The sequence below is a fragment of the Intrasporangium mesophilum genome, from assembly GCF_054783095.1.
This window is the reverse complement of the sequence record NZ_BAAGRF010000005.1, coordinates 167,841-223,260: the sequence shown is the minus strand read 5'-3', so window position 1 is coordinate 223,260 and position 55,420 is coordinate 167,841. Positions and strand designations below refer to the sequence as shown.

Sequence of the window (55,420 nt, the reverse complement as noted above, 5' to 3'; positions counted from 1 at the left end):
TCACTGATGGCAGAGGCCGCCCCGCCGTGGTCGGTGCGCGATTTGAGCATGCCATCGCGCCGGTGTCGGCCCCAACAACTAGTTTGCTGCCGTGACCGTCCCCAAGCCGAACCAGCGTTCAGGGCCCATGGCCGGCTACGTTCGGAAGGGCCGCGTCTACATGTCCCCGCCTGTGACCGGCAGCCTGCAGATCCAGGATTGGTTTTAAGGACGACCTTCCCGACCTCCTGTGGCCTGCGCTTGTATTTGCGGAGCAGGGGGACGACAGCGTCCGCCGCTTCGTGTGTTGGCAGAAGGCGGTCCAGGACGGTCTCGCAGTGCACGGCGAGACCGCCTTCATTGCGGAGTCGCTGGATGGACGCCTGTCCGGGCGCGTGTCACGTGGAACACATCAAGTCCTGAGGGCGGCTGGCTGCGCCGCACGGCGGTTCGAGGCGGGCACCGGTTGCTGTGTCGGACAGGACGCGGCCGGGGTGGACACCCGAAGAGCGCAGGGACAAGGCAGGATTGAGGCGTGGACACGCGCGACGACCGCTCCCCCGGCGCTGGTCGCCGCGCGCCCCGGTCCGGTCCACCTGGCGACGACGTGCCCGAAGGGGGCCGGCCGGCCGACTACCGGCCCTCGGCCGGGACGACCGCGGCCAACGCCACCCGCTCGATCGGCCGCGGGATCGGGCGCGCCGCAACCGGCACTGCCAGGCTGACAGCCCGCTCGGGGAGGTATGCCGCAGCCAAGGCCCACGCGTACACCCACTCGGGCGGCGCCGGCGAGAGCGGCCTGGCCCGCGTGACCGAGCTGCACGCGACGAACACCGTCGGCGACACGGTCATGGCCCTGGCCCTGGCGGGAACGCTCTTCTTCAACCCGCAGACGGCGCAGGCCCGCAGCCAGGTCGCGATGTTCCTGCTGCTGACGATGGTCCCGTTCGCGCTCGTCGCTCCGCTCATCGGACCCCTGCTCGACCGCTTCTCGCACGGGCGCCGATGGGCGATCGGCACGACGATGGCGGTCCGCGCCTTCCTCTGCTGGGTCCTGGCCGAGGCGATCGGCAACCACAGCGGCTGGGTCTTCCCGGCCGCGCTCGGATGCCTGGTCGCCTCGCGCGCGTACACGATCTCCCGCGCGGCCGCCGTGCCGCGGGTGGTTCCCGCCGGCACGACTCTCGTGCGGGCGAACTCCCGGAACTCCATGGCCGGCGTCGTCGGCGCGGTCATCGGCGGCGCGCTGGGCGGCCTGGCCATGGTCGCCGGCCCCGAGTGGGCGCTACGGGTCGCCTTCGTCGCGTTCGTGGTCGGCACCGTCCAGGCCATCCGCCTCCCCGAGCAGGTCGACTCCTCGGAAGGGGAGCTGCATCCGGAGGACACGACGCCGATCCCGGTCCCTCCCCGACGCGCGGCGCCAGGCGCCGCGAACGGGGCCCCGGCCAGCTCCTTACGCGGCACCCAACGACGGTGGACCGACGGCCCGGCCCGGCGGCATACCGGCCCCGGGCGGCACGGCTCCGACGACGGCGAGGCGATCACGATCGACTCGCTGGGAGTCATCGGGCGCTTCAGGAGGCGCAAGCAGGCGATCCCGTGGCCGGTCAAGCACGCCCTGTGGTCGACGGGCGGCACCCGGGTCCTCACCGGGTTCATCATCACCTTCATGGCGTTCCTGGCCCGTGAGCACCCGCTCGACGGCATGCGCGCCGAGCTGGTCCTGGGCCTCGTCGCGGCGGCCATCGGTGTCGGCAACGGCCTCGGCAGCCTCGTGGGCAACATCGTCAAGGACGACCGCCCCGAGCGGATCGCGATGCTCTCGGTGCTCGCCGCCACGCTCTGCTGCGTGGCGACGGCCATCTGGTACGGCATCGTCACGCTGGTCCTGCTGGGCCTGGTCCTCGGCCTGTCGTCCCAGCTGGCCAAGCTCTGCTTCGATGCTCTGGTGCAGCGCGAGGTCCCCGAGAACGTCCGCACGTCCGTCTTCGCGTGGTCCGAGACGATGCTGCAGATCCTCTGGGTCGCCGGCGGCGCACTCGGGATCATGCTGCCGCTCAACCCGTACCTCGGCTTCTCGGTCTGCGCGGCCGCCCTCGTCTGGACGGTGCTCATGGCCGCCCGGCAGCGCCGCGTCGCCGGCCCTCCGTCCACGAGCCCACGGGTGAGGCGCGCCTGATGACGACACTCTCCCCACGCCCGCTGGCGGTGCCGGCCGGGCCGGACGTCCTCCACGTGCTGCCCGAGCTCGAGGCCGCGCTCGCCGGGTCGTCGCCAGTGCTGCCGTATGCCGCTGGGGGGCCTCCCCCGGTCGTGGCACCCCACGAGCCCGACGAGCTGCCCGAACGGCTCGCCGTGGTCGTCGGCACGTCGGGGTCCACCGGCCGGCCCAAGCAGGCGATGCTCACCGCGGACGCACTGGAGCGCTCCGCCTCGGCGACCCACCATGTGCTCGGGGGCAGCGGGGTGTGGCTGCTGGCGATGCCCGCCCACCACATCGCCGGCCTGCAGGTCCTGCTGCGCTCGATCGCCGCGGGCACGACCCCAGGCGTCGTCGACCTGGCAGGCGGTTTCACGGCGACCGGTTTCGCCCGCGCCGCACGCACCCTCACGACCACCCCGTCCGCGCGGCGCCGGTACACCGCGCTCGTGCCGACCCAGCTCGCGCGCCTGCTCGACGACGCCGAGGGGCTGGCCGCGCTGCGGTCGTTCGACGGGGTGCTCGTCGGTGGCGCCTCGACGCCCGCCTCGATGGTCGAGCGGGCCCGCCGGCTGGACGTGGCGCTGACCCTGACCTACGGCATGAGCGAGACCGCCGGCGGCTGCGTCTACGACGGCACCCCGCTGGGCGTGAGCCGGGTCCACATCGACAACGACCGGCACGTCGTGCTGGGCGGAGACACCGTCGCCCACGGCTACCTGGCCGAGCCGGAGCTCACCGCGGATGCCTTCGTCACCGACCCGGACGGGGTGAGGTGGTTCCGCACCGACGACCTCGGGCACTTCGACGACGACGGCCTGCTCGTCATCGACGGCCGCGCCGACGACGTCATCAACACCGGCGGCCTGAAGATCACGCCGGGCGTCGTCGAGGACGCCATCTCCCGGCACCTGCACGACGTCGTCGACGTCGTCGTCCTGGGGCTCCCCGACCCCGAGTGGGGCGAAGTGGTCTGCGCGGCGGTCACCCTCGTCGACCCGGTTGGGCTCCTCACGGCGCGCGACCTGCGGTCCCGGCTGCGCGGCATACTGCCCGACGCCGCCCTGCCCCGGCAGGTCCTCGTCCTGCCCGCGATCCCCCAGCGCGGCCCCGGCAAACCCGACCGGGCCGCGATCCGTACTGCGTTTCAGGAGCAGGCGTCTCACGGTGGCAAGATGGGGGTGTAGCTCACCCCTGCCCCGATTGGAGAAACCGCTGTGCTGCGCGTCGTGCTCGTCGCTGTGGTGGTCTTCGCGACGATCTACGCCCTGGTGGACTGCGTGCAGACCGACAGGCGGCTCGTGCGGATCATGCCCAAGGCGGTGTGGCTCATCGCCGTGCTCGTCCCGATCGCCGGGCCGGTCTTCTGGCTCCTCGCCGGCCGCGCCGACGCGCGCGGCGGCCGGGCTCAACGCGGTCCACGAGGGCCACGAGGGCCACGCGGGCCGAGCCGGCCGCCCGGTCCGATGGGCCCCGACGACGACCCGGACTTCCTCCGCAAGCTCTGAGCGCGGCCCGCGCCGAGCACGGTCGCGGCCCTCTCGCCCACGCGCGACGCCCACCGCTCGCACCGACCCCCGACCCGCCCGTTCCTGCACCCGGACCCGAAGGACCCACGACACCCATGGCCACGCTGTCCCAGTGGATCGAGGGCGCCCGGCCCCGCACGCTGCCCGCCGCCGTCTCGCCGATCGTCGTCGGGACGGGTGCGGCCTACCAGACGGGCCACGTCGTCTGGGCGTATGCCGTCCTTGCCCTCGTCGTGGCCCTGGCCCTCCAGGTGGGGGTGAACTACGCGAACGACTACTCGGACGGCGTCCGCGGCACCGACGAGGTCCGGGTCGGGCCGGTCCGCCTCGTGGGCCAGCGTCTCGCCCAGCCGCGCTCCGTCAAGCTGGCGGCGTTCGCCTGCTTCGGCTTCGCCGGACTCGTCGGCCTCGCTCTCGTCGCCCTCTCCGGCCTCTGGGTGATGCTGATCATCGGCGCTGCCGCCATCGTCGCCGCGTGGTACTACACCGGCGGCAAGCACCCGTACGGCTACCTCGGGCTCGGTGAGCTGTTCGTCTTCGTGTTCTTCGGCCTCGTCGCGACGGTCGGCACCATGGCGACGATGACCCCGCCCACGGCCGCCTGCTGGTGGGGCGCAGTGGGCGTGGGCTCTCTCGCGTCGGCGATCCTCGTCGCGAACAACCTCCGCGACATCCCGACGGACCGCGAGCACGGCAAGCGGACCCTCGCAGTCCGCATGGGGGACAAGGGAACTCGCTCCTCCTACGTCGTGCTCGTGGCCGTGGCCTTCGCCATGACCATCCTCGCCTCGTCGACGTCGAGGTGGGCGTTGCTCGCCCTGCTCGCCTCCCCGCTGCTCATCGCCCCGATGCGCGCGGTGGTCGGTGGTGCCACCGGGCGTGGCCTCGTCCCGGCCCTGGCCGGCACGGGCCGGTTCCAGCTCGCCTGGTCGGTGCTGCTCGGCGTCGGCCTCGCCCTCGGCCACCCCTGACCCTTCTCGCAAGCGGGTGACAAGAGCGCCCCGCAGTGCCACCGTGGTCGGGAGCGAACGCGGGGTGGGGCATGGCAGAAAACATCGACGTCGTCGTCATCGGCGCCGGTCAGGCGGGCCTGGCGACCAGCCACGAGCTGGCCGCCCGAGGGGTCGAGCATGTCGTCCTCGAGGCGGAGACGCCCGGATCGTCATGGCGGCACCGCTGGGACAGCTTCACCGTCGTCGGCCCCAACCACCTCATCCAGCTGCCCGGGGCGGCCTATGACGGGGACGACCCCGACGGGTTCATGTCGCGCGAGCAGATCGCGGGCCATCTGGAGGCGTATGCCGGCCGCATCCCCGCGCCGGTCCGCATGGGTTGTGCCGTTCGCCGGCTCAGCGCGCGGGACGGTCGCGGCTACCGGCTCGACACCGACGATGGCGTCATCCACAGCCGGGTCGTCGTCGTGGCCACCGGGGCCTACCAGCGACCGCACCTCCCGGCGGCGGCCGCTACGCTCCCGCCCGGGCTGCCGCGCCTGGATGTGACGGAGTACCGCAACCCCGCTGGGGTGCCCGAGGGCTCGGTGCTGGTCGTCGGCAGCGGCCAGAGCGCCTGCCAGATCGCCGAAGAGCTGAGGCTCGCCGGCCGCGACGTCGTCATGGCCTGCGGCCGGGCGCCATGGTTCCCCCGCCGTCCCGGCGGCCGTGACATGTTCGACTGGCTCCTCGACGGCCGCTTCTTCGACCAGCCTCCGGAGAAGCTGCCGACGCCTGCGGCGCGGTTCGGGGCCAACCCGCAGGTGACGGGCGCCGGCGGCGGCCACGACCTCAACTACCGCACGCTGCACTCCCTCGGAGTTCGGCTCGGGGGCCATCTGGCGGGCGCCGACGACGGGACGGTGCGGCTGGCCCCGGACTTCGCCGAGTCCCTGGCGGCCGGCGACGCGGCATACGCGATGCTGCGCGAGATCGTGTTCGGTGTCGCCGACTCCACGGGCGTCGAGCGGCCCGACCTGCCGGACCCGGCGCCCCTCGAGCCCGAGCCGGTGGAGAGCGTCCCCGCGCGAGAGCTCGGTGCCGTCGTCGTCGCGGCCGGCTTCCGCTCGCGCTACACGGAGTGGGTGGACATCGCGGGCGTCGTCGACGACCTGGGCTTCCCCGTGCACGTCAACGGCGAGAGCGTCGTGGCCCCGGACCTGCACTTCGTCGGCGTGCACTTCCTGCGGAAGCGGCGCTCCTCGCTGCTCTTCGGGGTCGGTGAGGACGCGTCGGCGACCGCCGAGCTCATCGCCGGCCGGCTCTGACCCTCGGGCCGCGGGCGGGAGCGCCTCAGGCCTGTGAGCCGTTGCGGCCCTCGACCTCGGCGTCCTCGGCGGCCTCGTCGCTGTCCTCGTCGACGACGTGCTCCTGCTTGGCCCGCAGGCGAGCCTCGTGCCGCTCGACCAGGCCGGCGGTGATCTCGTCGCGCATGCCCCGAAGCAGCACATAGGAGAGCGCGGCGGAGGCGAGTGCAGCCGCGCCGAGCAGCAGCACCGGGTTGTTGCGGAGCCCGACCAGCCAAAAGAGGACCAGGAAGCCGAAGAAGATCAGCAGGCGGAGCAGGGTGTAGCGGACCACGTCAGTTCATTCCGGAGTAGTTGTGCATGCCCACGAAGGTCGACACGAGGTTGACGAGCGTGAAGTTGATGATGACGCAGCCGTATCCGGCCAGGGCGATGTACATCGACCGGCGGTGGTCGACGCCGGCAGTGGCGCGCCCGTGCATGTAGGCGGCGTAGACGACCCAGATGACGAAGGTCCAGACCTCCTTGGGGTCCCACTGCCAGTACGCACCCCAGGCCTGCTTGGCCCAGATGGCACCCGCGATGAGGGTGAACGTCCAGAGGACGAAGGCCACCATGTTGAGGCTGTATGCCGTGCGCTCGAGCGAGGCGGACGACGGCAGCGACTCGATGAAGCTCGGCTTGGCCGGCGGCTTCTCCTCGCGCCGCAGCCGCACCAGATAGAGCGCGCCGACGGCGAAGGCGAGAGTGAAGAAGGCGACCGCGAGGAACGCGACCGACACGTGGATGCCGAGCCAGTACGACTTCAGCGCCGGCATCAGCTCGCCGGCCTCGGTGTAGAGCACAGCGAGCGAGAGCCCGAGCACGAGCAGGATCGGTGTCACGATGAAGACGCCGAGCCACTGCCAGTGGTTGCGCTTGGCCAGCAGGCAGTACGCCGTCCCGACCGCCGCCGCGGCCGCCGTCGCGAACTCGAACATGTTGCCCCACGGTGGTCGCTCCACCGCCAGGCCCCGCATGAGGACCGATGCATCGAGCAGCGCCGTCGCGAGGTAGGTCAGCATCAGCGCGATGTTGCCGCGCTGGCGGCTCTGGAGGCTCTCCTCGTAACCCGGGCCCGCGGCATACAGCCCCGACGGCCGACTCGGAACGCCGTCCGCCGATCCGGCGGCCACGCTCGCGGCCGCACCGCCGACGAGCACCTCCTCGCGCTCGGCGGCGCGCGACGCGGCGACCTTCGGGGCACGAGCCGCCAGATGCCACGTGAAGGCCAGCATGGCGAGCGTGTAGACGATCATCGAGGAGTACAGCGCGGCGTTCGCGTTGGCGGCGAGGTTCACAGGCGGTCGTTCCGTTCTGCAGGGCGGTCGTGCACGGCGGTGCCGATCGAGGCGACGATGGCGGCGAGCCCGGGGTCGGAGTCCTTCGACAGGCCACCGATGGTCACCACGGTAGCCGGTCGGCCGTCGGGGTCGACAGCGCCGTCAACAGGCTCGACCCGCACGAACACGCGGCGCCGCTTGATGGTCAGGCCGAGGATGAGCCCGAGCGTGGCCAGGATCGCGCTGACCAGGCTGACCAGAGCGCCGGGGTCGGTGCGGACCGACAGCCCGGCAAACCGCTTGACCTCGTCGAACGTGATCGAGCCCCGCCCGCCGGGCAGGTCGTACTTCTGGCCGGGCTTGAGGCGGATCAGCACGGGCGACCCGTCCGCCTTGGTCACCTGCTTCATCTCCTCGGTGTTGAGGGTGTAGACCGACTGCGGCGCCCCGCCCGGGAAGAGGTTGCCCTCCCACACCGACAGCGCGAGCTCAGGGTTCTGTGCGTCGGGGAACATCGAGGTCGGGCCGTTGGCGAAGGTCGGCTCTGCCGTGGGCAGGAAGAACCCCGTGAAGCCGAGCTGCTTGGGCGAGGCCGAGGGCACCTTGACCACGCCCACCGAGCGGTAGTTGGCGTCCTGTGGCAGGAACGGGGTCGCCTCGCGGTAGAGCACCGTGCCCTTGGCGTCGCGGACCGTGATGACGGGCGTGTAGCCGTTGCCGAGCAGGAAGATGTCGGCGCCGTCGACGCTGATCGGGTGGTTGACCGACACAGTCTCCTTCGTGGCCGGCGCCCCCGGCTCGCGCTGGAGCGTCGTGAGGGCGTCGAACTGCCTCGGAGTGCCGAACGACCGGCCAGGCGTCTCGTTGAACTGCACGTCGAGCTTGTCGAGTGACAGCACGAAGGGCGGGAGGTGCTCGGAGTCGACCCACGGGCCGGGCGCGATGGTGTTGTAGGTCCCGGCCGAGGAGGCGAACTTGTCGCCCTCGGCGAGGATGACGTCTCCCCGCCAGCCGAAGAGGTGGCCCACGGCCATGCCGACGATGATGCCGGTCAGCGCGAGATGGAAGACGAGGTTGCCGGTCTCGCGGAGAAAGCCCGACTCCGCCGACACACTCGTGGCGTCGTGCGAGTGCAGCCGGAACCGCTTGCCGCGCAGGACTCCTCGCGCAACAGCAAGCGCCTCGTCTGGCGGGAGCGAGGTGGTCACCTCCGCGTGCTCGGCGAGCCGGTGCAGTCGGGCCGGGGCGCGCGGCGGCCGGGCTCGCAGCGCCGCGATGTGCACCTTCGTGCGAGGCACGATGCAGCCCACGAGCGAGACGAAGAGCAGCAGGTAGACGGCTGAGAACCAGACCGAGGAGTAGACGTCGAAGAACCCGAGCCGGTCGAGCCACGGCGAGGTCTCGGGGTGCTGTGCGATGTAGTCGGCGACGCGGCCGGCGTCGATGTTGCGCTGCGGGAAGATCGAGCCGGGCACCGCCGCGATCGCAAGGAGCAGCAGCAGGAACAGCGCCGTGCGCATGCTCGTCAGCTGGCGCCACCCCCACCGGAGCATGCCCACCGGCCCGAGCTGGGGCAGCTCGGGCTCGGGTCGTGGTCCCGCCTGCAACACCTGGGTGTCGGCCGCCATCAGATCGCCACCCGGAACGTCGAGACGAAGGTCGTCTGCATCCAGACGATGACCTGCTCCCAGAGGCCGGTGACCATGAGGACGCCGACGCCGAGCAGGATGAGACCGCCCACGAGCTGGATCGGACGCCGGTGACGCCGCAGCCAGGCGCTGGCGCGGCCGGCCCGCTCGTAGACGGCGGCCATCGCCAGGAAGGGCAGGCCGAGCCCGAGGCAGTAGCAGGCGGCAAGGAGCAGACCTCGGTTGACGGTGCCGGACTCGGCCGACAGCGGCACCGCCATCGCGAGGATCGCGCCGAGCGTCGGACCCATGCACGGCGCCCAGCCGAGCCCGAAGACCGCTCCGAGGAGCGGCGCACCCGCCAGACCCGCACGCGGGCGCCAGCTCAGCTGGGCGGCATACGAGCTGCCGAGGCCGAGGAACATCAGAGCGGCCACGATGACGACCACGCCGCCGATGCGCAGCAGCGCGGCCTGGTGCTCGCGCAGTGCCACCCCGAGCGACGACAGCGTCGCCGCGCCGAGCAGGAAGACGACCGAGAAGCCGAGGACGAACAGCAGCGCGCCGAGAACCAGCCGGCTCCGGGAGCGCTCCTGCAGGGACACGTCGGACAGCCCGGTGACGTACGCGAGGAAGCCCGGCACCAGGGGCAGCACGCACGGCGATGCGAACGACACGAAGCCGGCCGCGAGCGCGACGACCGCGGCGACGACGATCGACCCGGTGGCCAGCGAGGTGTCCACGACCGACCTCAGGCCTTCTCGGCGAGCACGTCGTCGACGAGTGCGAGCAGCGTCGTCGTGCTGACCGGCCCGGAGACCCGCGCGGCGATCCGGCCCTCGCGGTCCAGCACGAGCGTGGTCGGGGTGGCCGACGCCTTGCCCTGCAGCGCGAGGATCGGGACCCCGCCGTCGTAGGCCAGGGACGGGTAGGTCACCTTGTTCGCCTTGAGGAAGGCCAGGCCAGTTTCGGGGCCCTCGAGCTTGTCGAGGCCGATGAACTCGACCTTCTTGCCCTTGCTCTGCACCGTGTCCCAGGCCTTCTGCAGCGCCGGGGTCTCCTCGATGCAGGGCGGGCACCACGAGCCCCAGACGTTGACGACGAGGACCGAGCCGGCCCGGTCTGCGATCCGCCACGGCTCGCCCTCGAGCGTCGTGCCCTCGAGGACGACCGGGTCGCCACGCTCTTCCGGCGGCAGCTGCTCGATCGAGCCGTCGCCCGCGACGTAGCCCTTGCGGTCGCCGGAGCGGGCCTGGTCGGCCACGGAGTTGGGGTCCGAAGCGCAGGCGGACGTGAGGGTGACGAGCCCGCCGACAATGGCGATGGCACCCCACCGCAGCGCGGTGCGTCGGTCGAACTGCTCCATCAGGCGCCCACACTCTTGCTCGCACGCGCGAGCAGGGCGGCAGCCGGCTCGGAGTACGCGATCGAGGAGAGCTCGGCGCCCTCGTAGGTCAGGGAGGTCAGCGACGCGAGCGTGCACTCCCGCTTTCGCGGGTCGTGCCACAGGCGCCGACCCATGAGCTTGTTGCGGACCGTCCAGACGGGCAGCTGGTGGCTGACGATGACGGCCTCGTGGCCGCATGCCGCCTCGCGGGCGTCGTCGATCGCCGCGAGCATCCGGGTTGCGATGTCCTCATACGGCTCGCCCCACGACGGCTTGGTGATGTTGCCGAACTGGTGCCAGTTGCGGGGGTGGAGCAGGTCCTTGGTGCTCACGGTGCGGCCCTCGAAGTGGTTGCTCGCCTCGATGACCCGCTCGTCGGTGTGGATCGGCAGACCATGGCTCACGGCGATCGGAGCCGCTGTCTCCTGGGCGCGCTCGAGTGGCGAGGCGACCACATGCGTGATGTCGTTGGCCTCGAGATGGACGGCGACGACGTCGGCCATCTCCCGCCCCAGGTCGGACAGGTGGTAGCCGTCGAGACGGCCGTAGAGCACGCCACCGGGGTTGAGGACCTCGCCGTGGCGCATGAGGTGCACGACGGTCACGGCGTCGTCGGATGCGGCCGCGCCGGTCGTGCTCTCAGTCATGCGCCACAGTGTCTCAAACGCGAGGCCAACAGCCGAATCCGCACCCCGTGCGGCCGAGCCTGTGTGCAGCTCTCGGGGTGCTGACGACGAGCACCGCACACTGCCCCGGCTCGGGGCTACCTCCGCGATCGCTCGGCAAGGCGCCTGGTCAGCTGGTCGAGCGTGAACGACGGCCTGTGGTCGGCGCCACCGCTCTCGAGGAGAGAGGTCAGCCTGCCCTTGGCGTCAAGGCGGTAGATGAAAAGGGGTTCAACGATGCTGCCCGTCTCCGGGGTGGTCTTCGTCTCGCCAGCAATGACCAGCAGTGGACTCTTGGCCACGGCGTCGCGGTTGGGTGCGAGCTCCTCGCTGACGGTCACAGGCAGGGCGCCCGTGTCGCCTCCAGCGAAGAGAGTGTTCAGGGTCTGCCCGACCTTCGCATGGCCGAATATGGAACGCACCACTGTGGTCGACGCCGGCGTGACGACCGCGGGGAACCCGTTCGCGACCCCGGAGAGCTTGACCGCCTTCTGGTACGAGGTGATCGCTCCCACGAGCACCACCGCAGCGATGACGCGTCCTCTCCTCACGACATTTCCTCCCGGCGCTCCACCCGCCCTCTGTGTACGTGGAGACGGGTGACCGGCGCCGGTATGTCGCAAAGGCCATGAAACGGGTGGCCCGCCGTGCGATGAGACGGGACGCTGCGGCATACGGGGACGGACCTACACTGCGGCATGTGTCGCTCTCGCTCTGGCTGACCCTGGTCGCGGCCGGGGCGCTCATCTCGTTCACGCCCGGTGCGGGCGCCATCAACACGATGGCCAACTCCCTGGGCTCCGGGTGGACCCGGTCGATCTGGGGGATCCTCGGGCAGCAGCTCGCCCTCATCGTCCACATCGCCATCGTCGCCGCGGGCGTCGGCGTCCTCGTGGCGCGTTCCCCGTTGCTGTTCAACGTGATCCGGTATGCCGGGGCGGCCTATCTCGTGTACCTCGGCGTCCGCCAGTTCCGTGCCCGGGCAGCCGCCGCCGCGGTCGGCAGCAGCCACCGTGAGCCGGCCTGGTCGATGTTCCGGCGCGGGCTGCTGGTCAACCTGACGAACCCGAAGGCGGTCATCTTCTTCCTCGCCTTCATGCCGCAGTTCATCCGCCCCGAGCAGCCGCTGCTGGTGCAGTACCTCGTGCTGGGAGCGACGGTCGTGGCCATCGACGTGGTTGTCATGTGGTTCTTCTTCGCGGCGGCGGCCCGAGGCCTCGGCCGGCTGACCCAGCGCGAGTCAGGGCAGCGCACCGTGAACCGCCTCTTCGGCGGCCTGTTCGTCGGCGTCGGCGTGCTGCTCGGCGCCGTCCACTGACGCTGCTCCGACAGGTTGTGGATGGTTGTCGTCGTCATCGCGACGTCAACCATCCACAACCCCAGCGCTGGCCGCGCCAACGCCTGTCAGTCGGGCGTGGCCGCGGCCCGGGCTGCGGTCGGCAGAGCTGCGACGACATGCTCGACCGCGGCATCGTCGTGGGCCGCTGACACGAACCACGCCTCGAACGCGCTGGGAGGCAGGTGCACGCCCTGGCTCAGCATGGCGTGGAAGAACCGCCGGAACGCATCCGTGTCCTGGTCCTTCGCGCCGTCGTAGTCGGCCACGGCGCCCTCGCGGAAGAAGACGGAGAACATCGAGCCCGCCCACTGGATCGTGTGCGGCACGGATGCAGCGGTGAGCTCAGCGGTCACGGCGTCCGCGATGGCGTGGGACACGACGTCGAGCCGCTGGTAGACCTCCGGGGTGCAGCCCTCGAGCGTCGCGAGACCGGCCGCCGACGCGACGGGGTTTCCCGAGAGGGTGCCTGCCTGGTAGACCGGCCCCTGCGGCGCCAGCAGCGCCATGATGTCGGCCCGCCCGCCGAACGCCGCGGTCGGGAAGCCGCCGCCCATGACCTTGCCGAACGTGAAGAGGTCGGGCGCCCCTGCGGCATAAGGACCTTCGAGTCCGTAGAAGCCCGACGCGCTGCAGCGGAAGCCGGTCATCACCTCGTCGGAGATGAGCAGCGCTCCATGCTCCTTCGTCAGCCGCCGCAGCCCCTCGGTGAAGCCCGGCGCCGGGGGCACGACGCCCATGTTGCCCGGCGCTGCCTCGGTGATCACGGCCGCGATCTGGTCACCCCGCTCCGCGAAGGCCGCCTCGACCGCCGCGAGGTCGTTGTAGGGCAGGACGATCGTCTCGCCCGCGCTCGAGCGCGGGACTCCCGCCGAGTCAGGCAGTGCGAAGGTGGCCACTCCTGAGCCCGCCGAGGCGAGCAGAGCGTCGACGTGCCCGTGGTAGCAGCCCGCGAACTTCACGATGACGTCACGGCCGGTGAAGCCGCGGGCGAGCCGGATCGCCGACATCGTGGCCTCGGTGCCTGAGTTGACCAGGCGGACCTGGTCGACCGGGTCGACGCGGGCGACGATCTCCTCAGCGAGCCGGACTTCGTTCTCCGACGGCGTGCCGAACGAGAAACCTTGCGCCGCAGCGTGGGTCACCGCTGCCAGCACGTCTGGATGAGCGTGCCCGAGGATCATCGGTCCCCACGAGCAGATGAGGTCGACATACCGCTTGCCATCGGCATCGGTGAGCCACGGACCCGCCCCGCTGACCATGAAACGCGGCGTGCCGCCCACGGCACGGAAGGCACGCACCGGGGAGTTCACTCCACCCGGGATGACCGCGCTGGCACGGGCGAGGAGCGCGGCGGACGCAGGAGCGTCAGTGGTCGTCTGGACAGTCGCGGGGTTGGAGCTCATGGCGCCCATTGTCGCAACGAGGCTCGAGGACGTATGCCGCCGGGTCGCCTCCCAGCCCCAGGCACGCAGGTGCCCACTCGACCTGGTCCAAACAGGTTGGCCCGCGGGTCAGCGGCCGCTCGTGCCCTCGGGGTCGAGATGGTCACGCACTATCGCCATGGCGTCGCCGATGGAGCGGAACTGCCCGGGCGTCATGATGTCCACGAGGTTGTCGCGCACGCTCTGCACGTGGACCTTCGAGATGTCCCGAACGGCGTTGAGCCCGCCGGCGGTGAGCACGAGCTCGACGCCACGCTTGTCGTCCGAGCACTGCTCCCGCACGACCCAGCCGCGGTCCTCGAGGCGCTTGGCCGTGTGCGTGAGCCGGCTCCGTGACTGGACGACCATCGCGGCCAGCTCGGACATGCGCAGGCGATGGTTCGAGCTCTCGGAGAGCATGGAGATGATCTCGTACTCGCTCAGCTGGATGCCCGACTCGTTGAGTGCCTCGTCCAGCGCTCTCTCGAGCAGCCTGGTCCCGCGCAGGATGGCGCGCCACGACGCCTGCTCGGAGTCACTGAGCCAGCGCACCTCCCCGTCACCTGCAACCGCTCCGCTCGCCACCACCCTCGCGCTCTCCCCTGTTACGGCCGATCCGGCCGGGCCAACTGCGTACAGGGCAAGCCTAGTGGGGTCAGGCCAGCCAGTCCGGCACGTCGAGCGCGAAGTATGTCAGGACGACCTGCGCGCCGGCGCGTCGGATCGACAGGAGCGACTCGAGCGCGGCCGCGCGGCGGTCGATCCAGCCGTTCGCCGCGGCCGCCTGGATCATCGAGTACTCCCCCGACACCTGGTATGCCGCCACGGGCACGGAAGAGCGCTCGGCGGCCGCCGCGACGACGTCGAGGTAGGACATGGCGGGCTTGACCATGACCATGTCGGCGCCCTCGGCGATGTCGAGGTCGATCTCCCGGAGCGCCTCGACGATGTTGGCGGAGTTCTGCTGGTAGGTGCGGCGGTCGCCCTGCAGGCTCGACTGGACGGCCTCGCGGAAGGGCCCGAAGAACGCGGAGGCGTACTTGGCGGCATACGCGAGGATCACCGTGTCGGTCAGCCGCGCGCCGTCGAGCGCCTCGCGGATCACGGCGACCTGGCCGTCCATCATCCCGGAGGGGGCGACGACGTGGGCTCCGGCCTTCGCCTGCGCGACTGCCATGGCGGCATACAGCTCGTTCGTCGCGTCGTTGTCGACCCGGCCGCGGTCGTCGAGGACGCCGCAGTGCCCGTGGTCGGTGAACTCGTCGAGGCACGTGTCAGCCATGACGACGAGGTCGTCGCCGACCGCGTCGCGGACAGTGCCGAGCGCCACGTTGAGGATGCCGTCGGGGTCGAGCGCGGCGGAGCCGGTCGCGTCCTTCTGGTCCTCCTCCGGCACGCCGAAGAGCATCAGGCCGCCGACCCCCGAGGCCACGCAGCGTCGCGCGACCTCGGTGACGCTGTCGAGCGTGTGGTGCAGGACTCCGGGCATGCTCGAGATCGGTCTGGGGCTGTCGAGCCCCTCGGCGACGAAGACGGGCAGCACGAGGTCGCTCGGGTGCAGCCGGGTCTCCGCGACGAGTGCGCGCAGGGCTGGCGTCTGGCGCAGCCGGCGAGGGCGCTCGATCATCGGTGTTCCTCCCTGCTCAGGACGCGTGCGCGAGCACGCTCGAAAAGCGCTCGTGACCGGCGCTCAGCGGGCCCGCCGGCGCGACGCGGGGCGCTTGTCGCTCGGGCGCTGGACCGGCTGGCCCGCCTCCGCGGCGGCCACCGCCAGGCCCACGCCGTGCCCGGCGAGGGCATCGACGAGGCTGAGCGCTGACGCCTCCGCCGCAAGGACGTCGACTCGCAGGCCGTGCTCCTGGGCGGTCTTGGCTGTGGCCGGGCCGATGCACGCCACGACCGTCGCGGCGTGCGGCTTGCCGGCGATGCCCACGAGGTTGCGCACGGTGGAGCTGGACGTGAAGAGCACGGCGTCGTAGTCGCCGCCCTTGATCGCGTCACGGATCTCCGCGGCCGGCGGGGCCGCCCGGACGGTCCGGTATGCCGTGACGTCGTCGACCTCCCAGCCCATCTCCCGCAGGCCGGCGACGAGGGTCTCGGTCGCGATGTCGGCGCGCGGGAGGAGCACCCGGTTGATCGGGTCGAGGAGCTCGTCGAACTCGGGCCAGACCTCGAGCAGCCCGGCGGCCGACTGCTCGCCGCTCGGCACCAGGTCCGGGTTGATGCCCCACTCACGCAGCGCCTGCGCGGTGACGCCGCCGACAGCGGCGACCTTGAGCCCGGCGAAGGCACGGGCGTCGAGGCCGAACTCCTCGAACCGCTCACGCACCGCCCGCACCGCGTTGACCGACGTGAAGCCGATCCACTCGTAGCGGCCCGTGACGAGGCCCTTGACGGCCTTCTCCATCTGCTGTGGAGTGCGGGGCGGCTCGACCGAGATGGTCGGGACGACGTCGGCCGTCGCGCCGTATGCGGCGAGGCGCGAGACCATCGGCCCCGCCTGGGCCTGCGTGCGCGGCACGAGCACCTTCCAGCCGAAGAGCGGCTTGGTCTCGAACCACGAGAACTCTTCGCGCAGAGCGACGTTCGGTGACACTACGGCGAGCGTGACAGCCAGGGCGTCCTTGCCGCTGAACGCCTTGTCGACGGCACCGAGCGTCGTCGCGAGGGACGCCTGCTGGACGGTGGTGGCCTTCTCCGTCAGGGCGACTGTCGAGTCGGCGGGGCGGCCCGCGGCGAGGAGGCCGGCAAGGGCGTTCCGGATCGACTCGGTGCTACCGAGCAGGACGACCGTGTCGTCCGCGTCGGTGTAGGCCGCGAGGTCGAGCCCCACCCGGTCGACGCTGAGGATGTGCACGGCACCGGTCGCCTTGGCGGTGAGGGGGACACCGGCATACGTCGGGCCCGCGGTCACGGCGGACACGCCGGGCACCACGTCGAACGTGATGCCGGCCTTGCGGCAGGCGCGGATCTCCTCGACGAGCCCGTTGAAGGTGGCGGGGTCGCCGTCCATGAGGCGCACGACCAGGCCGCCGGTTGCCACCGACTTGGCCGCCTTGACGACGAGCTTGGCACGCACGGCGTGGGTCAGCTCCTGGCCCTGCTCGCCGTGGCCTGCGTCGATGATCTCGACGTCCGGGCGCGCGTGGGTCAGCACGACGTCGTCGCGCGTGATCCGGTCGAGGATGACGACGTCGGCAGCGGCGAGCAGGTCGCGGCCGCGAAGGGTCAGCAGCCCGGGGTCACCGGGGCCGGACCCGACGAAGGCGACGCGCGCCGGCGAGGTCTGGTGCGTAGGAGTCGGAACCGTCTGCTCTGACGGAGGGCGAGAAGGAGTCACGAAACTTGCTCCGGTCGGTGTGAGGCTGGCTGGCGGGCGCCGTCGGGCGCAGTGGTCATGGATGCCTGGAGGCCGGGATGTCCCGGTGAGGCGGTGAGCTCGGCGGCTCCGTCGTCGAGGAGGATGCGGGCCAGGCCGGCACCGAGAGCCTCGGGGTCGCCGTAGGCACCGACGAGCGAGCGGCGCAGCTCGGCCGAGCCGTCCTCGCTGCCGACGAAGGCGCGCAGCGACAGCTCCAGCCCGTCGTCGCCCTCGACGACCTCGGCGAGTGCGCCGACCGGCGCCGTGCACCCCGCTTCGAGCGTCGCGAGCAGGGACCGCTCGGCGAGGACGCAGGCACGGGTGTCGGGGTCGTCGATCGCCGTCAGCACGGCGACCACGTCGGCCCGGTCGGCGAGGCACTCCACGGCGAGAGCCCCCTGGCCGGGGGCGGGCAGCACCTGGATCGGGTCGAGCACCTCGGTGGCCTCGTCGAGGCGACCCAGCCGGGCGAGGCCCGCACGCGCGAGCACGACCGCGTCAAGCTTGCCCGAGGTGACGAGACCGATTCTCGTGTCGACGTTTCCGCGAATCGGGCGGATGTCGATGCCGAGGCCGAGCGCGGCAAGCTGGGCCGTGCGTCGAGGCGAGCCGGTGCCGACGACCGAGCCGGCCGGCAGCTCGCCGAGCGTGAGCCCGTCGCGGGCCACGAGCACGTCACGGCTGTCCTCGCGCTGCGGGACGGCGGCGATGACGAGCCCGGGCTCGGGAGCGGTCGGCAGGTCCTTGAGGGAGTGGACCGCGATGTCGATGCGGCCGTCGTGCAGCGCCTTGCGGATCGCGGTAGCGAAGACGCCGGTGCCGCCGATGGCGGTGAGCAGCTCGCCGGACACGTCGCCCTCGGTCGTGATCTCGACGAGCTCGACGACGTGGCCGTGCTCGCGCAGACGGTCGGCCACCCACTGGGACTGCGTGGTGGCGAGGGCGGATCGGCGAGTGCCGAGGCGAAGCGCGCTCATGGCGTCGTCCGCTTCGGTGGGGAGGACACGTTGGCAACGTCCTTCGGCTCGAGGTCGAACAGCTCACGAAGTGCTGCGGCGTAGTCGTCCCCGCTGCCCTCCATCGCGAACTCCTTGACCCGCCTGGTCGGCGTGTGGAGGAGCTTCTCGACGATGCGGTGGACAGCGTGGGCGACCTCGGCGCGGGTGGCCTCGTCGAGACCGGGCAGGCGCTGGTCGAGGCGCTCCATCTCGGTCGCGACGAGGGACGCGGCACGGGCCCGCAGGGCGGCCACGGTCGGGCCGACCGCCTTCTCCATACGACGCGTGAGGTAGTCGGCGACCTCGCCGGTCACCAGGTCGCGCACCTTGATGACCTGGGTGGTGTCGGCGCGCCCCTCCAGGAGGTGCCCGAGGCGCTGGAGGTCGACGAGGGTGACGCTGGGGAGCCGCCCACCCCACGTGTCGACCGGCTCGACATCGCGAGGCAGCGCCAGGTCGACCACGACCTGCGGACGGCCGCCACGCCGCTCGGCACTCGTGGCAAGCATCTCTGCCGTGATGACGTGGCCGACGGCACCGGTGCACGTGATGACGAGGTCGCTCGCGGCGAGCACGTCGGCGAGCTCGGACCACGGACGGGCCTCGCCCTGGGTCGACGCTGCCAGGCGCGCGGCGCGCTCGAGGGTCCGGTTGACGATGGTCAAGGATCCGAAGCCCTCGCGGCGGGCGGTCGCTGCGGCCAGACCGCTCATGCCACCGGCGCCGACCACCGCTGCCGACCGGGTGTCCAGCGGGCCGAGGACGTCGCGGGCCTGCTCGAGCGCGATCTGCACGAGCGACACGCTGTGCTGGTCGATGTCGGTCTCGGCGTGGGCTCGCTTGCCGACTCGAAGTGCTTGCTGGAAAAGGGAGTTCAGCGACTCGCCGACCTGGTCGCGAGCCTGCGCCTCGCCGAGGGCGTCGCGCATCTGGCCCAGGACCTGGGCCTCGCCGACCGCCATCGAGTCGAGCCCGCAGGCAACGGTGAACGTGTGGGCCACCGCGGCGTCGTCGAAGCGCACATAGAGGTGGTCGGCGAGAGCCTCAGCGCGAGCGGCGAGCGCCGCCATGGGGTCGCGCGGCTCGTCGGCGTCGATGACAAAGGTGTCTGTCGAGCCGGTGGCCATGCTCCTCACCTCGGACTCTGCCAGGGTGCCAGGAGCGGAGGACTCGATGCCTGCCGCGAGGGCGAGCGCCTCGCCGATGGCCGCGACAGCGGGGTGGAAGGCCGACACCTCGGCATACACCTCGAGACGGTTGCACGTCGACAGCACGACGGCCTCGCTCGCCGTGGCAGAGCCGAGCACGGAGGCGGCGATCGCCTCGGCGCGGTCAGGGCGCTCGGAGAGCGCCTCGAGCACCGCGAGCGGGGCGGTGTGGTGGGACAGGCCGATCACGAGCAGGCTCATCGGGCCACCGCCGACCTGAGGTCACCCGCGGCGAGCGACTTGCGCTGCGCGTGGAAGGCGAGGATCTGCAGCTCCGTCGACAGGTCGACCCGGCGCACGTCGACGCCGTCGGGCACCGCGAGCACCGCGGGAGCGAAGTTGAGGATCGAGTGGATGCCGGCGCCGACGAGGGCGTCGCAGACCGCCTGGGCGGCGTTTGCCGGGGTCGCGATGACGCCGATGGAGATGGGGTCGACCGAGTGCCGCTCGAGCAGCTCGGCGAACGGACGGATCGACACCCCGACCACCCGCTGGTCGGTGAGCGCCGGGTCGTCGTCGAACAGCGCGACGATGCGGAACCCCTTGGTGACGAAGCCGGAGTAGGAGGCGAGGGCGTGGCCGAGGTTGCCCATCCCGACGATGGCGACGGGCCAGTCCTGGGTCAGGCCGAGCGCCCGCGAGATCTCGAGCGCGAGGGTCTCCACGTCGTAGCCGACGCCACGCACGCCGTACGAGCCGAGGTGGCTGAGGTCCTTGCGCAGCTGGGCCGAACGGACCCCCACGGCGGCAGCGAGCTCTTCGGAGGACACCGACAGGACCCCGTCCTCGCCGAGGCGGGACAGCGTGCGAAGGTACTCAGGAAGCCGCGCGACGGTTGCGTCGGGGATCTCTCGACGCAGTGCAGGCTCGGCGGACACTCTTGCTCACCGGCTCCTCTCAGCGAGGCGTTCTCCCGAACGCGGAGCACGTGGGGACCCGATCAGGCTAGACGTTTGTGAACCCATGCACAAAGTTGACTTTGACGGCATACCACGGCATGGACGGACCACGTGAGGCAGGGCGCCGCGCACCGCTGCGGCGGCCTCACGCGAGCGCTGCGCGCAGCCGTCCCTCGTCGACCCTCCAGAAGTCGTGGCGACGCCCGTCGACGAAGGTGACCGGGATCTGCTCGCCGTACGCGCGCTGCAGCTCCGGGTCATCGTCGATGGACCGCTCCTCCCAGCCCACGCCGAGGTCATCGGCCACCCGCTCGATGACGGCCCGGGCGTCGTCGCACAGGTGGCAGCCGGGTCGGCCGAGCATCAGGACGCGCGGGGTGCCCGCGGTCTCGGAAGTGGGCATGGACCCACTCTAGGTCGATGACCGCCCTGGGCCGAACCCCACATCACCGACCGACAGGCCCGTCTCCCCCGTCGAGCGCTCCGTCCCAGCGATGACAGAGGGCCTGCGACGGGTGAGACGGGGCGCACACTCGACCGGAGGGGGGCACAACCCCCATCGGAGCGGATCTTCGGACAGACTTGGTGGGATGTCCACCAGGGTCACACCCGCCCAAGCGGGTATGCCGTCGGGCGCGGTTGCGCTGTCCGGCTGGGTGCTGCCCTCCTGGCGGGATGCGCTCGACACCCTCTGGGCCGCCATCGCGACCGACGGGGACGGCCTGACCGTCCCCGCGACGGGGGCCGGCGCCACCGTCGGCTCGCCCATCAGGTCCTCCCGACCGGGCCCGCGCACCGAGCGCGACGCAGCGGAGCAGGCGCGCATCGCAGCTCTGGTCGAGCTTGCCCAGGCCGGCGACCGCGAGGCCTTCGCGCAGCTGTACGACGTCTACGTCGACACGGTCTTCCGCTACATCCTCGTGCGGGTGGCCAACCGCGCGCTCGCCGAGGACTTGACGTCCGAGACGTTCCTGCGGGCGATGCGCCGGATCGACTCGTTCACCTGGCAGGGCAAGGACATCGCGGCATGGTTCGTCACGATCGCGCGCAACCTCATCGCCGACCACGTGAAGTCGGCGCGCTTCCGCTTCGAGGTGACGACCGCCGACATGCGCGACGCCGACGAGCGCGTGGATGCTCCGGAAGAGGAGGTGCTCGCGCGACTGCGCGACGAGCGGCTCGTCGCGGCGATAAAGGGACTGCGTCCGGAACAGGCGGAGTGCGTCACCCTGCGCTTCCTCCAGGGGCTCAGCCTCGCCGAGACGGCCCGGGTGCTGGGCCGGTCGGAGGGCGCAGTCAAGCAGCTCCAGCTGCGGGCCACGCGGGCCCTGCGCGCAGCACTCGAGGGAGCCGAGCTGTGATGCCGTAACCACTCCTGCACCCGTGTCGTTCTCACGCCGCCACCACGGGTGCGGCCTGCACCCAGCGCGGCCCTGACCCAGCCCACGAGCGAAGGAGGAGACATGGACCTCGGCCCCGGCGCCGACGGCGAGCTCCTCCAGCGCGCCCTCGACGGTGAAGCGGTCACCGACCCCGGCATCCTCGAGCTGGTCGCGGTCGTCCACGCAGTGACAGCACTCGACCAGGCCGCGCTCGCACCGCGGGCCGAGTTCGTCTCCGACCTACGGGCCCGGCTGCTCGCGGACGACGGCACCACGGTGCTTTCCACGCTGCCGGGTGCGGATGATGGTGAGCGCGACGGCTCCGACGGCGGTCTCGGCGGTCCCGGTGGCCCCGGTCGACCGGCTTCGGTGGTGCGGATTGCCGCGCGACCACTGCGGTACGTCGCAGCAGCGGCGGCCAGCATCCTGCTGGTCGGCGGCGTGCTCGGTATCGCATCGCGTTCGGCCGCCCCCGGTGATGTCCTCTACCCGGTCAAGCAGGCACTCGACCGGGTGGCGGTCCGTCTCGCCGGCTCCGGCTACGACGAGGGCCTCACCTACCTCGCCCAGGCCCAGCAGCACATCGACGAGGCCCGCGACCTGCTCGACCGGGGAGCCGCCTCCGCCGCCGACGTCAACATGGCTCTCGACGCCGCGAGCGACTCCACGCAGCAGGCCCAGCGCACCCTGCTCGATGTCTATCGCACGCAGCATCGAGGTGAGGCCCTGACGGAGCTCGACGACTTCTACACCCGCGCCATCCCGCAGGTCGATGCGCTGCGAGACCGCGTGCCTCCGGCGTCGCAGCCGTCGTGGCAGCATCTGCGCGACCTGCTCGGGCAGGGCCGGATCGCGACGCTCCGGGAGCTGGCCGCATGCGTGGTCTGCGGCGACCGGGCCCTCGAGGCCCGGCAGGTGCTCGCGACCCTGCCCGGTGGCGGCGCCACCGGCGTGGCGACCGTCCCGGCCACCGGCGGGCAGACGGCGGCGCCGGGCAGGTCCGGGCCTGCGACATCGGGTCCGGGACAGCCCGCTGCAGGGGGCGACGCGTCCGGCCAGCCGGGGGTGAGCGTCACCGGCGGCGTGACCCTGCCTGGTGCGACGGCGAACCTCCCTGGCGTGGGCGTGCACTCGACCGGCGCGGGGGCAGGCGGCGGAGGAGTCACGCTGCCCGGAAGCACCGTCAACCTGCCGTCCGCCGGCATCACCTCGACTGGCATCGGTGTCGGTGGTGGCGGGGTCACCCTCCCTGGAGTCACGGCATCCCTGCCGTCCGCCTCGTCCCCCTGTCGACGAAGCTCGTGCCCTGACCCTAACGACCTGAGGCGGTATCGCCCGCCCCACCCGGACGCGGGTGCGTCCGCGGCCCTGTGATTCTGCTCCGCATTCCGGAGCAGAATCACAGGACCGACGTAGACGCCCGCCCGGCCCGGGTCGAGTCAGAGGAAGACGGACTTGCGCTGCATCAGCAGGCTGTAGAGCGTCTGCTGGATCGTCTCGCGCACCTGGTCGGTGAGGTCGAACACCAGCATCGGGTCGTCCGCCGCGTCAGGACCGAACGTCGTCGTGTCGATCGGCGGTCCGAACTCGATGAGCCACTTGCTCGGCAGCGGGACGAGTCCGAGCGGCCCGAGCCACGGGAAGGTCGGCGTGATCGGGGCATACGGCATCCCCAGGAGCCGGGCGACTGCCGGCATGTTGCCGATCATCGGGTAGATCTCCTCGGCCCCGACGATCGAGACCGGCACGATTGGGACCCCGGCCCGCAGGGCGGCCGACACGAAGCCGCCCCGGCCGAACCGCTGGAGCTTGTACCGCTCGCTGAACGGCTTGCCCACGCCCTTGAACCCCTCGGGCCAGACCCCCACCAGCTCACCGCCGCGCAGCAGCCGCTCGGCGTCGGTGTTCGCGGCGAGGGTCGACCCGGACCGGCGGGCCATCGTCCCGACGAACGGCATCTGGAAGACGAGGTCCGCTCCGAGCATCCGCAGGTGGCGGTTCGCGGGGTGCTCGTCGTAGACGGCGACCTGGGTCATCAGCGAGTCCATCGCCACCGTGCCCGAGTGGTTGCCGACGACGAGGGCGCCGCCGACGGTCGGGATGTTCTCGATGCCCCGCACCTCGACCCGGAACCACTTGCGGTAGAGCGGCCGCAGCAGCGGGAGGTGCACATGGATTGTGTAGTCCTCGTCGAAACCGAACTCGTCGACGACGTAGTCGCCCGACAGCCGGCGCCGGAGGTAGGCGAGCGTCTCGGCGACCTGGCGCTCGACGTCCTCGGCCGGCACACCTGCCGAGGTCGCGGCAGCCCGGATGACGTTGATGGCGAGCTCGACGAACTCGGCCGGCCCCGGCCGCGCCTCCGACGAGAACTCGCCCGCCTCGAGCGCGCCGAGCAGCCGCTCGGCCGCAGCGGAGCCCGTCTCGACGCCTTCGCCCGAGCCGGTATGCCGCCGCGCGGGCTCGCCCTCCGCCGTGACCTTCGCCGGTCGCTGGGCCGCGTCGCCCGACGGCACTGCACGGAGGCGGGCCGGCTCGCCTTGCCCGGCGTCTCGCCGCTTGGCGCGGATCGCCGCCCGGCTCGGCCGGGCTGGCTTGGTCGTGCTGAGCGCCTCGGCGACAGGTGCCTCACTCGCACCTGAGCTGTCGGCTTCTACTGGACGAGCGCCCAACGTGACCTGCTCGAACGCCGCCTGGTCGTCCGGCGTCTGCGAGACGACCGGTAGGACGTCCGGCTCGGGCGAGGGCGCCGCCGGCTCGGCGTCGTCGCTCGCCGCCCGACGGCGGGCCTCGCTGACCTCGACCGGCTCGATGGACAGCAGTGGGGTGCCGCTCCGTCGACGTCGTTCGCCCGAGGCCCGAGCCGCACCCGCCGCGAAGGCGCCGCCGTGGGTCGATGCGCCGGCGGGCCTCGCTGCTGCTCCAGCAGCGCCCCTCGTGGCCGGCTTGGCGCCCGTCGTCGCGGCGGCCTTCTTCGGGGCGGCCTTCTTCGGGGCGGCCTTCTTCGGGGCGGCCTTCTTCGCCGCCGAGCCTGGCGCCGTGGCGCCCTTCGCCGCCGAGCCTGGCGCCATGGCGCCCTTCGCCGCCGAGCCCGACGGCGCAGAGCCTGGTCGCGGCGCGGCCGATCGCGGCGCGCCCGACCCGGCGCCGGATGATGAAGGCGTCTGCTCCGGCGTCGTGTCCGACCGGTCCGGCGTCTCGGCGGCGGTCACGTCTGGATCCTTTCGATGACGCGCGCAATCGCAGCGGCGGCGCCCCCGGCAGCGTCGCTCACGACCTCGCCGACGCCGTCGGCGCCCGGCACGACCGGCCGCAGGTGACGGGCATAGTCCTCGAAGGCGCCACGCGTGCTGTACGCCGGCTCGAAGTGGAAGACCTTGCGCATCCGCGAGGTGTCCAGTCCGCGACCGAAAGCGAGGAAGGTCAGCTGGTCGGACGAGAAGTCGGCCAGCCGGGAGCGCTTCACGACGTTGCCCAGCACCCCTGCGGCCGCGAGCGGCACGGGAAGCACCGGTCGCCGGGCGATCGCGGTGCACTGGGTCACCGTGAGGAACCCGTCGCCCGCGACGTTGACGATGCCGACGGCCGGGCCCGTCGTCGCCAGGATCATGGCGGACGTCGCGTCGTCCTCGTGGATCAGCTGGAACCGGGCGTCGTAGCCGAGCGGGATCGGCACGACCGGCAGCGAGAAGTAGTCGGTGATGGCGGTGTGGATGTTCGGACCGACGACGTTGGCCAGCCGGAGCATGGTGATCTCGACGTCGGGTCGGCGCCGGGAGAACCCGCGCACATAGCCTTCGACCTCGACCGAGTCCTTGCCGAAGCCGGTGCGCGGCATCGTCTTGGGGTTCATGTCCTCGCTGAACATCGCCGGGTCGCGCGGCGACGAGCCGTACACGGCGGCGGAGGACTTGACGACGAGTCGCTGCACGGACTCGGACTTCTGGCACGCGGCAAGCAGCTGCATCGTGCCGATGACGTTGATCTCCTTCTGCGTCACCCGCCCGCCGGTGTCCTTCGGCGTGGCGATGACGTTCATGTGCACGACGGTGTCGACGGCGGCCTGGGCCATGATCCGGCCGATCATCGGGTTGCGGATGTCGGCACGCACGAACTCGGCGCGCCCGACCGCGTGCTTGGGCGGGAACACGTCGACGCCGAGGATGCGCTCCACCGACGGGTCGTTCGACAGGCGCCGGGCGAACAGGCCTCCGAGGTAACGGGACACACCCGTGACCAGCACGACCTTTGCCATTCGGCTCCTCCTGTCGTCGATCGTCGCTACAGACCTCGTCAGGCGTCCGGGACGCCCGCGCGGCCCCCGCACCTGGAGCCTACAGAGCGATTCCGTCGGCGTCCTCGGTGACCCAACGTTGCCACTCGATGCGCCCGGGCGCCACGCGTCGTCGCGAGGCCCGGAGAACGCGAACGACCCTCACCGCAGGCGAGGGTCGAGAGCGTTGCGGGCGTGGCCCGCGGTCCTGAACGAGGTCAGGTCACTTCTTGTTGCGACGCTGGTGACGCGTCTTGCGCAGCAGCTTGCGGTGCTTTTTCTTGGCCATCCGCTTGCGGCGCTTCTTGATGACAGAGCCCATGGTTGTCCTTGTCGTGCGACTGGTTCCTTGACGTGCATTGCCGACCTGCGTCGACTTGACCGCCAAGGAGGGAGGTCGAATCCACGAGCCGAACAGGCACCACAGCGTAGCGCGTGCGATGCGTCGATCCCAAAAGACGGTGATGTGAATGCCGCTGCGCCAACGCCGAGGGGGCGGTTCGGACCATGTGGCCCGGCCGCCCCCTCGGGTGCGCTGCAACGCTGGTGTTCACGCGGTGTCGATGTACGACGTCTGGAGGTACTTGTGCACCGCGTCTTCCGGGACCCGGAAGGAGCGGCCGACCCTGACGGCGGGCAGGTCCCCGCCGTGAACGAGCCGGTACACCGTCATCTTCGACACGCGCATGATCGAGGCGACCTCGGCAACGGTCAGGAACCGCACCTCGGCGAGCTGGCGCTCATTCGACATGTGATACCCCGATCTACTGGCTGACCCGCGCGTCGCCGGCTTCCCCTCCGACGAAACTTCACGCAGGTACAAGAAGCAACACTAGGGGCAGATGTGACTGAAGGGGAAGTGGAAGATCACTGAAAGCGCAAAGCGCAAGGAGGCGCGCCGACGCAAGGTCAGGGATCTTCGGTCACGAGCCCGCACCGCCGCCTAGGGCGACAGCCGGTTCAGGTCACGGGGAAAGAGCGTCACCTCGCGGATGTTCTCCGCCCCGGTCAGCCGCCCGACCCACCTTTCCAGACCGATCGCGAAGCCGCCATGCGGAGGCATCCCGTGCGCGAACGCGTCGAGATAGCCGGCGAAGAGCGACGGGTCGGTGCCCGTGCGCGTGAGCGCGGCTGCGTAGTCGCTCGGCCGGTGCAGGCGCTGCCCGCCGGTGGTCAGCTCGAGCCCGCGGAAGAGCAGGTCGAAGCTGTTGCTCCACCGTTCGTCACCCGGCTGCGGGTGCGTGTAGAACGGCCGCTTCACCATCGGATAGCCCTCCACCGCAAGGAAGTCCGAGTCGTATGCCGTCCGCGCCCACTCCGAGAGCGCCCGCTCGTGCGCAGGGCTGAGGTCGGGCTCGCCCGGGTCGGCCCCGACGAGGGCCAGCGCGTCGCTGAAGTGGACCACCGGGAACTCGTCCGGCACGACCGGCAGCTGGACACCCAGGAGCGCAGCGGCCTCGGCGGCATACGTCCTGACGCCCTCGACCATCCCGGCGATGGCCTCGCGCAGCACGACGAGCACGTCCCGGTGGTCGCGGATGAACCCGAGCTCGGCGTCGAGCGAGGTGTACTGCGCGAGGTGGCGCACGGTGTCGTGCGGCTCGGCCCGGAAGACCGGGCCTACCTCGAAGACCCGTTCGAACACCCCGACCAGCATCTGCTTGTAGAGCTGTGGGCTCTGGGCAAGGTATGCCGTGCGGCCGAAGTAGTCGACCGAGAAGACGTTCGCGCCCGACTCGGTGGCAGTGCCGACGAGCTTCGGGGTCGCGATCTCGGTGAAGTCGAGCGAGTCCAGCGCGGAACGGAAGCCGTGCATCGACGCGCTGGCCAGCTGCCAGGCAGCCCGGTGCCTCGGGTGCCGCAGCGTCACGGCGGCGTGGTCGAGCTGCGTCGGCAGGCCTGCACCGAAGGTCGGGCGCCACAGCTCGGCCGGCGGCGGTGTCGCGGGCTCGGTCAGCGGCACGATGGCCGGCGCGACGAGCTCGGCACCGCCGGGCGCGGCCGGGTTGGCCGCGACGGTCCCGGTCACCTCGACGACCGTCTCCTCGGGCAGCCCCTCGAGCTGCTCGGCGGTCGCCGGGTCCTTGATGACGACCTGAGCCAGGCCGGTCCGGTCCCGAAGGACGAGGAACGTGACGCTCGCAAGGATGCGGCGCCGGTGGACCCAGCCGGCCATCGTGGCGCGCTCTCCGGGAGCGGTCGCCGCGAGGTCGCGGGCCAGGACTCGCTGGGCCGGCATCGAGCCGACTGGTGGATGGGTGGGTTGCATCTGGTTCACCTCCGTTTGTGGGTCTTGCCCCGGAGGTGCGGGCGATGGGGATGTCGCTGTGCCACCACACCTTCGCCACCGCGGGGATGCGGTGGCCTCTTGCTGTGCTCGGCTCAGGATCGTCAGGCCCGTCGTCGCCGTGTCGAGCAGGGTACGTCGCTGCGCACCTCGACCGCGACCGGATTTCGGGCGAGCTCGCCATGTTCTTTGCGCCGCTGTGTGCACGCGTAGGGGTGATGGCCCCGATCAATGCACACGTGACCAGGGCAGAGCCGCGGCGCCGGCGTTGCCTGGACGCAGCGCAGCGAGTGAGGAACGAGCGAGCGCAGCGGAGGAAGGCAACGCCTAAGGGGCGCCCCGGCACGCGCCGCAGCGAAGCGAGGCGCCAAAAGCATGCGGCGCCTACCTCAATCGAAGTGGATGTCGAGGCCGTGGTGCGGGAAGACGGCGGTGCGGGTGGCCATGATCGCCCGGTCGACCTCGTTGGCCGGGTCGTAGCCCATCTCCCAGGATCGCCACCACAGCGGCCCGTCCTCGGTCGTCAGGTCGCCCATCCGGCGCGGCCCGGGCCGTCCGAAGAGCCGCTCGACATGGTCGAGCCACTCCTGCGGCACCTCGACGGACGTCTTGATGGGGGCGTGCGCGGCGATCGCCGTCAGGTGTGTCCACGTGCGGGGCACGACCCCGATCACCTCGTAGCCGCCTCCGCCGAGCGCGACCCAGCGGCCGTCACAGACCTCGTGGGCGAGCCGATGTAGGGTGTCCGCCGCCGCTCGCTGCGCGTCGACCGTCACTGCGAAGTGGGCCAGCGGGTCCTCGGTGTGCGTGTCGCAGCCGTGCTGGGTGACGAGGACGTCGGGCTTGAACGCCCGGACCAGCGGGATCGCCACGGCGTTGAGCGCCCGGAGCCACCCGGCATCCGTGAGCCCCGGTGGGAGCGCGACGTTCACCGCGGAGCCCTCGGCCTTCCGGCCGCCGATGTCGGTGGGCCAGCCGGTGCCCGGGAAGAGCGCGCGGCCGGTCTCGTGCAGGGAGATGGTCAGGACCCGCGGGTCGTCCCAGAAGATCCGCTCCACGCCGTCGCCGTGATGGACATCGATGTCGACGTACGCCACCCGCTCGGCGCCGTGGTCGAGCATCCACTGGATGCCGACGGCGATGTCGTTGTAGACGCAGAAGCCGCTGGCCGAGCCGCGCATCGCGTGGTGCAGCCCGCCGGTGAAGTTCACCGCGTGCGCGGCCTCGCCCTCCCACACCGCCCGGCAGGAGTCGACCGTGCCTGACACGACGCGAGCGCTGGCCTCGTGCATGCCGGTGAAGGCCGGGTCGTCGTCCGTCCCGAGGCCGTATGCCGGGTCGGCTCGGTCGGGCTCGACCGACGCTGCCTTGACGGCCGCGATGTAGTCCGCGTCGTGCACCGTGAGCAGCAGCTCGTCGCTGGCCTCGTCGGCGGAGACGACCTCGACGCCGTCGACGTCGAAGACGCCGAGCGCGTCGCACAGGCGCGCCGTCAGGTCGAGCCGGACGGGCGACATCGGGTGCGTCGGACCGAAGTTGTATCTCGTGAACGAGGTGTCCCAGACGACCCGAGCCTGAGTTGGCATGATTGAGACGCTATCGCGGATGGCGCGATCACGACGACGGAGGTAACACCTATGGCCCGCAACCGGCTCTTCGATGACGACGTGCTCGTCATCGGGCTGGGACGCTTCGGCACGGCCGTCGCGCTCGAGCTGACCCGGCTGGGACATCGCGTGATCGCCGTCGAGCGCGACAACCACCTCGCCGAGAAGTACGTCAACAAGTTCGCCCGGGTCGTCCACGCGGACATGGCGCAGGCGGAGGCGCTCGACATGATCCGCCAGGCCGAGCCGAAGATCGCGATCGTCGGGATCGGGTCCTCGGTCGAGTCCTCGGTGCTCGCGGCCGCCAACCTCGTGGACGCCGGGGTGCCCTCGATCTGGGCCAAGGCGCTGTCGCCCGAGCACAAGCGGATCCTCGACCGGATCGGCGTCCACCACGTCATCTCACCCGAGGCCGACTCCGGGCGCCGGGTGGCCCACCTGGTCAACGGCAAGCTGCTCGACTACATCGAGTTCGACGACGGCTTCGCGATCGTGAAGATCAAGCCGCCGAGCGAGGCGATCGGCTTCACCCTGGAGCAGAGCCAGATCCGCCGCAAGTACGGCGTCACCGTCGTGGGCGTCAAGGCGCCGGGCGAGGACTTCACGTATGCCGTCCCGCAGACGAAGATCTCGGCGCACCACATGCTCATCGTCAGCGGGCCGACCGAGCTGCTCGAGCGCTTCGCCGCCCGCCCCTGATCCGGTTCCGAGGCTGGGATCAGAAGCGGGGCTGCGTGGCGAGGTCCGACTCGAGCGGGAGCACCATGGCGATCTCCTCCTCGCCGTCCTCCTCGCTGACGACACCCATCGGGCGGCGGTAGTCGGTCGGCCGGAAGCCCATGCCGCTGGCGAAGGCGACGGCTCGGCCGTTCTCGGTGCCGACCCAGTAGACGAGGTGAGTGTTGCCGCGCTTGGCCGCGATGTTCGCGCCGTCCTTGACGAGGCGCGTGGCCACGCCGGACCCCCGCGCGTCGGGCCGCACCCAGAGGCCGAAGAGCTCGCCGGCGTTGCCTTCGTCGGCGTTGGCGGTGCCGACGCTGACGACGCCGACAGCCTCACCGGAGCGTTCGGCGACCAGGCGGGCCGATCGGTTCATCCGTGAGCGCCAGTGGGCCTCGTCGAAGCCGAGTTCCTCCTCGGCGGTGGCCACGAACGCCTCAGGCGATTCACGCAGCGCGGCGAGGCGAACGGACCGGTAGGTCTCCCAGTCGTCCTCGTCGAGGGCACGCACGGTGATGTCGGTCATGGGGTCAACCTTCGCATGTGAAGCGGTGACTGTGCACCCGCAGGTGGGTGAACGTTCAGAGCCGGTGGACCATCTCGATCTCGTGCAGCTCGGACCGGCGCGGATGGGCGTGCGTCGCGCCGGTCCGGACGAAGCCACAGCGCTCGTAGAGCGACTGGGCTGCCCTGTTGGTGTCGGTCACCTCGAGCACGACCTCGGACTTGCCCCGCCGCGCGGCTTCCGCGAGCACCGCTCGGACCAGCGCCTCGCCGACGCCGAGCCCGCGAGCCCGGGGTGCGACATACATTCCGAACAGCGTTGCGGTGGTGGCGCGCTCAGGCTCCCAGTGCGAGCCGAGCCCGGCGCTGCCGAGCACGCCGTCTGCGTCGCGGGCCTGCACGAGCCAGGCCCCTTCGATCCGGTCGCGCCAGTCGGCCTCGTCGTAGACGGCCTCGTCGGCGTAGGTGAACCAGAAGGCGTCGGGCGCGTCCTGGAGCATCTCCAGGCGGATGTCGCGGTGCGCCTGCCAGTCGTCGGGGGCGACCTCGTGCAGGTGGATCGGCAGGTGCCAGGGGGCACCATCGGGACGCGGCTCGGCCATGCCCCTCAATCTGCCTCAGACCTGACCGGACGCCAACTCCTTTGACCGCGCGGCCGCGGCCTCGATCGCGGTGACGAAAGCGGCCCGCACCTTGTGGTCGTCGAGCTGCCGGAGTGCCGCGACGGTCGTGCCGCCGGGTGAGCTGACCTGCTCGCGCAGCACGGTCGGGTGCTCGTGGGTCTCCTTGAGCATCGTCGCCGCGCCGTAGAGCGTCTGGACGACCAGCTCGGTGGAGGTCGCGCGGGGCAGCCCGAGCACGACGCCGGCCTCGATCATCGCCTCGACGACGTAGAAGATGTATGCCGGCCCGCTGCCCGAGATCGCCGTCACCGCGTCGAGGTGCTTCTCGGCGAGCCGCACGACCTTCCCGCACGAGCTGAGCAGTTCCTCGGCCTCGGCGAGGTGGTCGTCGGTGCAGTGGCGGCCGGGCGAGATCCCGGCCATGCCCTGGTCGACGAGGGCGGGAGTGTTCGGCATGACCCTGATCACGGACGTGCCCTCGGGCAGCCGTGACTCGAGGAGCTCGGTCGTGATCCCTGCGGCCAGCGAGATCACCGCATTGCCCGGCGCCACGTGGTCGCGGATCTCGTCGAGCAGGCCGGTCATGTCCTGCGGCTTGACGCAGAGCACGAGGGTGTCGGCGATGTCGGCGGCATCGGGGTTGGGCAGGACCCGCACGCCGTAGCGCCCGGCGAGCGCGTTGACCTTGTCAGGCGTGCGGCCCGTGACGATGAGGTCGGCCGGCGTCCGGCCGGACCTGATCAGGCCCGACACGAGGGTCTCGCCCATGACTCCCGCGCCGAAGATAGCCGTCGTCGACATGTGGTCCGCCTCTCGTCAGCCCTTGGTCGCGACGCCGCGCAGGAAGAACATGACGTTGCCCGGCTTCTCAGCCATCCGGCGCATGAGGTAGCCGTACCACTCCTCGCCGTACGGGATGTAGACCCGCATCTGGTCGCCGCGGTCGGCGATCCGCTTCTGCTCGTCGGGCCGGATCCCGTAGAGCATCTGGTACTCGAACGACTTCGGGTCGCGGCCCGCCTGTCCGGCGAGTGCCCCGGCGATCTCGATGAGCCTGGGGTCGTGGGAGGCGATCATCGGGTAGCCCTGGCCCTGCATGAGGATCTTGAGGCAGCGCACGTATGACTTGTCGACGTCGGCTCCCGCCTGGAAGGCGACGGACTCAGGCTCCTTGTAGGCGCCCTTGCACAGGCGCACCCGCGACCCGGCATACGCGAGGTCCCGGCAGTCGGCCTCCGTGCGGAAGAGGTAGGCCTGCAGCACGGCACCGACCGTCGGGAAGTCGACGCGCAGCTCACGCAGCGCGTCCAGCGTGAGGTCCGTGGTGGTGTGGTCTTCCATGTCGAGGGTCACCGTCGTGCCCGACTGCTGTGCGAGCTCGCAGATCTCGCGGGCGTGGTCGAGAGCGATCTTGTTGCCGTCGCCCGGCAGGGCCTGGCCCAGGGCGCTCAGCTTGAGCGACACCTCGACGGTGCCGCCGGCCGTGAGGCCGTGGTCGCGCAGGCCCCTGAGCAGCGACACGTACGCGTCGCGCGTGTGCTCGGCCTGGGCCAGCTCCACGGTGTCCTCGCCGAGGTAGTCGATCGTGGACAGCCGCCCGGACGCGGCCATCTCGGCAGCGGCGGTGACGACGTCGCCGCGGTCGGCCCCCGGCACGAAACGCTTGACGACCGAGCGCGACACCGGCGCCTTCTCGATCATGTCTCGGATCTTCTCCTGCTTGGACAGCTGAAGAAGTGAGTTGCGCAGCAGGTCGCTGGCGTCCACGGTGGCCTCCGGTGGTGCTCGGGTCTGGCGACGGGGTCGCGGGTGTCGCGATGAGTCGCTCGACAACGCTCTCGATGCGGGCAGGGCGGGGTCGCCGCCCTCCGACGGGCAAATCTACCGCCAGCGGGCCCGCACCCTCGCCACGAGCGCTCGTCGCCGGTCGGTGGCAGACTCCCCACAAGCGCAGCCCTCCGAAAGGACAGCCATGGACCAGACCACCACTGCCAAGGACGCCGCGCCTGACTCTGCCGACCAGCTGGAACGGCCCGGCCCTATCGACCTGACTCTCGACGACCTCGGCGACGGCCTCGGGTCCGCCGCGACGGTGCTGCGCGCCAACGCCGCCGCCGCCGGCCTCGACGCCCCGGTGCCGACCTGCCCCGAGTGGACGGTCCGCGACCTCGTGGCGCACCAGGGCATGGTGCACCGATGGGCGACGAGCCACCTGGCGGGAAGGCCGGTCGACGACACCTCAGCTCTCGAGCGGCAGGGCCGCGAGTCGCCCGACCTGCTCGGCTGGTTCGACACGGGGGCGACCGCCCTGCTCCAGACGATCGTCGACGCCCCCGACGACGTGGAAGCCTTCGTCTTCCTCAAGGACGCGCCGGCTCCCCGGATCTTCTGGACCCGTCGCCAGTGCCACGAGACGACGGTCCACGCGGTGGACGCGCTCGCGGCGCGGCTGGGTCGCCCGCCGGAGGCCCGCGAGACCTGGATCAGGCCGAGCGTCGCGCTCGACGGCATCGACGAGCTGCTCGTCGGGTTCGTGACCCGCAAGCGTGAGGGCATCAACCCCGGGCACGCGTCGCGGCTGCTCGTGCGCCCGAGCGGGAGCGATGTCGGCTGGCTGGTCGACATGGCGCCGGGCCGCTCTGTTCACACGCGCCGGGTGCGACTGGACGGCACCCCCGTCGATTCCGACGCCGAGATCACCGGGACACCGGTCGAGGTCTACCTCAGCCTGTGGAGCCGGAGCCCGGTCCCGCCCGCGAACGACGTCGAGCGCTGGTGGCGCGACACGGTGTCCATCTCCTGGTGACGGGCCGGGTTCGCCCGTCCCGCTCCGCACCGCGCACGCCTGCGGGAGACTCCGGTGTACGCATGGCGCATCGTGCGCCCGGCACGACGGAGGGCAGGACGTATGCCGCAGGGCGGGTTCGGCAGGACAGTGCAGTCTGCGATCTACCGGGCCGGAGCGTTCGGCCACCGGCCGAAGGTCCCCACCGACACCTCGCAGCTGCAGGACGCGGCGCGAAAGGCCATGTCTCGCAGAGCTTTTGCCTATGTCGCGGGATCCGCAGGCTCAGAGGCAGGAGCCCGTGCGAACGTGTCGGCGTTCGACCGCTGGCAGGTCGTGCCGCGCATGCTCGTCGACACGACCGAGCGCGACACCGGCGTCGAGCTCTTCGGTCGGTGGCACGAGACTCCCTTGCTCATCGCGCCGATCGGCGTGCTCTCGATGGCGCATCCGGACGCCGACCTGGCCGTCGCGACCGCCGCGAGGGAGCAGCACGTCACCCAGATCCTCAGCACCCAGGCGTCTGTGCCGATGGAGGACGTGGCCCGGACCCTGGCCGGGTCCGGGCACTGGTACCAGCTCTACTGGAGCAGCAACGACGACCTCGTCGCCAGCCTGGTCGAGCGGGCCGAGGCGTGTGGGAGCGAGGCGGTCGTCGTCACGCTCGACACGGCATACCTCGGGTGGCGGCCCCGCGACCTCGACCTCGGGCACCTGCCCTTCGCCCGCGGGGAGGGCATCGCGCAGTACACGTCCGATCCGGTGTTCCAGCGGCTCGTCGCCGAGCGGGTGGCCACGGCGACACCCGAGCCGCGACCGCGGCCGACTCCGGCCGCCGTCGGGACCCTCGTGTCGATGAGCCGGAACCATCCCGGCGACCTGCGGCGCAACCTCACCGCCCCGGAGCCGCGGGCCGCGGTCGACACGTTCCTCGACGTGTTCAGCCGGCCGTCCCTCACCTGGGCCGACCTGCCCCGGCTGCGGGCGCTGACCCGGCTGCCGATCGTGCTCAAGGGGATCCTGCACCCCGACGACGCCCGGCGCGCCCTCGACGCCGGCGTCGACGGGATCTACGTGTCCAACCACGGTGGGCGTCAGGTCGACCGGGTCGTCGGCGCCCTCGACGCCCTCCCGACCGTTGTCGAGGCCGTGCGGTCGTCAGGCTCTGACATCCCCGTGATCTTCGACAGCGGAATCCGTTGTGGCGCAGATGTATTCATCGCACTCGCGCTCGGAGCTACCGCCGTGGGGATCGGCCGGCCACACGTCTACGGCCTCGCACTCGCCGGCACGGACGGCGTCTCCGAGGTGCTGCGCAACCTCCGGGCCGAGCTCGACCTCCAGCTGGCCCTGACCGGATGCACATCGCTGCGCGACATCACCCCCGACCACCTCGTCCGCACGCCCGCCTGACGGAGGCGACCACCCGGCATACGGCAGGGGCGTCGACCGCCCTCGCGGGAGCCCGACCGCTCCGGCGCCTCTGAGGGCGTCCACCTACAGAGAACTCGCTCGACTGATCGCACGACGCCGGGCAAGGATCGGGGCATGCCCGCGCTGGACCACCTGACCAAGGACGCGTACCCCAAGTCGGCGAAGTACGACGCGATGTGGCTCGTCGACCTCGACATGGGCCCGCACCCGCTGTGGCTCCTCGAGGACCTCGCCGCCGACCTCGACCTGCGCCCCGGGATGCGCGTGCTCGACCTCGGCTCCGGCCTCGGTGCGACCTCGGTGTTCCTGGCCAAGGAGTACGGCGTCCGGGTCATCGCCGCCGACCTGTGGGTCGACCCGAGCGAGGCGGGCGACGTGTTCCGCAAGGAGGGCGTCGACGACCGCATCCTGCCGATGCGCGTGGACGCTCATGCGCTGCCGTTCGGCCGCGGGTCGTTCGACGCGATCATCAGCATCGACGCCTGGGAGTACTTCGGCACGGGCGACCACTACCCGCCGTACCTCGCGAAGTTCCTCAAGCCGGGCGGCCAGCTGGGCGTGGCGACACCGGCCCTGACGACCGAGATCCGCGACCTCGGCGAGATCCCAGAGCACGTCGACCGCGTCGTCGGCGCGGAGAGTGCGGCGTGGCACACCGCGGACTGGCTGCGGAGCCAGTGGGAGTTCAGCCGGGCCTTCGCCAAGGTCACCGCCCGCACGCAGCCGGAGGGCTGCGCCAACTGGCTGCTGTGGGAGCGGGCGGTCATGGAGCTCAAGGGCCAGTCCAGCTCACCCGTCCAGGGGATGCTCGAGGCCGACGGAGGCGCCTTCGTCACGTTCGCGCTGGTCACCGGGAGGGTTGCGTGAGCATCTCCGAGAGCGACCTTGGCCACCTGGAGAGGGCAGTCGACCTGGCCCGACTCGCGCTGGAGCGCGGCGACGAGCCGTTCGGCTCGGTGCTCGTGTCCGGCGACGGCGAGGTCCTCTTCGAGGACCACAACCACGTCATGGCGCTGGAGGCAACCCAGCATCCCGAGTTCGCGATCGCCCGCTGGGCCGGCGCCAACCTGTCCCCCGAGGAGCGTTCGGCCGCGGTCGTCTACACCTCCGGCGAGCACTGCCCCATGTGCTCGGCCGCGCACGGCTGGGTCGGCCTCGGCCGCATCGTGTATGCCGTCAGCTCGGCCCAGCTGGGCCAGTGGCGGTCGGCGTGGGGCGCGGAACCGTCGCCGGTGACGCCCTACTCGATCCAGCAGGTGGTCCCGGGCGTCGTCGTGGACGGGCCGGCGCCTCAGCTCGAGGACGACGTGCGCGCCCTGCACGAGCGCTTCGCGCGCGGCGACGCCTGACCCAGCTGCGGCATACGCGCGCCGCCGCCCCCAAATAGTGGGGTCAGGCCCGGAACCCGTAGCCACTCGCGCGCCGCGGCCCCCAAATAGTGGCGTCAGGCCCGGAACCCGCACCCACTCGCGCGCCGCGGCCCCCAAAGGGTGCTTGTGGAGAGCCGCAGCGACCGGACCCCCACCTGGTGGATCGTCGCCTCATGCTCCCCGTACCCGGTATGCCGTTCAGGCGCTCAGATGCCGCCGGCGAGATCTCGGAGTGGGATCTGCGCCGAAAACACCGCGCGCTGTTTCACGGCGTCTACGTGTGCATCGACGCCCCGGTCACCGAGGTGCTGCTCGCGCAGGCCGCGCTGCTCGTCGCCGAACCAGGCAGCTACCTTTCCCACCACACGGCAGCACGCCTCCTCGGTGCGGTGCTGCCGGATGACCCGGATGTCCACGTCACGTCACCACGGTTGCGCGTGAAGGGCGCTGGGCTCGTAGGGCACCGGCCCAAGTCTGGGCAGCGGGTCGTGACGTGGAAGGGACTGCGCGTCACGTCACCGGTCCAGACGTTCCTCGACCTGGCACACCAGCTGACGCTCGTGGACCTCGTTGCGCTCGGTGATTCCTTGGTACGGCGTGGGCGCACCACGACCACCGAGCTGGTGTCAGCCGCTGGCGCGCACCGTGGTCCCTTCTCGCGGCTCGCCCGCCGGGCCGCGTCGCTCGTGCGCGCCGGGGTCGACTCAGCCATGGAGACCCGCGTGCGCCTGCTCGTCGTGCTCGCCGGACTGCCCGAGCCCGAGGTCGATCATCGCGTATACGCCGACGACGGATCGCTTCTCTATCGGTTCGACCTGGCCTACATCGTCTGGTCGCTGATCATCGAATACGACGGGCGACGGCACGCCGAGTCGCTCGAGCAGTGGTCAAAGGACATCGGGCGCGACGAGCAGCTCGACGACTGGAGGATCCGCCGCCTGGTCATCACCGCAGGGGACGTATATCGGACGCCCGCGCGCACGCTCGGCCGCATAACTAAGGCCATGAGAAGCGTGGGTATGCCGGTGCCGACGCTCCGTGACGAGTGGCGACGCCACTTCCCGAGCCGCCCCGGCGACCTGCCGCATCCACCCTGACCGGTCCCACGGGCGCACCGCGGCCCCAAACCGAGGGCGCTCACTCGAGGTGAACCGGGCGGGCGTCCGGAACGTTGCTTGCGGCATACGGACCGACCTTGCGGACGCGGCTGACGGGCGAACTGTCCGCTCATGGCGAACAGATGTTGAACCTGAGCGGATCCCGCTCAGGATGGGGAACAGGAGGGCACACCCCCGCGTTGGTCGGGATGTGCTCACTGACAGCGGGCACGGATAGCATCGAGATGTCTCTCGATCAGTCAGGAGAAGAACATGTTCGAACGGTTCACCGACAGGGCCCGAAGGGTGGTCGTGCTGGCGCAGGAAGAGGCGCGCCTGCTCAACCACAACTACATCGGTACCGAACACATCCTCCTGGGTCTGATCCACGAAGGCGAAGGCGTCGCCGCGAAGGCCCTCGAGTCCCTCGACATCTCGCTCGAGGCGGTCCGGGCCCAGGTCCAGGAGATCATCGGTCAGGGGCAGCAGGCCCCGACCGGCCACATTCCCTTCACGCCCCGCGCCAAGAAGGTGCTCGAGTACTCGCTGCGGGAGGCGCTGCAGCTCGGCCACAGCTACATCGGCACCGAGCACATCCTGCTCGGCCTCATCCGCGAGGGTGAGGGTGTCGCCGCGCAGGTGCTCGTCAAGCTCGGCGCGGAGCTCAACAAGGTCCGGCAGCAGGTCATCCAGCTGCTCTCGGGCTACCAGGGCGCCCAGAGCGGCGAGAAGGCGGGCGCCGGCGTCGGCCAGGGGCAGACCGAGGCCACCCCGGCCGGGTCGCTCGTGCTCGACCAGTTCGGCAGAAATCTCACGCAGGCTGCCCGCGAGGGCAAGCTCGACCCGGTCATCGGGCGTGAGAAGGAGATCGAGCGGGTCATGCAGGTGCTGAGCCGCCGCACGAAGAACAACCCGGTCCTCATCGGTGAGCCCGGCGTCGGCAAGACCGCCGTCGTCGAGGGCCTGGCCCAGGACATCGTCAAGGGCGAGGTGCCCGAGACGCTCAAGGACAAGCAGCTCTACACCCTCGACCTCGGCTCGCTCGTGGCGGGCAGCCGCTACCGCGGTGACTTCGAGGAGCGCCTGAAGAAGGTCCTCAAGGAGATCCGCACCCGCGGCGACATCATCATCTTCATCGACGAGATCCACACGCTCGTCGGTGCCGGTGCCGCTGAGGGCGCGATCGACGCTGCGTCGATCCTCAAGCCGATGCTCGCCCGCGGCGAGCTGCAGACGATCGGGGCGACGACGCTCGACGAGTACCGCAAGCACATCGAGAAGGACTCGGCACTCGAGCGGCGCTTCCAGCCGATCCAGGTGCAGGAGCCGACCCTTCCGCACGCCATCGAGATCCTCAAGGGCCTGCGCGACCGTTACGAGGCGCACCACCGCGTCACGATCACCGACGGCGCCCTGGTGGCCGCGGCGAACATGGCCGACCGCTACGTCAACGACCGGTTCCTGCCGGACAAGGCAATCGACCTCATCGACGAGGCGGGCGCGCGTCTGCGCATCCGCCGGATGACGGCTCCGCCGGACCTTCGCGAGTACGACGAGAAGATCGCCGCGCTCGTGCGGGAGAAGGAGTCCGCCATCGACGGTCAGGACTTCGAGCGCGCCGCCCGGGTCCGCGACGACGAGAAGCGCCTGCGCCACGAGAAGGCGGCCCGCGAGGCCCAGTGGAAGTCGGGCGACATGGACGTCGTCGCCGAGGTCGACGAGGAGCTGATCGCCGAGGTTCTGGCGGCGAGCACCGGCATCCCGGTGTTCAAGCTCACCGAGGAGGAGAGCAGCCGCCTGCTCCACATGGAGGACGAGCTGCACAAGCGGATCGTCGGCATGAACGACGCGGTCAAGGCACTGTCGCAGGCGATTCGCCGCACCCGCGCCGGGCTGAAGGACCCGCGCCGTCCCGGTGGCTCGTTCATCTTCGCCGGCCCCACTGGTGTCGGTAAGACCGAGCTCGCCAAGACGCTCGCCGAGTTCCTCTTCGGCAGCGAGGACGCGCTGATCAGCCTCGACATGTCCGAGTACTCCGAGAAGCACACGGTGAGCCGTCTCTTCGGCTCCCCGCCCGGCTACGTCGGTTACGAAGAGGGCGGCCAGCTGACCGAGAAGGTCCGCCGCAAGCCGTTCTCGGTCGTGCTGTTCGACGAGGTCGAGAAGGCCCACCCGGAGATCTTCAACTCGCTGCTGCAGGTCCTCGAGGACGGCCGCCTGACCGACTCCCAGGGTCGCATGGTCGACTTCAAGAACACCGTCATCATCATGACCACGAACCTCGGCACGCGTGACATCTCCAAGGCCTCCATGGGCTTCAGCGCCGGCCCCGACAGCCGCTCGGACTACGAGCGGATGAAGGCGAAGGTCACCGACGAGCTCAAGCAGCACTTCCGGCCGGAGTTCCTCAACCGTGTCGACGACACGATCGTGTTCCCGCACCTGACCAGGGACGAGATCACGCAGATCGTCGACCTCGAGATCGCCAAGCTCGACAAGAGGCTCAAGGACAAGGACATGGGCATCGAGCTCACGCCCGCGGCCAAGGACCTGCTCGCCAAGCGCGGCTACGACCCCGTGCTCGGTGCGCGCCCGCTGCGCCGCACCATCCAGCGCGAGATCGAGGACGCCCTCTCGGAGAAGATCCTCTACGCCGAGTTCACCTCCGGCCAGTACGTCCAGGTCGACACCGAGGGCGAGGGTAAGGAGGAGACATTCGTCTTCCGCGGCATGACCCACCCGGACAAGGCGCACCGCCCGGCCGACGACCTCGACGACCTGCCCGAGGGAGCCGCGCTCGACGAGGCGCTCGGGGTCAACGTCCACGCCCCGTCGACCGTCCCCGACGACACGGTCTACCCGGACACGGTGACGGGCACGGAACGCTGAGCCGGTAGGCACGACGCGACCGGCCTCGCTGAGTCGCGGATCGCACGAAGGGCCGGGAACCACACGGTTCCCGGCCCTTCGTCATGGTCCGATGCGACTTTGGGAGCGGTGGGTCATACCAGGGTCGTATGCCGTCCGGCGCAGCAGGCGACCAGCGGTCGACGCGGGCGGCTGCCTTGGGCCGCAAGGCTGGTCGCATGAGCAACGACTACTGGACTCAGACCCGGAGACACACGGTACCGACGAGCGAGGTACCGACGAGCGAGGTCCCGACGAACGAAGTCCCGGGGAGCGCGCGGACGAGTGGGCTCGCGACGAGCGCACGGACGCCGCACGGTGCCTACGCGAGCGCCGCGACTGCGACCGTCGACACTCCGCGACCTGCGACCGGTGAGCCCGACCTCGTCGCGCGTGGGCTCGTCATGACCTACGGCCGCGACGCCGCGGCCGCCCCGCCCGCTCTCGGTGGCGTCGACCTGACTGTCCACGCCGGCGAGTGCATCGCTGTCATGGGCCCGTCGGGGTCCGGCAAGACGACGCTGCTGCACGTCGTGGCCGGCATCCTGCGACCCACCTCCGGGCAGGTGCTGTGGCGCGGACGCGACATCGCACGCATGGCAGACCGCGAGCGCACCGTGCTGCGCCGCAAGGACTTCGGCTTCGTCTTCCAACAGGGGATGCTGCTGCCCGAGCTGCCCGCGGTGGAGAACGTGGCCCTCCCGCTCATGCTCGACGGCATACCGCGTTCGGAGGCGACCGCCCGCGCCGGAGCGCTCTTTCCGGCCCTCGGCCTCGCCGGTCTCGAGCGGCGCCGCCCCGGCGAGCTGTCGGGAGGTCAGGCCCAGCGGGTGGCGATCGCACGCGCGGTGGTCGCCCGTCCTGGCGTCGTCTTCGCCGACGAGCCGACAGGCGCGCTCGACCAGGGCACGAGCGCCGAGGTGATGCGGCACCTCACGGGGCTGACGGCCCACACCGGCGCAGCCCTCGTCGTCGTGACGCACGACCAGAAGGTCGCCGCGTGGTGTGACACCGTGGTGCGGGTCCAGGACGGCCGGGTCGTCGAGCGCCTCGCAAAGCCGGCCCACGCAGCAGGGCAGGTCCGGGCATGACCGCCGCGATCCGCCTGTGGTGGCGGTTGCGTGCCGTCAGCGCCAGGGACGACCGCGTGCCGGGCCTGCTCGCGGTGCTCGCGTTCGCGGTCGCCACGGCGGCGCTGCTCGTGTGCGTCGGGGGGCTCGGGGCGTTCGAGGCCCGCAACGCCACGCCGCCCTCGACCGGCAGCGGTGGCCTGGCGATCGACGCCGCCTCCATCGGGGAGCTGTACGTGACCCTCGCCTGGATCGCCACGACCTGCATGGTCATCCCGATCCTCACGCTCGGCGGAGTCGCGGCCCGCCTGGCCATCGCACGACGCGACCAGCGCCTCGCCGCGCTTCGGCTGACCGGAGCGACATCGAGCCAGGTCACCGTCATGACCCTCGCAGAGGCCGCTGCCCAGGCCCTGCTCGGCGCGCTGGCCGGCGTGGTCCTGTATGCCGCCTCCCTGCCGCTCGTGGCCCAGCTGACCTTCCAGGGCAGCCGGCTCGAGGTCGGCGAGCTCCTCGTGCCCGCATGGAAGCTCGCCGCCGTGGTGGCGGCGGTCGTCGTCGTCGCGGTGCTGTCGGGGGCCTCGAGCCTGGCCCGGGTCGCGATCAGCCCGCTCGGGGTCGCCGAGCGCACGTCGCCGAAGCGGCTCAGCCTCGTCCGGGTGGCCTTCGCACTCGTGGCGGGCGCCGCGTGGGTCCTGGTCATGACGCCGATGAAGGAGCCCCAGCGCGCGACCATCGTCGTGTGCCTCGCCGCGATGATCCTCGCGGTCAACGCGGTCGGACCGTTCGTGGTCATGGTCGCGGGCCGGACCGCGGCCCGTCTGGCGCCTACGGCCACGACCCTGCTGGCCGTACGCCGGATCGCCGATGACCCCCGGAGCACCTGGCGCGCGGTCGGCGCCCTCGGGCTTGCGGTCGTCGTCGTGGGGTTCACCAGCCTGGCCTCCTCCGACCAGCCGGCGTCACCCGTCGAACAGTTCCTCGCCGCCGACCTGGCGACCGGCGCGCTGGTCACCCTCGTCATCATCTCGATCGTCGGGGCGACCTCGACCGGCGTGGTGCAGGCCGCCCGCGTGCTCGACCAGCGGGACCAGTACCGCGCGCTCGCCCTGGCCGGGACGAGCGAGCGGACCCTGCACCGCGCCCGCACCTGGGAGGTGGCCCTTCCGCTCCTGGTGACGATCGCGGTCGCGGCCGGGTTCGTGCTCGTGCTCATGCTGCCGTTCAGGGGACGGATCGACTCCGCGCTGGTGGTCCGGTTCGCGGTGACCTCGCTCGCGGCCGGCGGCCTGGTCGTCGCGTCGGTCCTCGCCTCGCGCTCGCTCGTTCGCACCGCGTCCCGCGTCGTGTGAGAAGCCCCATGACCCTGTCGTCTACGGTGGGGCCGTGACGTCAGTGCACCGCCCCACCGGGACGCCGCGATCCCGCGCGGCCACCGCGCAACCCGGCCACACGGCATACCCCCGCGGTGGGCGACGACGCGTCGCGACGGGAGTCGCGGCCCTGGTCACCATGCTCGCGACCGGGGTCCTGGGCGCATGCACGTCGGACGAGCCTGGCGCCCCACCCGCCACGAGCGGGACCGGGCAGGGCTCCGACGGGGAGGGCGCTCCGGCGTCCGGCGTCACCGTCAGCGGCGCGCCTGCGCCGCTCGCACACCTCGTCACCACCGTGTATGCCGGGGGCGACCTCGCGAAGGAGTCCTCCCCTTCCGCGGCCGCTGCGCTCAAGGCCCGCAAGCCTGCGACCGGGGCCGTCGCGGCGAAGGCCGCGGTGGGGTCGTGGATGGGCACGCCGGTCGCCGTCGTGACCGCAGGCGACGACGTGACCCTCGCGGTCGGTCCGACGTGGAAGGTCGTCGGCGGCTGGTGGCCGTCCCTCGGGGTCTCCAAGCCGAGCCTGGGCGGCGGGCCCCGGTGGGTGCTCGCCATCGGCTCGGACGCCCGCAAGGGACAGCCCGTCGAGCGCACTCGTGCCGACGTCCTCCAGGTGCTCGGGGTCGACGGCGCGGGCGGCGGCGGGATCATGGGCATGGCCCGGGACCTCTGGGTTCCCCTGTCGACCGGAGGCAAGGGCAAGATCAACTCCGCGATGGTCTTCGGCGGACCCGAGGCGCAGGTGCAGACCGTCCACGACGTCACCGGCCTGCCGATCCAGGGCTACGTCGTCGTCGGCTTCACCGGCTTCAAGAAGATCGTCGACGAGCAGGGCGGCATCCCCATCGTCATCCCGAAGACGGTCGTCGCCTCGCACGCGAAGAACCTCGTCATCAAGGCCGGGCCGCAGACGCTCACCGGGGCGCAGGCGCTCGCCTACGCCCGCGAACGCAAGACGCTGCCCGACGGCGACTTCGGCAGGTCGCGGCACCAGGGTGAGGTGATCCTGGCGGCGGCGATCAAGGCCAAGCTCGCGGGACCGATCGCGATCCCGTCGGCGCTGACCAGCTTCAGCAAGGTCGGGTACAGCAACCTCACGGCCGAGCAGATCCTGACCTTCACCGCCGCCCTGCACGCGCTGAGCCCGCTCAAGGTCGGGCGCGGGGTCGCCCAGGGCGCGTTCGGCTGGGCGGGCCGACAGTCCATCGTCGTGCTCGGCAACCAGGCCCGGGCGCTGTTCGCCGACTTCCGTGACGGGAACCTCTCATGACCGCCGCCGCCAACGGTGCGCAGGAGCCCGGCGCGATGCCCGCCGCCCGTCCCGCCCTGCCGATCCGGCGCGCGCGCACGGCCGACGTGCGCGGCATACGCAGCCTCGTGGCGCCGCTCGCCGAGCGCCGGGTGCTCGTGAGCAAGGAGGCGGTGACGTACTACGAGAGCGTGCACGAGTTCCGCGTCGCCGAGCTCGACGGGCGCATCGTCGGCTGCGGCGCCCTGCACGTCATGTGGGAGGACCTCGCCGAGATCCGCACCCTCGCGGTCGCGGACGACCAGCTCGGCTCGGGGCTGGGCGGACGGATCCTCGAGGAGCTCGTCCAGGACGCCCGCGACATCGGGGTCGCCCGCCTGTTCTGCCTGACGTTCGAGACGGCATTCTTCACGCATCACGGCTTCGAGGCGATCGAGGGTCAGGCCGTGTCGCACGAGGTGTACGCCGAGCTGCTGCGGTCCTATGACGAGGGCGTCGCGGAGTTCCTCGACCTCGAGCGGGTGAAGCCCAACACGCTGGGCAACACCCGGATGCTCCGCACCCTCTGACCCGTTGCTGCCGTATGCCGCCCGGGCTCAGGCGCGTCCGGAGGCGGCGTAGATGCGCCGGACGACGTCCTCGATGTCGGGCTCCTCGATGGTCAGGTCGCGGACCGTGGCGCGCGCCGAGACGTGTGCCAGCACCGCGGCCGGGTTCGTCGCGGCAGCGTCGAAGGCCAGGCGCTGTCGCAGGCCGCCGGACTCGCTGACGACCAGGGTCGTCGCCGGCACGTCGTCGAGGTCCCGCGTCGGCTCGGCGAGGTCGATGACGAGCATCCGCTGGGCGCCGACCGTGGCGGCCAGACCGGGCAGGGTGCCGTCGAAGGCCAGGCGTCCATGGTCGACCACGAGCACGCGGTCGCAGAGCCGCTCGATGTCGCCCATGTCGTGCGTGGTCAGCAGCAGCGTCGTGCCGCGGTCCCGGCGCTCGGCCACGAGGAACTCGCGGAGCCGCTGCTTGGACAGGACATCCAGGCCGATCGTGGGCTCGTCGAGGATGAGCAGCTCTGGCGAGTGGATCAGGGCCGCGGCGATCTCCGCCCGCATCCGCTGGCCGAGCGACAGCGACCGCACGGGTGTGCCGAGCTGCGGTCCCATCTCGAGCTGCTCGACGAGCAGGTCCGTGCGCGCCCGGGCGGTCTGCTCGTCGAGGCGGTGGATGGCGGCGAGGATCGTGAACGACTCCCGAAGGGGCAGGTCCCACCAGAGCTGCGAGCGCTGCCCGAAGACGACACCCACCCGGCGGGCGACCTCGATCCGCTGACGCATCGGGTCCAGGCCGCAGGTCCTGACCAGCCCGGCCGTCGGCTTGAGGATGCCGGTCAGCATCTTGATCGTCGTCGACTTGCCGGCACCGTTGGCGCCGATGTAGCCGACGGACTCGCCCGCCTCGACCCTGAAGGTCATGCGGTCGACTGCGCGGACCTTCTTGAAGTCGCGCACCAGGTCGCTCGTCTCGATGACGACTCCGCGGTCCGTGCCGACGGTCGTCGACGGCATACTGCTCATCCGCCTGCTCCTTGGTAGTGACGGGTGCCGTACCTCCAGCACAGGCCGGCGATCCCCCAGGCGAGGAGCGCGGCGAGCGGGGTGAACCACGCCAGCCACGGCGGGCTCAGCGGGCCGCCCGGCAGGCCGAGGATCTGCAGCGCGGGAAGGTAGGCGACGAACGCGGTCGGGATGACGAACGTCCAGAAGATCCGCAGCGGACCCGGGAAGACCTGCTGGCTCTGCTGGGCGGCATACGCGCCGCCGTAGGTGAAAGCGTTGGTGAACTCGGCGCCGTCGACGAGGAAGAACTGCAACCCGCCGGCGGCGGTGAACAGCGCCGAGAAGATCGCCGTTCCACTGACGACAGTCAGGGCGATCAGGGCGACCGTCGCGGGCGACCACACGATGTCGGATGCCGTCAGCGCGACGACGAGCGCGGCCACCGCGACCGAGAGCCGCCCGACCCGCCGAAGCGACAGGTCGCTCGTCATGAACTGCGCGAGCAGCGGCAGGGGCCGGACGTAGAACGCGTCGATCGTGCCTGCCCGGATGTAGCGGGGCAGCCCGTCGAGGTGGCCCACGAACATGTCGGCGAGCGAGAACGACAGGTTCGACAGCGCGAAGACGAGCAGCGCCTGCTTGAAGTCCAGCCCGCCCAGGAACTCGACGTTGTGGAAGATCACCCACACCTCGGCGAGCTCGGCGAGGCCCACGCCGATGGTGCCGACGATGTCGGTGGCGAAGGACGCGCGGTACTGCATCTGCGCGCGGGCACGCGACGCGAGCAGCACGCGGTAGGGGCGCAGCCGGTCACCCACCCTGCACCTCCAGCTTGCGTCGGCCCGCACGGGTGACGACCTGACCCAGCGCGAGGAGCGCGACGGCCCAGAAGACCTGGGAGGCGATGGTCGGGACGATGTCCGCGCCCGCGACCCGGCCCGCGAAGATGTCGATCGGGTGCTGCAGCATCGATGGGAAAGGCGACCAGTTGGCGACGGTCTGCAGCCAGTCAGGGAACCACGGCACGGGCAGGTAGAGCCCGCACAGCAGGCCCCCGGTGATCATCCAGAGCAGCCGGATGCCGCGGATGTCGACGAGCCAGAACGACAGCAGGTTGATCACGAAGTTGCCGGCGAAGGCCACCACGACGGCCAGGACGAGGGCGACGCACCCCGCGACCCAGCTGGCCGCGCTCGGTGGCCACGCCATGTCGAACAGGAGCGCGCCGAACAGCAGTGCGGGCACGCCACGGCCGAGGAGGTTGATGCCCGCGCGCCCGAGATCGCCTGCCAGATAAGCGAGCTGAGGGTTCAAGGGGCGCAGGAAGTCGATGGCGACGTCACCGGTGCGGACCCGGTCGGAGATCTCCTGGAAGCCCCAGAGGTTGACCGTCCCGAGCAGAGCCTGGCCCCACCACACGAACGCGACCGCCGTCGGCGCGTCGTAGCCGCCGATGTCGGTCCCTGCCGACTCGAGGGCGGCGAGCAGGATCGATGCTCGGATGAGACCGAACACCGAGTTCGTCGTCATGCCTGCCAGCAGGGCCAGCCGGTAGGTCGAGTGGCGACGGAAACCGGCACGCACGAGGAGCCAGAAGGTTTTCACGGCTCCCTCCGGGGCGAGCAGGCGGGAGACGGCACGAGGGGCTACGTTACAAGCCGTGGCCCCCTCGTTCAACGCACCCGTGACCCAGCCCATGGTGGTCGTCGTCATGGGAGTGTCAGGCACCGGCAAGAGCACGGTGGCGCGCGAGCTCGCCACCGCGATGCACTGGCCGTTCGCCGAGGGCGACGACTTCCACTCGGCGGCCAACGTGGCCAAGATGCACGGCGGCCAGGCGCTCACCGACGACGACCGGTGGCCCTGGCTCGAGTCGATCGGTGCGTGGATCGGCGAGCGAGAGCAGCAGGGCGAGTCGGGCGTGGTGACCTGCTCGGCGCTGCGGCGGGCCTACCGCGACGTGCTCCGGCGCGATCGCCCCGTGGTCCGATTCCTCCACGTGACGGTTCCGCCGGAGGTGATCCAGGACCGCATCGAGCGGCGGACCGAGCACTTCATGCCGGCCTCGCTGCTCGGAAGCCAGCTCGACACGCTCGAGCCGCTCCAGCCCGACGAGCCGGGCGCGCTCGTGGTCAACGAGGGGACGCCGGCGGCCGTGGTCGACCGCGCGATCGCCGCGCTCGGGCTCACGCGGCCGGGTGCGTGAATGGCCCACGATCCCGAGACCCTCTCCGACGACGCCGCGACCTTTCTCACCGAACGTCATCTCGCCACCCTGACGACGCTCCGGCCTGATGGCGCGCCGCACGTGGTGCCAGTCGGGTTCACTTGGGACAGTGAGGCGCTCGTTGCCCGGGTCATCACAAGCCGGACCAGCCGCAAGGCCCGCAACGCGGCGCACGGGTGCTCCGCGGTGCTGTGCCAGTTCGAGGGGCGGCACTGGCTGTCGCTCGAAGGGACGGCTCGGGTGGTCGACGACCCGGGCGCGGTGCGGGATGCCGAGCAGAGGTATGCCGCTCGCTACCGGCAGCCTCGACCGAACCCGGAGCGGGTCGTGATCGTGGTCACCGTCGAGCGCATCCTCGGCAACGTGTGACGCGTGGGACCAAGCGCCCACTCGACCGGTTCGGGACGCCGGACGCATGTCGAGTGAGCGCTCAGTCCCACGCTCCACGTCGAGTGAGCGCTCAGTCGCACGCTGGAGGGTCAGCTTGGGAGGCGGTAGAAGCCTTGGGCGAGGGGCTCGACGAGACCGTCGGCGACGAGCGAGTCGAGGCATCGCATCACCTGTGTTCGGTCGGGTGCCGCGTCGGCCAGCGCCTCGAGTGCGACAGCCGCATGGGCGTCGCGAAGGCGCCGCAGCAGCTCGCCGCGCACCTGCCGGTCCGTGCCGTGCCAGGCCTGCCCGCGGCGTGGTGGCCCGTCGTATGCCGGTCGGCCGGCGACGTTCCACCGGCACAGGTCGGAGATCGGGCAGTCATCGCACCGAGGGGAGCGCGCCACGCACACGAGGGCCCCGAGCTCCATCACCGCGACGTTCCAGGTGTTGGCCGCGGCGCGCTCGCCGGGCATGCATTCGCGGGCGAGGTCGGACTCGGCGCGGGTGAGGGTCAGGTGCGGAAAGGCCTTGCCGTCGAGGGCCCGGGCCTGCACTCGCCGGATGTTGGTGTCGACGACGACCTCGGGGATCCCGAAGGCGAAGCAGGAGACCGCTGCGGCCGTGTAGGCGCCGACGCCGGGCAGCGCGCGCAGCTCGTCGGACGAGCCCGGCACCTCTCCCCCATGCCGCTCGACCATCGCGGTCGCCGCCTCGTGGAGGCGCAACGCGCGGCGCGGGTAGCCCAGCCGGCCCCAGGCCCGCACCGCGTCACCGGGTGCCGCCTGGGCGAGGGCGGCAGGTGTCGGCCAGCGGCGCATCCACTCGTGCCACACGGGCTCGACCCGCGACAGCGGCGTCTGCTGCGCCATCACCTCGGAGACGAACACGCCCCACGGGCTGCAGTCCGGCTGCCGCCAGGGCAGGTCCCGGCCGTTGCGCCGATACCAGCCGTTGACCCGCTCGTGCAGGGTCGCGAGCGCCGGCCCACCGGACGGCATACCGGCCCGGTGGGTCGGCTCCAGCCGTCGGGAGTCGGCGACGGTCACACGTAGCGCTCGAGGATGCTCGACTCGGCGAGGCGCGACAGGCCCTCGCGCACCGCCCGGGCGCGGCCCTCGCCGACGCCCTCGACGAGCATGAGGTCCTCGATGCCTGCTGCGAGGAGCCGCTGGAGCGACTCGAAGTGGGCGACGAGGCGGTCGACGATCGCGGTGGGCAGGCGGGGCACCTTGGTGAGCAGGCGGTATCCCTGCGGGCTCACCGGGGCGTCCAGGCTGTCCCCGACGACCGAGAACCCGACGGCCCGCGCGCCGGCTGCGAGGTCCAGCAGCTCGACGGAGTTGAGCGTCTGGAGGTTCTCGAGCGCCTCGGACAGCATCAGGCCCGACTTGGTGGCCGGGAGGTAGTCGCGGATGACGAGCTCGCGGTCGTTGCCGAGGCCGCCGACGAGCTCCTCAAGCTGCAGGGCCAGCAGCCGGCCGTCCGTGCCGAGCTCGACGACGTAGTCCTGGATCTCGGCAGAGATCCGGCGCACCATCTCGAGCCGTTGGAGCACGGCCGTGACATCGCGGATCGTCACGAGGTCCTCGATCTCGAGGGCCGAGAGCGTGCCCGTGACCTCGTCGAGACGCGACTTGTAGCGCTCGAGGGTCTGCAGCGCCTGGTCGGCCCGCGAGAGCGTCGTCGGCGAGCCCTCGATGACGTGCCGCTTGCCACCGACGTAGAGCGCGACGACACCCATCGACTGGCTCACCGAGATGATCGGGAAGCCGGTCTGCTTGGCCACGCGCTCGGCCGTGCGGTGCCGGGTGCCGGACTCGCTCGTCTCGATGCGGGAGTCGGGCACGAGCTGCGTCGCAGCGCGCATGATGCGGGTGCCTTCGCGGTCGAGGACGACGGCGCCGTCCATCTTGCACAGCTCACGAAGCCGGGTCGCGGAGAACTCGACGTCGAGCGCGAATCCGCCCGTGCAGATCGACTCGACCACCTTGTCATGGCCGAGCACGATGAGTGCTCCGGTGCGTCCGCGCAGGATGCGCTCCAGGCTGTCTCGCAGCTCGGTGCCGGGGGCGACAGCGGCGAGGGCCGCGCGCAGCAGCAGCTCGTCGTTCCGGTCCATCACTTCCCTGTCAGCAAAGGGGGCGCCGAGCGCGTCCACCGCGGTCGGTGGCAGTCTAGACGGTGGCGACGGCTGGTGCGTCCGTTGACCGCGCACCGGCGAGGCGACCCATCGCTTCGATCGCGCGAGGCACGTCGGACACCTCGAGAACGCGTATGCCGTCGGGCAGCGTGGAGTCGGCGAGGCTTCCCTGCGGCACGAGGGCGTGACGGAAGCCGAGGCGGGCAGCCTCGGCCAGCCGGCGGTCGAGCCCGGTGACTCGCCGCACCTCACCGGCGAGCCCGACCTCGCCGAACGCGACGACGTCGGGCGCGAGCGGCCGGTCGACGACGGAGCTGGCGAGGGCGCAGACGAGGGCGAGGTCGGCGGCTGGCTCGGTGATCCGCACACCGCCCACCGTCGCGGCGAAGATGTCCCTTGAGCCGACCGGCGCGCCGGCGCGCTTGTCGAGCACCGCGATGACCATCGCGAGCCGCGAGGCGTCGAGGCCGCTCGACGTCCGGCGGGGCGAGGGCAGGGTCGAGGGCGCCACGAGCGCCTGCACCTCGGCCACGAGCGGCCGCCTGCCCTCGAGCGTCACCGTGACGCACGTGCCGGCGACGGCGTGGTCGCGGCTCGACAGGAACAGGCCGCTCGGGTCGGGCAGGCCGGCGATCCCGACGTCGGACAGGTCGAAGCAGCCGACCTCGTCGGTGGGACCGAAGCGGTTCTTGACCGCCCGGACGAGGCGGAGCCGGGAGTGCCGGTCACCTTCGAACTGGACCACGACGTCGACGAGATGCTCGAGGACTCGGGGCCCCGCGATCGAGCCGTCCTTGGTCACGTGGCCGACGAGCAGCACCGAGGTGCCGCGGGCCTTGGCGACCTGGATGAGGCTCGCCGCCACCTCCCGCACCTGCGAGACGTTGCCCGCCTGGCCCTCGACATCGGCGCTGGAGACGGTCTGCACGGAGTCGACGACGAGCAGCGACGGCATACGCGCCTCGACGTGACCGAGCACGGTGGCCAGGTCGGTCTCGGCCGCGAGGTAGAGCGTGTCGGCGATCGCATCGATCCGCCCCGCCCGGGCGCGCACCTGCGCGGCCGACTCCTCCCCCGTGATGTAGAGGACATCCGCACCCCCGCGGGCCGTCCGCGCCGCCACGTCGAGCAGCAGGGTCGACTTGCCGACGCCGGGCTCGCCGGCGACGAGGACCACGGCCCCCGGGACCAGACCGCCGCCCAGGACACGGTCGAACTCGGCGACGCCGGTCGGGCGCGAGGCCGCCCGCGAGACGTCGATGTCGCCGATGCGCTGCGCCGGCGTGGCCACGGATGCCGGCGCGGTGCGCGCGGAGGCCGCGCCGACCTCCCCGACGGTGCCCCAGGCCTGGCACTCGCCGCACCGGCCGACCCACTTCACGGTGCTCCACCCGCACTCGGCACAACGGAATCCGGCCGGGCGTCTGGTCGTGGTCCTCGATGCCATGGGGACGAAGGTACGGGCCAGGACCGACACTGGTGAGCAGCGCGCCGGCAGCGTGCGAAAATGGACACCATGGATGCGGTCATGCCCTACGTCCTCGCCCTGGTCCCCACGATCGGCGTGGCGACGCTGTTCTATTTCATCATCAAGACCATTCTCGAGGGCGACCGGCGCGAACGAATTGCCCAGGCTAAGTGGGAAGCCGACCACGACCGGGCGTCGAATGGTACAAACCGCCACTCGGAGACCCCCGGACAGGCCGACACGAATCGCTGACGAAGTGCGGGATCTGTACCTATTCGGACATGCAGCATTCGAGGTAAATGCATTTTTGACGCTGGCCATGTAAATTGTTGTCGCCGCGACCCCTGCTTTCTCGCGGAACCCCTCCAAACCGACAACTTCAGATGGAGAAACATGGCACAGCGTGTCGAAGTGGTGTTGATCGACGACCTCGATGGTGGGACGGCGGCCGAGACGGTCACCTTCGCCCTCGATGGGGTCTCGTACGAGATCGACCTGTCCGACAAGAACGCCCGCAAGCTGCGTGCGGACTTGTCGACGTGGACCGGTCACGCTCGAAAGGCCGGGGGCGTGCGCGGTGGCTCGCGTCGCCGCGGCGGCGGTTCGGCCAAGCGCGCGGACCTGAGCGCGGTCCGCGAGTGGGCGCGGGCCAACGGTCACTCGGTCTCTGACCGTGGCCGGATCTCGGCTGAGGTCCAGGCGGCCTACGACAAGGCGCACTGACAACCGGTCGTCATACCCTCATGTGAAGAGGCCCGGCACCGAGTGCCGGGCCTCTTGGCGCCCCGCCGCGCTTTGGCAGACCTCACCGCAAGCCCGCCCATCGACGAAATGCCGCAAAGACCGGCCTGCCGGTAAGTCGCGGGCGGTGTCACGTGGTGATCTCGGCCGCGAGATCGCCGTCGTCCTCGACCCTGTCGAGGACCTCCTCCATCCTCAGCTGGACCAGCTCCCCGCCCCCGGCGCCCGACTCGATCTCCTCCCACGACCGCGGCGCCGCGACCGTCGGTGCGTCGCGCCCGCGCAGCGAGTAGGGGCACACCGTCGTCTTCGCCGCGACGTTCTGGCTCCAGTCGAGGAAGATCTTCCCGGGCCGCACCTCCTTGGCCATCTTCCACACGATGAGGTCCGGGTGCTTCTTCGTCAGCTCCTGCGCAAGCTGCTGGACGGTGTCACGGATCTGGTCGGACGTGTGCCCGCCCGGCAGGACGGCATACAGCTGAAGGCCCTTGCTCCCGCTCGTCACGGGGATCGTCGACAGGCCGATCTCCGCGAGCCGCTCACGGACGACGAGCGCGACCCGGGCGCACTCGGGCAGGCCCGTGCCGGGGCCGGGGTCGAGGTCGATGACGAGCCGGTCGGGGTTGAGCATGACGGCACCACGGCCCTCGCCCTCGTAGCGCCACTGGTGCACGTGCAGCTCGAGGGAGTTGAGGTTGGCGAAGAAGGTCAGCCCGGCGAGGTCGTCGATGAGCGGGAAGACGGGGTCGCGGCCGGCCCGCCGGATCCACGACGGGGTGCCGGCGGGAAGGTTCTTCTCGAAGAACTGCATGTCGCCGACGCCGTGCGGATAGCGGATCCGCGTGACCGCGCGGTCCTTGAGGTGCGGCAGGATCACCGTGGCGACGCGGGCGTAGTAGTCGATGACCTGCGCCTTGGTCGTCCCGGTGCGCGGGTACATCACCTTCTCCAGGCTCGACAGGCGCATCCGGCGCCCCTCCACCTCGACGGTGACCTTCGGCGCCTCGTAGGGCATCACTCACCGTCCCCGTGGTCGTCGACGTCGTCCGGGGTGAGGTCCGCACGGAGGCCCTTGTATGCCGGCTGCCTGAGTCTCCCCTGCCCGCTGAGTCCCAGCGACTCGACGTCCGCCACCAGGACCGGCTGCACCCACGTCGCCCCCAGCGCGTCCTCAGCGGGCACCTCTCCGCCGAAAGGAGATTCGCCGGATGTGAGGGACTCCAGGTCTCGTAGCAGAGCCTGCCCGACCTTGCCCGCGAGCCCGGACCCGACGCGGCCGAGGTAGCGCAGACCGTCCGGGCCGGGGACTCCGACGAGCACCGCGCCCAGCCGGCGCGCGACGGTGCCGGTCGACTCGGGACGCCAACCACCGATGACGACGGACAGCGTGCCCCGGTGGGGCGACTTGAGCCACAACGGACTCCGCAGACCTGGAACGTATGGGGAGTCGATGCGCTTGGACACGATCCCCTCGAGGCCTTGCTCCTTCGTGGCTGCGTGGAGCACCTGCCCGTCGAGGAACGTCGGCGGCGTCTGCCATCGGGCGTCCATCAGCTCCAGCCGTTCGAGCGTCGACCGCCGGTCCTCCCACGGGCGTGCGAGCAGCTCGACCCCGTAGAGCCGCAACAGGTCGAAGGCCATGAGCGTGACCGGCGTCTGCTCCGCGAGGTGGGCCGCCTTGCGCGCGTCCGTGACGTGCCAGCGCTCGGCCATCGCGGTGAACGACGGGATGCCGCCGCGCAGGGCCACGATCTCCCCGTCCAGGAGCATGTCGGCATACTCGTCGGCGAGCCCGCGCAGCTCCGGGAAGGCCACGGTCACGTCCCGCTCGGTCCGCGAGTAGAGGCGGACGGAGCCGTCGGAGACGTCTGCGAGCACGCGCATCCCGTCCCACTTGACCTCGTGTCGCCACCGCTCGCCGGCGGGAATGGCCGACGCGGGCGTCGCGAGCATGGGGCGCATGGGTGCATTCTTGTTCCCATGCGAGCCATCTGGAAAGGCGCCGTGTCGTTCGGTCTGGTCAACGTGCCGGTCCGGCTGTTTTCGGCGACCGAGAACCATGA

58 protein-coding genes (2 of these 58 only partly in view) are annotated in these 55,420 nt (G+C 71.2%); 25 read left to right on the top strand and 33 right to left on the bottom strand.

What is annotated here, in order from left to right:
• The 6 genes from ACYVLP_RS06855 to ACYVLP_RS06830 form a co-directional block, all read left to right on the top strand.
• On the top strand, positions 1-7 hold the final stretch of the coding sequence (locus ACYVLP_RS06855) for a nucleotidyl transferase AbiEii/AbiGii toxin family protein (RefSeq protein ID WP_460626588.1). The gene continues 482 nt to the left of window position 1, outside the view; the window shows 7 of its 489 coding nt (coding positions 483-489); its start codon lies off the left edge, out of view; the stop codon is at positions 5-7.
• A gap of 507 nt (positions 8-514) precedes the next feature.
• Positions 515-2,158 (top strand): MFS transporter, encoded by a 1,644-nt coding sequence (locus tag ACYVLP_RS06850; RefSeq protein ID WP_460626587.1) that lies wholly within the window; start codon positions 515-517, stop codon positions 2,156-2,158.
• Entirely contained in the window at positions 2,158-3,366 is a 1,209-nt protein-coding gene (menE, locus tag ACYVLP_RS06845) for an o-succinylbenzoate--CoA ligase (protein ID WP_460626586.1), read from the top strand. The genes ACYVLP_RS06850 and menE overlap by 1 nt, the downstream gene beginning before the upstream one ends.
• Positions 3,367-3,396: 30 nt before the next feature.
• Entirely contained in the window at positions 3,397-3,687 is a 291-nt protein-coding gene (locus tag ACYVLP_RS06840) for a PLD nuclease N-terminal domain-containing protein (protein WP_460626585.1), read from the top strand.
• Positions 3,688-3,803: 116 nt separating this feature from the next.
• The gene (locus ACYVLP_RS06835; protein ID WP_460626584.1) at positions 3,804-4,679 is read left to right on the top strand and encodes a 1,4-dihydroxy-2-naphthoate polyprenyltransferase; all 876 of its coding nucleotides are present in this window, start codon (positions 3,804-3,806) and stop codon (positions 4,677-4,679) included.
• A 71-nt stretch (positions 4,680-4,750) separates the two neighbouring features.
• Positions 4,751-5,968 carry a flavin-containing monooxygenase gene (locus tag ACYVLP_RS06830; protein WP_460626583.1) on the top strand — a complete coding sequence of 406 codons (1,218 nt, stop codon included), beginning with the start codon at positions 4,751-4,753 and terminating at the stop codon, positions 5,966-5,968.
• Between the two features lie 25 nt (positions 5,969-5,993).
• On the opposite strand, the gene ACYVLP_RS06825 is transcribed toward ACYVLP_RS06830, so the two are convergent.
• The 7 genes from ACYVLP_RS06825 to ACYVLP_RS06795 all read right to left on the bottom strand — a co-directional run bounded on the left by ACYVLP_RS06825 (position 5,994) and on the right by ACYVLP_RS06795 (position 11,500).
• Positions 5,994-6,281 (bottom strand): DUF4229 domain-containing protein, encoded by a 288-nt coding sequence (locus tag ACYVLP_RS06825; RefSeq protein ID WP_460626582.1) that lies wholly within the window; start codon positions 6,279-6,281, stop codon positions 5,994-5,996.
• A gap of 1 nt (position 6,282) precedes the next feature.
• A complete protein-coding gene (gene ccsB / locus ACYVLP_RS06820; protein WP_460626581.1) occupies positions 6,283-7,287 on the bottom strand; it encodes a c-type cytochrome biogenesis protein CcsB in 1,005 nt (334 codons plus the stop codon).
• Complete coding sequence (gene resB, locus ACYVLP_RS06815) at positions 7,284-8,897, bottom strand: cytochrome c biogenesis protein ResB (RefSeq protein ID WP_460626580.1); 1,614 nt, start codon at positions 8,895-8,897, stop codon at positions 7,284-7,286. The genes ccsB and resB overlap by 4 nt, the downstream gene beginning before the upstream one ends.
• Positions 8,897-9,640, bottom strand: coding sequence for a cytochrome c biogenesis CcdA family protein (locus tag ACYVLP_RS06810; protein ID WP_460626579.1), 744 nt, complete (start codon positions 9,638-9,640; stop codon positions 8,897-8,899). The genes resB and ACYVLP_RS06810 overlap by 1 nt, the downstream gene beginning before the upstream one ends.
• 8 nt (positions 9,641-9,648) lie before the next feature.
• Positions 9,649-10,263: a TlpA family protein disulfide reductase gene (locus tag ACYVLP_RS06805; protein ID WP_460626578.1), complete on the bottom strand. Its 615-nt coding sequence runs from the start codon at positions 10,261-10,263 to the stop codon at positions 9,649-9,651.
• The gene (locus tag ACYVLP_RS06800; RefSeq protein ID WP_460626577.1) at positions 10,263-10,931 is read right to left on the bottom strand and encodes a histidine phosphatase family protein; all 669 of its coding nucleotides are present in this window, start codon (positions 10,929-10,931) and stop codon (positions 10,263-10,265) included. Before ACYVLP_RS06800 ends, ACYVLP_RS06805 begins: the two co-directional genes overlap by 1 nt.
• A gap of 116 nt (positions 10,932-11,047) precedes the next feature.
• A complete protein-coding gene (locus ACYVLP_RS06795) occupies positions 11,048-11,500 on the bottom strand; it encodes a hypothetical protein (protein WP_460626576.1) in 453 nt (150 codons plus the stop codon).
• Between the two features lie 149 nt (positions 11,501-11,649).
• Here ACYVLP_RS06795 and ACYVLP_RS06790 point away from each other — a divergent pair, with 149 nt between their 5' ends.
• Complete coding sequence (locus ACYVLP_RS06790; protein ID WP_460626575.1) at positions 11,650-12,267, top strand: LysE family transporter; 618 nt, start codon at positions 11,650-11,652, stop codon at positions 12,265-12,267.
• An 86-nt stretch (positions 12,268-12,353) separates the two neighbouring features.
• On the opposite strand, the gene hemL is transcribed toward ACYVLP_RS06790, so the two are convergent.
• The 8 genes from hemL to ACYVLP_RS06750 form a co-directional block, all read right to left on the bottom strand.
• The gene (gene hemL / locus ACYVLP_RS06785) at positions 12,354-13,691 is read right to left on the bottom strand and encodes a glutamate-1-semialdehyde 2,1-aminomutase (RefSeq protein ID WP_460626574.1); all 1,338 of its coding nucleotides are present in this window, start codon (positions 13,689-13,691) and stop codon (positions 12,354-12,356) included.
• A gap of 108 nt (positions 13,692-13,799) precedes the next feature.
• On the bottom strand, positions 13,800-14,261 hold the full coding sequence (locus tag ACYVLP_RS06780; protein WP_460626573.1) for a MarR family winged helix-turn-helix transcriptional regulator: 462 nt from the start codon (positions 14,259-14,261) through the stop codon (positions 13,800-13,802).
• Positions 14,262-14,364: 103 nt separating this feature from the next.
• A complete protein-coding gene (gene hemB, locus ACYVLP_RS06775; protein ID WP_460626572.1) occupies positions 14,365-15,336 on the bottom strand; it encodes a porphobilinogen synthase in 972 nt (323 codons plus the stop codon).
• Positions 15,337-15,399: 63 nt separating this feature from the next.
• Positions 15,400-17,049: a bifunctional uroporphyrinogen-III C-methyltransferase/uroporphyrinogen-III synthase gene (locus ACYVLP_RS06770; protein ID WP_460626571.1), complete on the bottom strand. Its 1,650-nt coding sequence runs from the start codon at positions 17,047-17,049 to the stop codon at positions 15,400-15,402.
• Complete coding sequence (gene hemC / locus ACYVLP_RS06765; RefSeq protein ID WP_460626570.1) at positions 17,046-18,047, bottom strand: hydroxymethylbilane synthase; 1,002 nt, start codon at positions 18,045-18,047, stop codon at positions 17,046-17,048. Before hemC ends, ACYVLP_RS06770 begins: the two co-directional genes overlap by 4 nt.
• On the bottom strand, positions 18,044-19,477 hold the full coding sequence (gene hemA, locus ACYVLP_RS06760; RefSeq protein WP_460626569.1) for a glutamyl-tRNA reductase: 1,434 nt from the start codon (positions 19,475-19,477) through the stop codon (positions 18,044-18,046). The genes hemC and hemA overlap by 4 nt, the downstream gene beginning before the upstream one ends.
• The gene (locus tag ACYVLP_RS06755) at positions 19,474-20,154 is read right to left on the bottom strand and encodes a redox-sensing transcriptional repressor Rex (RefSeq protein ID WP_452270667.1); all 681 of its coding nucleotides are present in this window, start codon (positions 20,152-20,154) and stop codon (positions 19,474-19,476) included. Before ACYVLP_RS06755 ends, hemA begins: the two co-directional genes overlap by 4 nt.
• 166 nt (positions 20,155-20,320) lie before the next feature.
• Positions 20,321-20,578 (bottom strand): glutaredoxin family protein, encoded by a 258-nt coding sequence (locus tag ACYVLP_RS06750; RefSeq protein ID WP_460626568.1) that lies wholly within the window; start codon positions 20,576-20,578, stop codon positions 20,321-20,323.
• A 187-nt stretch (positions 20,579-20,765) separates the two neighbouring features.
• On the opposite strand from ACYVLP_RS06750, the gene ACYVLP_RS06745 reads away from it, so the two are divergent.
• Positions 20,766-21,536 (top strand): sigma-70 family RNA polymerase sigma factor, encoded by a 771-nt coding sequence (locus ACYVLP_RS06745; protein WP_460626567.1) that lies wholly within the window; start codon positions 20,766-20,768, stop codon positions 21,534-21,536.
• A 102-nt stretch (positions 21,537-21,638) separates the two neighbouring features.
• Positions 21,639-22,931, top strand: coding sequence for a DUF5667 domain-containing protein (locus ACYVLP_RS06740; RefSeq protein WP_460626566.1), 1,293 nt, complete (start codon positions 21,639-21,641; stop codon positions 22,929-22,931).
• Positions 22,932-22,996: 65 nt separating this feature from the next.
• Here the strand turns inward: ACYVLP_RS06740 and ACYVLP_RS06735 are convergent, their stop codons facing one another.
• The 6 genes from ACYVLP_RS06735 to ACYVLP_RS06710 form a co-directional block, all read right to left on the bottom strand.
• Positions 22,997-24,769, bottom strand: coding sequence for a lysophospholipid acyltransferase family protein (locus ACYVLP_RS06735; protein WP_460626565.1), 1,773 nt, complete (start codon positions 24,767-24,769; stop codon positions 22,997-22,999).
• Positions 24,766-25,812, bottom strand: a complete 1,047-nt coding sequence (locus tag ACYVLP_RS06730) for an NAD-dependent epimerase/dehydratase family protein (RefSeq protein WP_460626564.1) — start codon at positions 25,810-25,812, stop codon at positions 24,766-24,768. Before ACYVLP_RS06730 ends, ACYVLP_RS06735 begins: the two co-directional genes overlap by 4 nt.
• A gap of 241 nt (positions 25,813-26,053) precedes the next feature.
• Entirely contained in the window at positions 26,054-26,152 is a 99-nt protein-coding gene (locus ACYVLP_RS06725) for a 30S ribosomal protein bS22 (protein WP_003792170.1), read from the bottom strand.
• A 228-nt stretch (positions 26,153-26,380) separates the two neighbouring features.
• Positions 26,381-26,581 carry a helix-turn-helix domain-containing protein gene (locus ACYVLP_RS06720; RefSeq protein WP_020145054.1) on the bottom strand — a complete coding sequence of 67 codons (201 nt, stop codon included), beginning with the start codon at positions 26,579-26,581 and terminating at the stop codon, positions 26,381-26,383.
• A gap of 192 nt (positions 26,582-26,773) precedes the next feature.
• Complete coding sequence (aspS, locus tag ACYVLP_RS06715; RefSeq protein ID WP_460626563.1) at positions 26,774-28,099, bottom strand: aspartate--tRNA(Asn) ligase; 1,326 nt, start codon at positions 28,097-28,099, stop codon at positions 26,774-26,776.
• A gap of 407 nt (positions 28,100-28,506) precedes the next feature.
• Entirely contained in the window at positions 28,507-29,703 is a 1,197-nt protein-coding gene (locus tag ACYVLP_RS06710) for an acetoin utilization protein AcuC (RefSeq protein WP_460626562.1), read from the bottom strand.
• A gap of 51 nt (positions 29,704-29,754) precedes the next feature.
• Here ACYVLP_RS06710 and ACYVLP_RS06705 point away from each other — a divergent pair, with 51 nt between their 5' ends.
• Positions 29,755-30,423: a potassium channel family protein gene (locus ACYVLP_RS06705; RefSeq protein ID WP_452270675.1), complete on the top strand. Its 669-nt coding sequence runs from the start codon at positions 29,755-29,757 to the stop codon at positions 30,421-30,423.
• Between the two features lie 19 nt (positions 30,424-30,442).
• Here the strand turns inward: ACYVLP_RS06705 and ACYVLP_RS06700 are convergent, their stop codons facing one another.
• From ACYVLP_RS06700 to ACYVLP_RS06685, 4 genes are read right to left on the bottom strand one after another with little or no spacing between them, the layout of a single operon-like run.
• A complete protein-coding gene (locus ACYVLP_RS06700) occupies positions 30,443-30,970 on the bottom strand; it encodes a GNAT family N-acetyltransferase (RefSeq protein WP_460626561.1) in 528 nt (175 codons plus the stop codon).
• A gap of 55 nt (positions 30,971-31,025) precedes the next feature.
• A complete protein-coding gene (locus tag ACYVLP_RS06695; RefSeq protein ID WP_460626560.1) occupies positions 31,026-31,550 on the bottom strand; it encodes a GNAT family N-acetyltransferase in 525 nt (174 codons plus the stop codon).
• Between the two features lie 15 nt (positions 31,551-31,565).
• Positions 31,566-32,372, bottom strand: coding sequence for a pyrroline-5-carboxylate reductase (gene proC / locus ACYVLP_RS06690; protein WP_460626559.1), 807 nt, complete (start codon positions 32,370-32,372; stop codon positions 31,566-31,568).
• Positions 32,373-32,387: 15 nt separating this feature from the next.
• Positions 32,388-33,338 (bottom strand): proline dehydrogenase family protein, encoded by a 951-nt coding sequence (locus tag ACYVLP_RS06685; RefSeq protein WP_460626558.1) that lies wholly within the window; start codon positions 33,336-33,338, stop codon positions 32,388-32,390.
• Positions 33,339-33,543: 205 nt separating this feature from the next.
• On the opposite strand from ACYVLP_RS06685, the gene ACYVLP_RS06680 reads away from it, so the two are divergent.
• The 10 genes from ACYVLP_RS06680 (at position 33,544) to ACYVLP_RS06635 (ending at position 45,428) form a co-directional block, all read left to right on the top strand.
• Entirely contained in the window at positions 33,544-34,377 is an 834-nt protein-coding gene (locus tag ACYVLP_RS06680) for a maleylpyruvate isomerase N-terminal domain-containing protein (RefSeq protein WP_460626557.1), read from the top strand.
• A 102-nt stretch (positions 34,378-34,479) separates the two neighbouring features.
• Positions 34,480-35,769, top strand: coding sequence for an alpha-hydroxy-acid oxidizing protein (locus ACYVLP_RS06675; RefSeq protein WP_460626677.1), 1,290 nt, complete (start codon positions 34,480-34,482; stop codon positions 35,767-35,769).
• A 135-nt stretch (positions 35,770-35,904) separates the two neighbouring features.
• Positions 35,905-36,657 carry an SAM-dependent methyltransferase gene (locus ACYVLP_RS06670; RefSeq protein WP_460626556.1) on the top strand — a complete coding sequence of 251 codons (753 nt, stop codon included), beginning with the start codon at positions 35,905-35,907 and terminating at the stop codon, positions 36,655-36,657.
• Positions 36,654-37,139 (top strand): nucleoside deaminase, encoded by a 486-nt coding sequence (locus ACYVLP_RS06665; protein ID WP_460626555.1) that lies wholly within the window; start codon positions 36,654-36,656, stop codon positions 37,137-37,139. The genes ACYVLP_RS06670 and ACYVLP_RS06665 overlap by 4 nt, the downstream gene beginning before the upstream one ends.
• Before the next feature lie 194 nt (positions 37,140-37,333).
• Entirely contained in the window at positions 37,334-38,257 is a 924-nt protein-coding gene (locus tag ACYVLP_RS06660; RefSeq protein ID WP_460626554.1) for a hypothetical protein, read from the top strand.
• 273 nt (positions 38,258-38,530) lie between these two features.
• The gene (locus ACYVLP_RS06655) at positions 38,531-41,146 is read left to right on the top strand and encodes an ATP-dependent Clp protease ATP-binding subunit (protein WP_460626553.1); all 2,616 of its coding nucleotides are present in this window, start codon (positions 38,531-38,533) and stop codon (positions 41,144-41,146) included.
• Between the two features lie 197 nt (positions 41,147-41,343).
• Complete coding sequence (locus ACYVLP_RS06650; RefSeq protein WP_460626552.1) at positions 41,344-42,255, top strand: ABC transporter ATP-binding protein; 912 nt, start codon at positions 41,344-41,346, stop codon at positions 42,253-42,255.
• A complete protein-coding gene (locus tag ACYVLP_RS06645) occupies positions 42,252-43,586 on the top strand; it encodes an FtsX-like permease family protein (RefSeq protein ID WP_460626551.1) in 1,335 nt (444 codons plus the stop codon). Before ACYVLP_RS06650 ends, ACYVLP_RS06645 begins: the two co-directional genes overlap by 4 nt.
• 34 nt (positions 43,587-43,620) lie before the next feature.
• Positions 43,621-44,880, top strand: a complete 1,260-nt coding sequence (locus ACYVLP_RS06640; RefSeq protein ID WP_460626550.1) for an LCP family protein — start codon at positions 43,621-43,623, stop codon at positions 44,878-44,880.
• A 35-nt stretch (positions 44,881-44,915) separates the two neighbouring features.
• On the top strand, positions 44,916-45,428 hold the full coding sequence (locus ACYVLP_RS06635) for an amino-acid N-acetyltransferase (RefSeq protein ID WP_460626676.1): 513 nt from the start codon (positions 44,916-44,918) through the stop codon (positions 45,426-45,428).
• Between the two features lie 27 nt (positions 45,429-45,455).
• Here ACYVLP_RS06635 and ACYVLP_RS06630 read toward each other — a convergent pair whose 3' ends face one another.
• The 3 genes from ACYVLP_RS06630 to ACYVLP_RS06620 are packed head-to-tail and all read right to left on the bottom strand — an operon-like array spanning position 45,456 to position 48,014.
• Positions 45,456-46,427: an ABC transporter ATP-binding protein gene (locus tag ACYVLP_RS06630; protein WP_460626549.1), complete on the bottom strand. Its 972-nt coding sequence runs from the start codon at positions 46,425-46,427 to the stop codon at positions 45,456-45,458.
• Entirely contained in the window at positions 46,424-47,227 is an 804-nt protein-coding gene (locus ACYVLP_RS06625; RefSeq protein ID WP_460626548.1) for an ABC transporter permease, read from the bottom strand. The genes ACYVLP_RS06630 and ACYVLP_RS06625 overlap by 4 nt, the downstream gene beginning before the upstream one ends.
• Complete coding sequence (locus tag ACYVLP_RS06620; protein ID WP_460626547.1) at positions 47,220-48,014, bottom strand: ABC transporter permease; 795 nt, start codon at positions 48,012-48,014, stop codon at positions 47,220-47,222. Before ACYVLP_RS06620 ends, ACYVLP_RS06625 begins: the two co-directional genes overlap by 8 nt.
• Positions 48,015-48,069: 55 nt before the next feature.
• Between ACYVLP_RS06620 and ACYVLP_RS06615 the strand changes: the two genes are divergently transcribed.
• Positions 48,070-48,615 (top strand): gluconokinase, encoded by a 546-nt coding sequence (locus ACYVLP_RS06615; protein ID WP_460626546.1) that lies wholly within the window; start codon positions 48,070-48,072, stop codon positions 48,613-48,615.
• Positions 48,616-49,005: a PPOX class F420-dependent oxidoreductase gene (locus tag ACYVLP_RS06610; RefSeq protein WP_460626545.1), complete on the top strand. Its 390-nt coding sequence runs from the start codon at positions 48,616-48,618 to the stop codon at positions 49,003-49,005.
• Between the two features lie 110 nt (positions 49,006-49,115).
• Here ACYVLP_RS06610 and ACYVLP_RS06605 read toward each other — a convergent pair whose 3' ends face one another.
• Genes ACYVLP_RS06605 through radA form a run of 3 tightly spaced genes read right to left on the bottom strand, consistent with a single transcriptional unit; the run spans position 49,116 to position 52,595 of the window.
• The gene (locus ACYVLP_RS06605; RefSeq protein WP_460626675.1) at positions 49,116-50,006 is read right to left on the bottom strand and encodes an HhH-GPD family protein; all 891 of its coding nucleotides are present in this window, start codon (positions 50,004-50,006) and stop codon (positions 49,116-49,118) included.
• 44 nt (positions 50,007-50,050) lie between these two features.
• Positions 50,051-51,127, bottom strand: coding sequence for a DNA integrity scanning diadenylate cyclase DisA (gene disA, locus ACYVLP_RS06600; protein WP_460626544.1), 1,077 nt, complete (start codon positions 51,125-51,127; stop codon positions 50,051-50,053).
• A 55-nt stretch (positions 51,128-51,182) separates the two neighbouring features.
• Positions 51,183-52,595, bottom strand: a complete 1,413-nt coding sequence (gene radA / locus ACYVLP_RS06595; protein ID WP_460626543.1) for a DNA repair protein RadA — start codon at positions 52,593-52,595, stop codon at positions 51,183-51,185.
• Positions 52,596-52,655: 60 nt separating this feature from the next.
• On the opposite strand from radA, the gene ACYVLP_RS06590 reads away from it, so the two are divergent.
• Both ACYVLP_RS06590 and ACYVLP_RS06585 read left to right on the top strand, forming a co-directional pair.
• Positions 52,656-52,868, top strand: coding sequence for a hypothetical protein (locus ACYVLP_RS06590; RefSeq protein ID WP_460626542.1), 213 nt, complete (start codon positions 52,656-52,658; stop codon positions 52,866-52,868).
• A gap of 141 nt (positions 52,869-53,009) precedes the next feature.
• A complete protein-coding gene (locus ACYVLP_RS06585; protein ID WP_452270698.1) occupies positions 53,010-53,339 on the top strand; it encodes a histone-like nucleoid-structuring protein Lsr2 in 330 nt (109 codons plus the stop codon).
• A 148-nt stretch (positions 53,340-53,487) separates the two neighbouring features.
• Here the strand turns inward: ACYVLP_RS06585 and ligD (ACYVLP_RS06580) are convergent, their stop codons facing one another.
• Both ligD (ACYVLP_RS06580) and ligD (ACYVLP_RS06575) read right to left on the bottom strand, forming a co-directional pair.
• On the bottom strand, positions 53,488-54,372 hold the full coding sequence (gene ligD / locus ACYVLP_RS06580) for a non-homologous end-joining DNA ligase (RefSeq protein ID WP_460626674.1): 885 nt from the start codon (positions 54,370-54,372) through the stop codon (positions 53,488-53,490).
• A complete protein-coding gene (gene ligD, locus ACYVLP_RS06575) occupies positions 54,372-55,319 on the bottom strand; it encodes a non-homologous end-joining DNA ligase (RefSeq protein WP_460626541.1) in 948 nt (315 codons plus the stop codon). Before ligD (ACYVLP_RS06575) ends, ligD (ACYVLP_RS06580) begins: the two co-directional genes overlap by 1 nt.
• A gap of 18 nt (positions 55,320-55,337) precedes the next feature.
• Here ligD (ACYVLP_RS06575) and ku point away from each other — a divergent pair, with 18 nt between their 5' ends.
• Positions 55,338-55,420 carry the 5' portion of a non-homologous end joining protein Ku gene (ku, locus tag ACYVLP_RS06570; protein ID WP_460626540.1) on the top strand. 865 nt of this gene lie beyond the right edge of the window, so 83 of the gene's 948 nt are visible here — the first part of the coding sequence; its start codon is at positions 55,338-55,340; its stop codon lies off the right edge, out of view.

Bases quoted from the DNA above. Each gene is read 5' to 3' on its own strand.
- ACYVLP_RS06660 (WP_460626554.1), top strand. From the start codon at position 37,334: ATGCTCCCCGTACCCGGTATGCCGTTCAGGCGCTCAGATGCCGCCGGC.
- ACYVLP_RS06800 (WP_460626577.1), bottom strand. From the start codon at position 10,931: ATGACTGAGAGCACGACCGGCGCGGCCGCATCCGACGACGCCGTGACC.
- ACYVLP_RS06750 (WP_460626568.1), bottom strand. From the start codon at position 20,578: ATGCCCACTTCCGAGACCGCGGGCACCCCGCGCGTCCTGATGCTCGGC.
- hemB (WP_460626572.1), bottom strand. From the start codon at position 15,336: ATGATCGAGCGCCCTCGCCGGCTGCGCCAGACGCCAGCCCTGCGCGCA.
- ACYVLP_RS06725 (WP_003792170.1), bottom strand. From the start codon at position 26,152: ATGGGCTCTGTCATCAAGAAGCGCCGCAAGCGGATGGCCAAGAAAAAG.
- ACYVLP_RS06730 (WP_460626564.1), bottom strand. From the start codon at position 25,812: ATGGCAAAGGTCGTGCTGGTCACGGGTGTGTCCCGTTACCTCGGAGGC.
- ACYVLP_RS06705 (WP_452270675.1), top strand. From the start codon at position 29,755: ATGGCCCGCAACCGGCTCTTCGATGACGACGTGCTCGTCATCGGGCTG.
- ACYVLP_RS06675 (WP_460626677.1), top strand. From the start codon at position 34,480: ATGCCGCAGGGCGGGTTCGGCAGGACAGTGCAGTCTGCGATCTACCGG.
- hemA (WP_460626569.1), bottom strand. From the start codon at position 19,477: ATGAGCCTGCTCGTGATCGGCCTGTCCCACCACACCGCCCCGCTCGCG.
- ACYVLP_RS06695 (WP_460626560.1), bottom strand. From the start codon at position 31,550: ATGGCCGAGCCGCGTCCCGATGGTGCCCCCTGGCACCTGCCGATCCAC.
- ACYVLP_RS06630 (WP_460626549.1), bottom strand. From the start codon at position 46,427: ATGAGCAGTATGCCGTCGACGACCGTCGGCACGGACCGCGGAGTCGTC.
- ACYVLP_RS06650 (WP_460626552.1), top strand. From the start codon at position 41,344: ATGAGCAACGACTACTGGACTCAGACCCGGAGACACACGGTACCGACG.
- ACYVLP_RS06670 (WP_460626556.1), top strand. From the start codon at position 35,905: ATGCCCGCGCTGGACCACCTGACCAAGGACGCGTACCCCAAGTCGGCG.
- hemC (WP_460626570.1), bottom strand. From the start codon at position 18,047: ATGAGCGCGCTTCGCCTCGGCACTCGCCGATCCGCCCTCGCCACCACG.
- ACYVLP_RS06700 (WP_460626561.1), bottom strand. From the start codon at position 30,970: ATGACCGACATCACCGTGCGTGCCCTCGACGAGGACGACTGGGAGACC.
- ACYVLP_RS06680 (WP_460626557.1), top strand. From the start codon at position 33,544: ATGGACCAGACCACCACTGCCAAGGACGCCGCGCCTGACTCTGCCGAC.
- ligD (WP_460626674.1), bottom strand. From the start codon at position 54,372: ATGCCCTACGAGGCGCCGAAGGTCACCGTCGAGGTGGAGGGGCGCCGG.
- ACYVLP_RS06635 (WP_460626676.1), top strand. From the start codon at position 44,916: ATGCCCGCCGCCCGTCCCGCCCTGCCGATCCGGCGCGCGCGCACGGCC.
- ACYVLP_RS06610 (WP_460626545.1), top strand. From the start codon at position 48,616: ATGGCCCACGATCCCGAGACCCTCTCCGACGACGCCGCGACCTTTCTC.
- ACYVLP_RS06740 (WP_460626566.1), top strand. From the start codon at position 21,639: ATGGACCTCGGCCCCGGCGCCGACGGCGAGCTCCTCCAGCGCGCCCTC.
- ACYVLP_RS06835 (WP_460626584.1), top strand. From the start codon at position 3,804: ATGGCCACGCTGTCCCAGTGGATCGAGGGCGCCCGGCCCCGCACGCTG.
- resB (WP_460626580.1), bottom strand. From the start codon at position 8,897: ATGGCGGCCGACACCCAGGTGTTGCAGGCGGGACCACGACCCGAGCCC.
- ACYVLP_RS06655 (WP_460626553.1), top strand. From the start codon at position 38,531: ATGTTCGAACGGTTCACCGACAGGGCCCGAAGGGTGGTCGTGCTGGCG.
- ACYVLP_RS06645 (WP_460626551.1), top strand. From the start codon at position 42,252: ATGACCGCCGCGATCCGCCTGTGGTGGCGGTTGCGTGCCGTCAGCGCC.
- ACYVLP_RS06830 (WP_460626583.1), top strand. From the start codon at position 4,751: ATGGCAGAAAACATCGACGTCGTCGTCATCGGCGCCGGTCAGGCGGGC.
- ACYVLP_RS06805 (WP_460626578.1), bottom strand. From the start codon at position 10,263: ATGGAGCAGTTCGACCGACGCACCGCGCTGCGGTGGGGTGCCATCGCC.
- ACYVLP_RS06605 (WP_460626675.1), bottom strand. From the start codon at position 50,006: ATGCCGTCCGGTGGGCCGGCGCTCGCGACCCTGCACGAGCGGGTCAAC.
- ACYVLP_RS06745 (WP_460626567.1), top strand. From the start codon at position 20,766: ATGTCCACCAGGGTCACACCCGCCCAAGCGGGTATGCCGTCGGGCGCG.
- proC (WP_460626559.1), bottom strand. From the start codon at position 32,372: ATGTCGACGACGGCTATCTTCGGCGCGGGAGTCATGGGCGAGACCCTC.
- radA (WP_460626543.1), bottom strand. From the start codon at position 52,595: ATGGCATCGAGGACCACGACCAGACGCCCGGCCGGATTCCGTTGTGCC.
- ACYVLP_RS06585 (WP_452270698.1), top strand. From the start codon at position 53,010: ATGGCACAGCGTGTCGAAGTGGTGTTGATCGACGACCTCGATGGTGGG.
- aspS (WP_460626563.1), bottom strand. From the start codon at position 28,099: ATGCAACCCACCCATCCACCAGTCGGCTCGATGCCGGCCCAGCGAGTC.
- ligD (WP_460626541.1), bottom strand. From the start codon at position 55,319: ATGCGCCCCATGCTCGCGACGCCCGCGTCGGCCATTCCCGCCGGCGAG.
- ACYVLP_RS06710 (WP_460626562.1), bottom strand. From the start codon at position 29,703: ATGCCAACTCAGGCTCGGGTCGTCTGGGACACCTCGTTCACGAGATAC.
- hemL (WP_460626574.1), bottom strand. From the start codon at position 13,691: ATGAGCTCCAACCCCGCGACTGTCCAGACGACCACTGACGCTCCTGCG.
- ACYVLP_RS06720 (WP_020145054.1), bottom strand. From the start codon at position 26,581: ATGTCGAATGAGCGCCAGCTCGCCGAGGTGCGGTTCCTGACCGTTGCC.
- disA (WP_460626544.1), bottom strand. From the start codon at position 51,127: ATGGACCGGAACGACGAGCTGCTGCTGCGCGCGGCCCTCGCCGCTGTC.
- ACYVLP_RS06590 (WP_460626542.1), top strand. From the start codon at position 52,656: ATGGACACCATGGATGCGGTCATGCCCTACGTCCTCGCCCTGGTCCCC.
- menE (WP_460626586.1), top strand. From the start codon at position 2,158: ATGACGACACTCTCCCCACGCCCGCTGGCGGTGCCGGCCGGGCCGGAC.